Raw genomic sequence first — 57,671 nt, 5'->3', positions numbered from 1 at the left:
CCGGCTGTCGCGGGCCGAGTTCATGCAGCGCTGGCTGCCCGCACGGCAGCAGGAGGTGGCGCGGCAGACGACGCCGCAGTCGTGGCGACAGATCGTCGAGGTCCTGGCGAATCCGGAGCAGCAGGCGATCGTCGCCGACGACCGCGAGAGCGGTAATGTGCTCGTTCTTGCCGGACCGGGTTCGGGCAAGACGCGCGTCGTCGTCCATCGCATCGCCTATTTGCTGCGGGTGCGCCGCGAGAATCCGCGCGGCGTTCTGGCTCTGGCCTACAATCGCCACGCCGCGGTGCAGATTCGCCAGCGGCTGGCGGCACTGGTCGGTGACGACGGGCGGGCGGTCAGCGTCCTGACCTGCGATGCCCTGGCGATGCGGCTGGTCGGCGCCAGCTTCGCCGGGCGCGAACGGCAGCTGGCCGACGGCGGTCTGGAGGTCGCGTTGCAGACCATCCGGCGACGCGCCGTCGCCCTGCTGCGCGGCGACGAAGGGCCGCCCGAGGACGCCGACGAGCAGCGAGAGCGACTGCTGCGCGGTCTGCGCTGGATCCTGGTGGACGAGTACCAGGACATCGGTCCGCAGCAGTATGAGCTGATCGCCGCGCTGGCGGGGCGCAACCTGGCCGCCGCGGATGCACGGCTGAACCTCTTCGCCGTCGGCGACGACGATCAGAACATCTACGCCTTCAGTGGTGCATCGGTCGAGTTCATCCGCCGCTTCGCGGCCGACTACGGCGCCCGGACGCTGCATCTGGTGGACAACTACCGCTCGACGGCACACCTGATCGAAATCGCCAACCAGGTGATCGCGCCAGCGGCGCAGCGCATGAAGGCTGCCCAGCCGATCCGCATCGACGCTGCGCGCCGGCAGCAGCCGCCGGGCGGCGAGTGGGCGCGGATCGACGCCGTGGCGCAGGGTCGCGTGCAGATCCTGCCGGCGGGGCAGGACGCGCGAACGCAGGCACTGGCGGTGATCGGCGAACTGCAGCGCCTGGCTGGTCTGACGGCCGCATGGGACTGGACACGCTGCGCCGTGATCGCGCGCGAGTGGCAATGGCTGGAACCGGTGCGCAGCCACTGCGAGCGGCAGGGCCTGCCGGTCCAGGTCGCGCGTGAGGAGGGCCTGCACTTCTGGCGGCGACGGGAAACGCAACAATTGCTCGACTGGCTGCACGACGCCGGTTCGCTGGTCACTGGGCGAACGATCGCTGGTTGGGTTGCCGGGCAGGCGTCGACATCGACCTGGGAGATGCTCGCTGAAGCGGTTGCCGAATACCGCGACGAAACCGGTGATGCCGAACTGTCGCGGCAGCATTTCATCGAATGGCTGGTCGACTGGGGCCGTGAAGCCCGGCGTCGGCAGAGCGGGTTGTTGTTGCTCACGGCGCACCGGGCGAAGGGACTCGAGTTCGATCATGTCGCGGTCCTCGATGGCGGCTGGGGACCAGGCAGCCGGCACGAGGCTCCGGTGGACGCCGACGCCGAACGGCGCCTGTACTACGTGGCGATGACCCGCGCCCGGCAGACGCTGCTGCTGGCGCAGTTCGCCCGGTGTGTGCCACTGCTCGACGCGCTGCCCCTGTCTGCCGCCCTGCTGCGCCGACCGCCGGTGGCGCTGCCGGCGCCGCCGGCCGAGCTGTCGTGGCAGTACCGGCAGCTCCACCCCGGCGAGGTGGACATCGGCTTCGCCGGGCGCCGGGCAGCGGGCCATCCGGTGCAGCGAGCCATCGCCGCGCTGCAACCGGGAGACCCGCTGCACTTGCGCCACGAGGGTCGGCGCTGGCTGCTGCTGGACATGAAGGACCGGCTGGTGGGCCGTCTCGCCGCCAGCTACGCGCCGCCGGCCGCGATGAACTGCGTCGCCGCACGCGTTGCGGCGATCGTGGTTCGCTGGCGAAGAGATGACCACTCGACCGAGCACGCGCACCGAATCCGCTGCGAACGCTGGGAGATCGTCCTGCCGGAGCTGGTGTTCGCCCCGGCGCACGGCGGCGCATAGTCTGGTCCATTTCACCGACGAGAATCGCCTTTCGCATTGCGGAAGGCGCAGGCTAAGCGGCTGTTTCGCCTCGGCAAAAAATATATCTTATGTCTTATATAAGACTGTTGCCGGCGTGGCAAAAGATCACTATACTTCTCCCCATTGGTCGCCCCGGATTGGCGTGCAGCAGTTCCTCAGCCGAACCGTGGGCGTCGCCATAGCCCCCTCTGCATTTGCAAATTTTTCGTGAGGTCAATCATGAGCACTAGAGAGCAACAGATCGCCGAACTTGAGAAAGACTGGGCCGAGAATCCACGCTGGAAGGGAATCAAGCGTGGCTATTCGGCGGCCGACGTCGTCCGCCTGCGCGGCTCGTTCCCGATCGAGTACACGGTCGCCCGGCGCGGCGCCGAGAAGCTCTGGAACCTGGTCAACAACGAACCCTACGTCAACTGCCTCGGCGCGCTGACCGGTGGTCAGGCGATGCAGCAGGTCAAGGCTGGCGTCAAGGCGATCTACCTCTCCGGCTGGCAGGTCGCCGCCGACAACAACTCCTACGCGGCGATGTACCCCGACCAGTCGCTGTATCCGGTCGATTCGGTACCGAAGGTCGTCGAGCGCATCAACAACTCCTTCCGCCGCGCTGACGAGATCCAGTTCTCGAAGGACGTGAACCCGGGCGACAAGGGCTACATCGATTACTTCGCACCGATCGTCGCTGACGCCGAGGCCGGTTTCGGTGGCGTGCTGAACGCCTTCGAACTGATGAAGGCGATGATCCGTGCCGGCGCCGCGGGCGTCCACTGGGAAGACCAACTCGCGTCGGTCAAGAAATGCGGTCACATGGGTGGCAAGGTGCTGGTGCCGACGCAGGAAGCCGTTCAGAAGCTGATTGCCGCCCGTTTCGCCGCCGACGTCTGCGGTGTGCCGACGCTGGTGATCGCGCGCACCGACGCCGAAGCAGCCGACCTGCTGACTTCCGACTGCGACGACAACGACAGGCCCTTCGTCACCGGCGAGCGCACCTCGGAAGGCTTCTACAAGACCAGGAAGGGTCTGCAGCAGGCGATCTCGCGTGCCGTCGCCTATGCCGACTATGCCGACCTCGTGTGGTGCGAGACGGGCACGCCGGATCTCGACTTCGCCCGCCAGTTCGCCGAGGCGGTGCGCGACAAGCACCCGGGCAAGATGCTCGCCTACAATTGCTCGCCGTCGTTCAACTGGAAGAAGAACCTCGACGATGCGACGATCGCCAAGTTCCAGCGGGAACTCGGTGCCATGGGTTACAAGTACCAGTTCATCACGCTCGCCGGCATCCACAACATGTGGTACCACATGTTCGACTTGGCACAGGACTATGTCGCACGCGGCATGACGGCCTACGTCGAGAAGGTGCAGGAGCCCGAATTCGCTGCGCGTGACCGCGGCTACACCTTTGTCTCGCACCAGCAGGAAGTCGGCACCGGGTACTTCGACGAGGTGACGACGGTCATCCAGGGTGGCAGTTCGTCGGTCACTGCGCTCACCGGTTCGACCGAGGAGGAGCAGTTCCACTGAGTCGCTGCACTGCGGGCGAAAGCGATGATCGAAGCCGCGCCCCGGGCGCGGCTTTTTCTTGGTGTGCCCGGCAGCGCGCACTTGCCTGGAGGTGGAAAGTGCCCAAGGACGAAGGCGCGGCCGGCGTCGATGGCATCGGCATCGCCGAGTTCAAAGCGCACCGCGGGCAGCACTGGCCGACCAGCAAGGCCGAGCCACTGGCCGGGGAGTACATCCCCCGACCGGTACGTCGGGTGGACGTACCGAAGCCGCAAGGCCGGGTGCGCACACCCGGCATCCCGACGCCCAAGGTTCAGGCTGACCGAGACCATGCGGGCGCTGCAAGAGTTGGATGGCTCGATCAGGCACAAGCTGCGCTGCATTCTGTGGCGACAGTGGCAACGTCCTTGTACTCGAGCCAAAGACTTGATGAAGGCGGGACTGACGGAGGAGCGTGCCTGGCGCTCCGCGCGTAACCAACGCGGGCCGTGCTGGAACAGTGGCGCAAGATCGACCCCCGGCATGGTATGTTGCGCCGCAGCAGTCTTGCGTTGTGGTGCTGGAGAGACGGAATTGCGGCAATTGTCGGTCTTTTGCAGTCCATGGACTTGAGCAGGCGGCGCAGCCGGCGCTACGATCCGCCGGCTTCGCTGTCGGATCGCTGATCGCCGGCGGACAATCACCTTCACTGATCATTCGCGGGGAGACACGATTGGAAAACGCACCGGGCCTGCTGCCTCAGCTTTCTTCTCTCTTCGGTACCGGCAGTGCCGTCGAGTTCTCGGCGGCGGCGGCAACCAGTTTCGCGCTCATCGCTGCCGCCGAGATCGGCGACAAGAGCCAACTGGTCTGCATGACCCTGGCCTCGCGGCATCGACCGTTGCCGGTCATGCTCGGCGCCGTGGCAGCGTTCGCCCTGCTCAACACGCTCGCTGTCGTCTTCGGCGTCGCCATCGCCAGTTGGTTGCCGGAATGGGTGGTCAGTGCGGTTGTCGCCCTGCTGTTCTTCACCTTCGGGCTGCACGCCCTGCGCGCCAAGGCCGACGACGACGACGAGGAAGTCGAGGAGAAAAGTGGTCACGGTATCTTCTTCACCACCTTCCTGCTGCTCACTGTGGCGGAGTTCGGTGACAAGACACAGCTCGCAGTTGTCGCCATGAGCAGCACGCACGTCCCGGCTGGCGTCTGGCTGGGTGCGACGCTCGCGCTGGCAGCGACTTCGGCGCTCGGAATCCTTGCCGGCCGAACGATCCTGCAGAAAATCCCGCTGCAGGTGCTGCACCGCATCAGCGGTACCTTCTTCATCGCTCTGGCGGTATTCGCCGCCTATCAGGCGTATTCGGCCTTCACGGCCGGTTAGTCGTCGGGTTGCCGCTCGGCAGCGCGGCGCGCGGCGCCGCTGCGGGTTGCAGTCCGGTGCACCCCGCCGCGGCGCCGCGGATCGGCTGGCTGTCGCGGTTGCAGCGCGTCCTGCAGCGCCACTCGCGCGTGCCCGCCAGCCCTGGCCAGGAGACTGCGGAAAACCTCGGCCGTGGGGTGGATTACGTCACGGTCGCCGGGGTGATGGCGCGCTAAGCTGCAGACAGATCGGGAGGTCATGGTGTCGCGCAAGGGGCCGCGCAGCCTCCTGGATCAGCCGGCTGGATCATCGTTGCGGTGCTCCGGTGCGGGCACGGAGAGGCCTGCAACTGTGTGGAGATGCTTCCAATGGCTTGAATCGGGGACGGGGTCAGCAGTTTAGAATGAATTGCTCACTTCTCGAACGTACATTCGCTATAATTATGCTGCATTGCAACAGAGACCTGCTTCGGGACGGATGGTCCGTCCCAGCGGTCCGGCAGAACCCGAATCTCAGGAGTACCTTGATGAAAGCACCGAAAATCCTGCCGTGGATCGCGCACCGCACCGGCATCAGTGAAGAGCTGGCGCTCAAGCTGTGGCGGCGTGCAGCTGGCGAAGCCGAAGTGATCGCCGGGTGCTGCACGAGTTCCGACTATTGCCGCCTCGCGGTGGAACGTTTCATCGACTATGCGGAGGCCGAGGGCGACCATTCGGTAGCCCGTGACGCAGTCGCTTCAAGAACCTGCGTCTCGTGGCTGTTGCGCCACCAGAACCGGATCTCGAAACTCAACCTGATCACGGCGCATAGCCTCGTCCGCCTGTGGCAGTCGAACTGGCTGAACTTCTTCGGCCCACAGCGGCACGCCTGCTAGTCCTTCTTGTCGTCCATGCATCCACCACCACGTGTGACCCGCCACCGTCTGCCGCAGCCTCGGCAGCCAGCCGTGGCGAGACGGCGTCAGTTGCGGACGAGGCTCACCGGCGCGAGCGGCAGCGCGTTGCCGATCTCCGTGGCCAGCGCAGCCGCCTCGGATTCGGAGGGCAATGGCCCGAGGCGAAGCGCGTAGCGGTAGCCACCGCCGGCCGCGGGCACTGGTCGGATGCGTGCGCCGTAGCCCGCAGCGCGCGCGCGGTCGTAGACCGACAGCGCGGCCGCTTCGCCATCGACGGCAGCCACTTCGACCGACCAGCTGCCAGCACGGGCGGAGCGCGCGACGCGTGCCGGCCTCGGCGCTGCCGTCGTTGTCTCGCTTGCCGGCGCTGCCCCTGGCGGCATTCCCGTCTGCGCTGCCCACCACGCCAGCTGTCCCGGAGTGACAGCCTGCAACGCGGCCGGGCCGCCATCCTTGGCTGCCAGATAGCAACTGCCCGCCTCGCCGACCTGCCGTGCTTCGCTGTCCGGCTGCAGCAGCGTGACGACCCCCTCGAGCAGGCAGATGCGGTCGCCGGCGCCGTCGGCGGTGCCCCACAGGTCGGTGCCACGGACGCTGGCAGTGAGCGTGCCGACCCGCAGATTGATGGCTCTTTGTCGCAGGCTGCGCGCCAGTTCGCCGGTGGTCAATCGCACTGTGCCCTGCGCCACATCGATCGCCGCGGTGAAGACCTCCGGCTCACGCACGCCGAGCGCGTTCAGTTCGCACTGCGTGTCACCGGCAAGGCGCAGCACGCTGCCGTCGCGCAGGCGTACCTCGACGCGCGCGTTGCCGCCGGTGCGCAGGCGGTCGCGATTCTGCAGCGCCACTCCCGGTGTCAGCTCCAGCCGAGCACCATGGCGCTCGAGCCAGGCCGGCATGAGGACACCGGCGACGACCGCGTCGGCCACCGGAGCTGCCGACGCGGCGACCGGCGCCGCGATCAGGCAGAAAGCCACAAGAGCGTGTAGGCGATTCCGATTCATGACCTGTTCCTGGCGACGATGAAGCCCGGATTCTAGCACCGCCCGCAACGACCACGCTGGCGCCCGCCGTGCCTGCTTGCGTTTGTCGGCGCAGCGGCTAGACTGCCGCCATGCAGACGGACTGGAGTGACGAGCGACTGATGCTGGCCTACCGCGCAGGTGATGCCGATGCCTTCACACTGCTCTATCGTCGCCACCGCGGCCCGCTTTACCGCTATCTGGCGCGGCAATGCGGTGACCCGACGCTGGCCGATGAGTTGCACCAGGATGTCTGGTTGAAGGTGATCAATGCGCGCAGCCAGTACGAGCCGCTGGCGCGCTTTCCGACCTGGCTCTTCCGCATCGCCCGCCACCGCCTGATCGATCACTATCGCGAGCATGCCCGGCATCTGCTGGTGCACTACGAGTCCGGCGCCGATGATGCCGAGGAGGGCGACGAGTTGATCGAACGCTTGCCGGCAGCGAGTGAGGAAATGCCGCACGTCCTGCACGAGCGGCACGACACGGCACGCAGGATCAGTCTGGCTCTGGACGAGTTGCCGCCGCTGCAGCGTGAAGCCTTTCTGCTCGCCGAGGAGGGCGGCCTGACGCTGGACGAGATTGCCGTTGCCACCGGCTGCGGTCGTGAAACGACCAAGAGTCGCCTGCGCTACGCGCTGGGCAAACTCAGGACGAACTTGCGGGATCTGCTATGAGCGAACTGCAGCCGGATTTCCGGGGCGACCCGCCAGTATCGGCACTCTATCGGGAGCATGCCCGCGATGAGCCATCGGCCGCAGGCGATGAGCGGATCATCGCGGCGGCGCGCGCCGCAGTGCGCGCACCAGCGACTGTTGCGCGGCGCACCTGGTGGCAGCGCTGGCGCACGACGCTGGCGCTGGCGACGACGCTGGTACTGACCCTGACGCTGTCGCTCCTGCACGAGCGGCAGCCTGCCGACGCCCGCCGGGAGACCGAGGTGGAGTCGCCGCGGTCGGCTGCGCCGGGCGTGCCGCCGGCTGGGGTTGCACGAGATCTCGCTGCGCCGGCGTCGGCACCGGCGGCAGCGCCAGAAGTGGCGGCACCGGCTGCCGTCGCCGGCGACGCTACGGCTGGTGCCGGCGCCGCGGCTCAGCGAGCGGCGCCGCGGCAGAAGGCCAGCGAGGAACGCTCGGGTGGGCCGAACGCGACGCCAACGACGGGAGAGAGCGGCACGCGCCCGGCGGCCGCTGACTCGCCGCGTCACAGCGACGGTCCGTCCGTGGACCGGCCGGGAGTGGCGGCTGTGGGATCGGCGCGGCCAGTGGCGAAAGAGAGCGGCGCCGTACCCGCAGCCGCCACTCCCGCGCCTGTGGTGGCGGGGGCCGAGCAAGAGGCGGCTGCCCTCGGGCAGGCAGCGGCCGCGCGCAAGCAGGGGAGGGCAGTGGCCAAGTCGCGCACCGACGATGGACGCAGCGCCGAAGACTGGCTCGAAGAGATCCGCAGATTGCGCCGCGAGGGTCGCAGCGTCGAAGCCGCGCAGCAGCTTGCCGAGTTTCGTCGTGCCCACCCAGGGTACCCGCTGCCGGAAGAATTTCGCCAGTGACTTGACCCCGTTCGCCGGTCGGCGGCGTTTACACGGTCACCAAGTCCATTCAGGAGACCGTCATGAACCGATTCGCCACCCTGCTCGCCGCCCTGCCGCTGGCAGCCTGCATGAGTATCGCCGACGCCGGCGCACTGGTCGACATCAGCGTCGTCGATCGCCAGACGGGCGAGCGGCTCGAGGTGCATCGCCACCAGGGCCGCCTCTACGTCGCTGGCACACCCGGCAGTCGCTATGCTGTACACCTGCACAACAGGACGGCCGGGCGGGTGCTGACGGTGCTCTCGGTTGACGGCATCAACGCCATCAGTGGTCAGACGGCCGCCACATCGCAGTCGGGCTACGTTCTCTCGGCGGGGCAGTCGACCGAGGTTTCAGGCTGGCGCAAGAGCATGGACGAGGTCGCCGCATTCTATTTCACCAGCGTCGCCGACAGTTACGCCGGTCGAACCGAGCGACCACGCAATGTCGGCGTGATTGCCGTCGCCGTGTTCCGCGAGAGCGTCGCGCCAGCACCGACAGCAGCACGACCGTCGCGTGACAACGAGGCCGGCGCGGTTGGCGAGAGTGCGTCGGCGGCGGCGACAGCCAAGGCGGCATCCGCCGCCGAAGCGCTCGCCGACGAGGCGGCTCGCGCCAGGCAGCAGCCGGCCAGCCGCCTCGGCACGGGCCACGGCGAGCGCCTCAGCGAACCGACGCAGTACACCGAGTTCCACCGTGCCAGCGAGCAGCCGGCGGAGATCGTCAGCATCCACTACGACAGTCGCTCGCGCCTGCTCGCCCAGGGCATCATCCCGCGGCCGCGGCAGGCGTCGCAGCCCAATCCCTTCCCGGGCGGATTTGTGCCGGATCCGCGCAGCTGAGGGCTGCTGCCGCCGTCGCCGCGAGGCGACCAGGGGGAGCGGCGCCAGGCCGCGCCCGACGCGAGCTTGCAGCGCCTCGGGCGGCTCGGCCGAGGCAGCCGGCGACGGCGCAGATCGGTCGCGCGGCGACGGGAGGGCATGGCTATGCGCGTATAATTCGCCCCTCAGCCACTTTCGGGATATCAGCCGGCCATGCAGGAAAAGTATCAGCCCGCGGAAGTTGAAGTCGCCGCCCAGGAACTCTGGAAGCGCAGCGGTGCGGCGCGCGCCGTCGAGGATCCGGGGCGGCCGAAGTACTACTGCCTGTCGATGTTTCCCTATCCGTCGGGCAAGCTGCACATGGGGCACGTGCGCAACTACACGATCGGCGATGTGCTGGCGCGCTTTCACCGGATGCTCGGCTACAACGTCCTGCAGCCGATGGGCTGGGACGCTTTCGGCATGCCGGCGGAGAACGCGGCGATCCAGAACAACGTCCCGCCGGCCGAATGGACCTACGCCAACATCGGCTACATGAAGGCGCAACTGCAGCGTCTCGGTTTCGCCCTCGACTGGGAGCGCGAACTGGCCACTTGCCGGCCGGAGTACTACCGTTGGGAGCAGTGGCTGTTCACCCGCCTGTACGAAAAAGGGCTGATCTACAAGCGACTGGGGACCGTGAATTGGGATCCGGTCGACCACACGGTACTCGCCAACGAACAGGTGATCGATGGCCGCGGCTGGCGGTCGGGAGCACTGATCGAAAAGCGCGAGATCCCCATGTACTACATGAAGATCACCGCTTACGCCGAGGAACTGCTGGCCGATCTCGACCGGTTGCCGGGCTGGCCGGAGCAGGTCCGCCTGATGCAGAAGAACTGGATCGGCAAGAGTATTGGCGTCCGTTTCGCCTTCCCCTACGAACTCGACGGCCGGCCGGGTCAGCTCTGGGTGTTCACGACGCGCGCCGATACCATCATGGGAGTCACCTTCTGCGCCGTGGCGGCCGAGCACCCGCTGGCCACGCATGCTGCCAGGCGCGATCCCCGGGTGGCGGCTTTCGTCGACGAGTGCAAGCGCGGTGGCGTCGCCGAGGCCGATCTGGCGACGATGGAGAAGAAGGGTGTTGCCACCGGCATCTTCGTCACGCATCCGCTGAGCGGCGAGCAGGTCGAGGTGTGGGTTGGCAACTACGTGCTGATGGGTTATGGCGATGGCGCGGTGATGGCGGTGCCGGCGCACGACGAACGTGATTTCGCCTTTGCCTGCAAGTACGGGCTGCCGATCAGGCAGGTGATCGCCGTTGCCGGCGAGCGCTTCTCGACGGCTGCGTGGCAGGAGTGGTATGCCGACAAGCAGGGAGGGGTCTGCGTCAACTCGGGCCGCTACGATGGCCTGGGCCACGCTGCCGCCGTCGACGCGATCGCTGCCGATCTGGCTGCCAGAGGGCTTGGCGAGAAGAAGATCCAGTTCCGCCTGCGCGACTGGGGGATCTCGCGGCAGCGTTACTGGGGTTGCCCGATCCCGATCGTCCACTGTGCCACCTGCGGCGACGTGCCGGTCCCCGATGACGAGCTGCCGGTCGTTCTGCCCGAGGACGTGACGATCACCGGTGCCGGCTCGCCGCTGGCGCGGATGCCGGAGTTCCACGCCTGTGCCTGCCCGCAGTGCGGCCAGCCGGCACGGCGGGAAACCGACACGATGGACACTTTCGTCGAGTCGTCGTGGTATTTCCTGCGCTACTGCTGCCCGGACAACGAGACGGCGATGGTCGACGAGCGCGTGGCCTATTGGTGCCGCGGCGGCATCGACCAGTACATCGGCGGCATCGAGCACGCCATCCTGCACCTGCTGTACTCGCGCTTCTGGACGAAGCTGATGCGCGACCTCGGCCTGTTCGGCGATGCGCCGCTGGACGAGCCGTTTGCGAACCTGCTGACGCAGGGAATGGTCGTCGCGCCGACCTTCTACCGCGAGGACGCGCACGGCAAGAAGCAGTGGATCAACCCGGCCGAGGTCGACGCGGTGCATGACGAGCGCGGGCGGGCGATCGGTGCGAGCCTGCGTGCCGACGGTTTGCCGGTCGTCATCGGCTGCATCGAGAAGATGTCGAAGTCGAAGAACAACGGCGTCGATCCGCAGGCGCTGATCGACCAGTTTGGTGCCGACACCGCCCGCCTGTTCATCATGTTCGCGAGCCCGCCCGATCAGTCGCTCGAGTGGTCGGATGCCGGTGTCGAGGGTGCCTTCCGCTTTCTCAAGCGGCTCTGGCGAATGGTCTGGGAGCATATCGCCGCCGGTCCGCTGCCGCCTGTGGCGACGGCAGACCTGAGCGGCGAACTGAAGTCGCTGCGCCGGCAACTGCACCAGACGATCGGCAAGGTCGCCGACGATTATGGCCGGCGCAAGCAGTTCAATACCGCCATCGCCGCAGTCATGGAACTGCTCAACGCCTGCAGCCGGCTAAGCGACGATTCGCCGGCGGCGCACGCCGTCCGGCAGGAGACGCTCGAGGCAGCGACGCTGATGCTCAACCCGATCGTGCCGCACATCTGCGAAGCACTCTACGCGGCACTCAGGCCGGGCCAGTCGGCGGCCGAGCAGGCGTTTCCGCAAGCCGATGCCAGCGCCCTCGTACAGGACGAAATCGATCTCGTGCTGCAGATCAATGGCAAGCTGCGCGGCAGCCTGCGCGTTGCCGCTGCTGCCGACCGGGCGACGATCGAAGCCACTGCGCTGGCCTGCGAAGTCGCACGCAAGCATCTGGCCGGCGCGCTGCCGAGGAAGCTGGTGATCGTTCCCGGTCGCCTGGTCAACATCGTCGTCTGAGACCGCAATGAACCCTGCCATGCCCGCCGCCCTGCGCGCCATCGTCCTCCTCGCCGTTGGTGCGCTGCTCGCTGCCTGCGGCTTTCAGCTGCGCGGTTCCTACTCCTTTCCCTTCGACAGCCTGTACCTTGCGGTTGCCGACTACTCGGTGATCGGCGCCCAGCTCAGGCGATCGATCAAGGCATCGAACCCGACCCTCCTGGTGGAGACGGCGAGCGAGGCGCAGGTCCTGTTCGTTCCCGGCGCCGAGTATCGCGACCGGGTGATCCTGACCGTTTCGGGTACCGGCAGGGTCAGCGAGCTGCGGTTGCGCTATCTGTTTCCGTATCGGCTGACCGACAACAGGGGCCGCGACGTCGTGCCGCCGGCCAGTGTCGAACTGGTGCGCGACCTGACCTACGACGACTCGCAGGTGCTTGCCAAGCAGCAGGAGGAAACACTGCTCTGGCGGGACATGGAACTGGATCTCGTGCAACAGTTGATGCGTCGCCTGGCGGCTGCCAAACCGGTTTTCGTGGACGCCGGAAGCTAGTTCCTGCAGGCATGCAGCTCAAGGGCGAACAACTGGCAGCCCACCTTGCCCGCGAGTTGCGGCCGGTCTATCTCGTCTACGGTGACGAGCCGTTGCTGGTCATCGAGGCCGCCGACGCGATCCGGGCTGCCGCCCGTCGCCAGGGATTCGACGAGCGCCAGGTGCTTACCGCCATCGCCGGCTTCAACTGGCACGAGCTGCATCATGCCGCCGGCAGCATGTCGCTGTTCGGCGGCCGGATGTTGCTCGATCTGCGCATTCCCGGCGGCAAGCCGGGACGCGAGGGCGGCTTGGCGCTGCAGGAGTATTGTGCCCGTCCGTCGCCGGATTCGCTCCTGCTGGTGAGCATGATCGGTGTCGAATGGCGGGAGGAGAAATCGGCCTGGATGGCGGCCGTCGCTGCCGCCGGGGTCGTCGTCAAGCTGCTCTCACCCGGCCTCGCCGAGTTGCCCGGCTGGCTGGCCGGCCGCCTGGCCCGCCAGCAGCAGAGTGCAGGCGCCGACGGACTGCGCTTCATTGCCGAGCGTGTCGAGGGCAACCTGCTGGCAGCGCATCAGGAGATCCTCAAGCTCGCCGTACTCTACCCGGATGGTGCGCTGAGCCTGCAACAGATTCGCGACGCGGTGCTCGATGTCGCTCGCTACGACCTCGACGCCTTGCGCGAGGCGCTGTTGAGCGGCGATGTGGCGCGCCTGACGCGCACCCTCGACGGCTTGCAGCAGGAGGGCGAGGCGCCGCCGCTGGTCCTCTGGGCGCTGACCGAGGAGGTGCGCGCACTGGCGCAGGTGCGCTCCGGTCTCGACCGTCGTCACGCACTCGATTCCCTGCTTCGGGACGCGCGCGTCTGGGGGCCGCGTCAGGCGCTGTTCCGGCGGGCGGTGCAAAGGATGCGGGCGGAGCAGGTGAACGCCGCGCTCGCGCACGCCGCGCGCATCGACCGGATGATCAAGGGGGCTCTGCGCGGCGATGTGTGGGACGAATTCCGGCAACTGTCGCTGCGGCTCGTTGCCACCTGACGCAACGGCGGCGGGCGCCAGCCGCCGCTTGTCAGCGGGGTCGCGCGTCTCAGCCGTCTGCCGGCCGGTCACCGGCCGACGGGTTGGCGGCCAGTGCATCGGGAGCCAGGTGTTCCCAGGCACAATCCTCATTGCTCTGGTGCCGGACGTCGCTGAGGCCGTGGCTGTCCTGGCCCCGCACCAGGCACTCCCCGGCGCAATCATCGGCAACGACGACCAGACGAAGTTCGGTGTCTACTTGACGCTCACCATCCCAGTAGCTGCAGGTGGCACATACTTTTGCCTCGGCGGGCAGGATCAGCTTCTTCATGGGCGGTCCGTGCAATGGATGATGACGGTAGGTGACGGCCGGTGACGACCGGTGACGGCAGTGATGGACCTGAGAGTGCATTCTTCGGCAGAGGTTCCGTTGACGGTGGCGGATGCTCGCTGGCTATAATCGATCCTGACTGAGAAAAGAGGGACAGATGGATATCGAGAACTACGTGCAGCAGGTGGGGCGCGAGGCGCGTGCCGCCTCGCGCATCATCGCCCGGGCCGACAGCGATGCCAAGAACAGTGCGCTGCGCGCGATCGCTGCCGCCATTCGCCGCGAGAGCGAGGCGCTCGTCGCCGCCAATCGACGCGACGTGGACGCTGCGCGAGCCGCCGGCCTGGCAGCGGCGCTGCTCGATCGCCTGACGCTCTCGCCGCAGGGCGTCGCGGCGATGGCGGAGGGGGTCGAACAGGTGGCGGCGCTGCCCGATCCGGTCGGCGAGATCAGCGAGCTGCGCCGCCGGCCGAGCGGCATCCAGGTCGGTCGCATGCGCGTGCCGCTGGGCGTCATCGGCATCATCTACGAGGCGCGACCGAATGTCACCGCCGACGCGGCGGCGCTGTGCCTCAAGTCGGGCAACGCCTCGATCCTGCGCGGCGGCTCGGAGGCGATCCACTGCAATCAGGCGATCGCCGCGTTGGTCCACGAGGGCCTCGCCAGTGCCGGACTGCCGGTCAGTGCGGTGCAGGTCATCGCGACCACCGATCGCGCCGTCGTCGGCCATCTGATCCGCATGCGCGAGTTCGTCGACGTGATCGTTCCGCGCGGCGGCAAGGGACTGGTCGCGCGTCTGCTGGCCGAGGCCAGGGTGCCGATGATCCAGCATCTCGATGGCAACTGCCATGTCTATGTCGATGACGCTGCCGATCCGGAGCAGGCGCTGCGCATCGTCGAGAACGCCAAGACGCAACGCTACGGCACCTGCAACACCGCCGAGTCGCTGCTGCTCGCGCGCGCGGTCGCTGGCCGGCTCCTGCCGCCGATCGCCGCCATGCTGAGCCACAAGGGGGTCGAGATTCGCGGTTGTCCGGAGACCATGGCACTGGTCAGCGAGGCGACCGCGGCAAGCGACGAGGACTACGCCAGCGAGTTCCTGGCGCCCGTCATCTCGGTACGCGTGGTCGACGGCATCGAGCAGGCGATCGAGCACATCAATCACTACGGCTCGCACCATACCGACGCCATCGTCACCGAGAATTACAGCGCGGCGATGCGTTTCCTGCGCGAAGTCGATTCGGCTTCGGTGATGGTCAATGCATCGACGCGTTTCGCCGACGGTTTCGAGTACGGTCTCGGTGCCGAAATCGGTATTTCGACCGACAAGATCCACGCCCGCGGTCCGGTCGGTCTCGAGGGGCTGACGAGCCAGAAATGGATCGTCCTGGGCCAGGGCGAGGTGCGCGCCTGAACCTGGTCCGCCTCCTTTCCTGCCGCCGACAGTCCGTGCCGGCGGCGACTTGGTGGCGGCAGGCGGACGCCGCCACCGGTTCTTTCAGCAACCGCCGAATCAGCCTGATACAGGCCAAGGAGACGATATGAAGAAAATGCTGCTGGCGGCCGTTGCCGCCCTGTCGTTCAACCTCGCCGGCGCCGTCGAAGTTGCCGGCGTCAAGTTCGAGGACAAGTCGCACGTCGGCAGCGCCGACCTCGTGGTCAATGGTGCCGGCTTGCGGAAGAAGGCGGTTTTCAAGGTCTACGCGATGGCGCTCTACCTGCCCGAGAAACGCGGCGACGCCGAGGCGGTCCTCGCCGCCAGGGGCGGCAAGCGGGTGGCGATCACGCTGCTGCGCGACCTGTCGGCGCAGCAGTTCGTCGAGGCGTTGCAGGAAGGCATGACCAGCAATCATTCGGAAGCCGAGATGGCCGGTCTCAAGGACCGCCTGAAGCAGTTCTCAGACACCATGGTGGCAGCCGGCGAACCGAAGACCGGCACCACGGTCCTCATCGACTGGCTGCCGGAGAGCGGCACCAGGCTGACGGTCAACGGACAGGTCAAGGGCAAGGACATTGCCGGAGAGGACTTCTACAAGGCGCTGCTGAAGATCTGGCTCGGCAGCAAGCCGGTGCAGGAGGACCTCAAGCAGGCGCTGCTCGGCAAGGCATCCTGAGCCCGATGCCCGCCGCCGTGCCGGCCGCCGATCCGTCGCCTTGGCAGGCGGTGATCGCGGCGCAGGGTTTCAGGCTTGGCGTGCGTTGCGACGACGCGGCGCTGCAGGGCATCGTCTTCCTGCCGCCGGGTCCTGCACAGGCGCCGGCCAACGCGCTCGCCGCGGAGGCGGCGCGGCAGCTCGCGGCCTACCTGGCGGACGCGGAGTACGTCTTTGCCCTGCCGTTGCAGCCGACGGGGACGCCGTTCCAGCGCCGCGTCTGGCAGCAGATCGCAGCCATTCCGGTGCACCAGACACGCAGCTATGGCGACATCGCCCGCGAACTCCGCAGCGCGGCGCGCGCCGTAGGTCAGGCCTGCGGTCGCAATCCCTACCCGGTGGTCGTTCCCTGTCACCGCGTCCTCGCTGCCGCCGGTGGGCTCGGCGGCTTTGTGCGGCAGCGCGACGGCTACCTGCTCGACGTCAAGCGCTGGCTGCTGGCGCATGAAGCCCGCTGAGCCCGCTCCGGCCGACCTCGCCGCGATCGATTCTTTTTGCGACACCCTCTGGCTCGAGGACGGGCTGGCGCGGGCGTCGCTGGCGAGCTATCGCAGCGACCTGCTGCAACTCGCCTGTTGGCTCGCCGAGCAGCAGCGTGGCAGCCTCTGCGACCTCGACGAGGCAACGCTGCTGGCCTTCGTCGCCAGCCTCTCGCAGAGCCTGCGTGCCTCGTCGCAGGCGCGGTATCTGTCCACCCTGCGCCGTTTCTACCGCTACCAGCTGGCGCGCGGCTTGCGCCAGGACGATCCGACACTGCGGATCGCCATGCCGGCGAAGCCCTCACGGTTGCCGAAGGTGTTGTCCGAGGCGCAGGTGGAAGCCCTGCTCGCGGCGCCGCGCAGCGTGACGGCGCTCGGCCAGCGTGATCGCGCGATGCTCGAGACGCTGTACGCCACTGGCCTGCGCGTCAGCGAGCTCGTCGGCCTGCGGCTGCACGAAATCAGCCTCGACATGGGCGTGCTGCGGGTTTTCGGCAAGGGCAGCAAGGAGCGCCTGGTGCCGCTGGGAGAGGAAGCCGCTGACTGGCTGCGGCGTTACCTTGCCGAGGGGCGGCGCGCGCTGCTCGACGGCAGGCAGAGCGACGACGTCTTCGTCACCGCCCGCGCGGCGGCGATGAGCCGGCAGGCCTTCTGGCAACTGATCAAGCGCTACGCCGTGGTGGCCGGGATCGATCCCGCGCGGCTGTCGCCGCACGTCCTGCGCCACGCCTTTGCCACGCATCTCCTCAACCACGGCGCCGACCTGCGGGTCGTGCAGTTGCTGCTCGGCCACGCCGACATCTCGACGACGCAGATCTACACCCATGTCGCGCGTGAACGACTGAAGCTGCTGCACGCGCAGCATCACCCGCGCGGCTGATCAGAGTGCGTCCGCGGTGCCACGCCGGTTGAGGTAGTGCAGGATGGCGCTGGTGGGCAGCCGCCCGTCGCCGTTGCCGGCGGTGATTTCGAGCAGCGTGATGCTGCCGAAGTCGAGGGGCAGGCGGCTCCACACGTCGACGGGCAACTGCAGCCAGTGGCCGAGCAGGACGCGAATCACGCCGGCGTGGGTGACGAGGGCGCAGTCGCTGCCGCGCAGATCGCCGACGCAGTCGATCGCGCGCGCCTGCAGCATGGCGACCGACTCGCCTCCAGGCGGCACGAAGTGCAGCACATCGCTGGCCCACTCGTCGAGCAGGCCGCGCTCGATCCGCTCCCAGGGGCGGCCCTCCCATTCGCCGAAGTGGATCTCGAGCAGGCGCTCGTCGCAGGCCGGCTGCGGGTGCAGCGCCGCCGCCAGCCGGCGGCTCCGCTGCAACGGGCTGCTGATCACCTGCGTGCCGACCGGCAGCAGCGGGCGCAGGCGCGTGGCGACCGGCTGCGGGTCTTCCGCCTCGACGTCGAGCTGGCCGTAGCAGATGCCGTTGGCAAGCAGCGGCCGCGGATGGCGGATCAGGAAAAGTCGCACAGCAGTCCGCAGTAGAAGGCGACTTCCGCCAGCTGCTGCGTCGCACCCAGGCAGTCGCCGGTGTAGCCGCCGATCCGTCGCCGGTAGAGGCGGGCGAGCCAGAGGGTGGCCAGCGCGGCCAGCAGGCAGCCGAAGAGGGCGGGCAGCGGCGGCAACGGCAGCAGCGGCAGGACGGCCGTGGCAGCGGCGAAGGCGAGTTCGCCATGGCCGATGCGCGTCGCCAGCGGCTTCGCCTTGCCGTCGTCACGCACGTAGTCGAGGCCACGCAGCAGCGTCGTCGCGGCAAGACGCGACAGCGCGTGGCCGGCGACGAGCGCCAGCGGGATCGTCGGCGGATCGAGTTCGATCAGCGCGCAGAAGCGGGCGAGCAGCAGCATTACGAGCGCGATGGCACCGAAGCTGCCGATCCGGGAATCCTTCATGATGCCGAGGATCTGCTCCTTTTCCCAGCCGCCGCCGAAGCCGTCCACCATGTCGCTCCAGCCGTCCTCGTGGAATGCTCCGGTCAGGTAGAGCGCACTCGCCATGGCCGCGAGGACGGCGAGCGTCGTCGGCCAGAATGACGCAGCGAGCAGGTACACCAGCGCCGCCAGCGCGCCGACCACCACGCCGACTGCCGGGAAGTAGCGCGCCGAGTGGTCGAGTGCGACGCTGCTGTGACCCACCCATGCCGGTACCGGCAGCCGGGTGAAGAAGCGCAGCGCGCCGAAGAAGTATTCGAGTTCGCGCCTAAGCATGGCTGCGCGGCCGGCCGGGGCCGCTCGTTGCCCGTGCCCGGCGGAAGTCCGGCGGCAGTGCTGGCCGTTGCTGCCGGCAGCGCGGCGGCGGCAGGCGTCGGCGGCAGGCTGCCGCGCGTTCGCCGGCTGTTCGTGTGGACATGGTCGTGACGATCCCGAAGACGATCCGTGATGGTATCCTGATCGGGAGGCCGCCGGACAGAGGTATCGGCCGCCATGGGCTGCGGCGCTGCTGCAACGGCGGGCAGGGGGTCGCCCTGATGGGCTGGCGAAGGGACGTGTGGGCATGCAGATGCAGTCGGGCGAGGCAGGCGCCGATCTCCTGCAACGGGTGGGTGTGCGCCGGTTCCGCACGGTGCTTGCCGATCCGCCGTGGCAGTTCGAGAACCGCACCGGCAAGATGGCTCCCGAGCACAAGCGCCTCAATCGCTATGCGACGCTGACACTGGACGAGATCGTCGATCTGCCGGTGGCGCTCATCGTCGAAGACACCGCCCACCTCTACCTGTGGGTGCCCAACGCGCTGCTGCCGGAAGGCTTGCGCGTTCTCGCCGCCTGGGGATTCGCATACAAGAGCAACATCGTCTGGCACAAGGTGCGCAAGGACGGTGGCCCGGACGGTCGTGGCGTCGGCTTCTACTTCCGCAACACGACCGAGTTGCTGCTCTTTGGCGTGCGCGGCAGGAATGCCCGCACGCTGGCGCCGGGCCGCCGCCAGGTGAACATCATCCGCAGCCGCAAGCGGGAGCATTCGCGCAAGCCGGACGAAGCCTACGATCTGATCGAAGCGTGCTCGCCCGGACCCTTCCTCGAGATGTTCGCCCGCGGGTCGCGCGCCGGCTGGCAGAGCTGGGGCAGCCAGGCGGACGCCTACGCTCCCGACTGGCCGACCTACGCGCACCACTCGCAAGCGGCGACGAAGGACTGACTGCGGCGGCAGCCAAGCGCGTCGCCGTCGTCTCGCGGTGGCGGCCGGCGGCCGCTCGCGGCGCGCGCCGGCTTGAACTTTTTCCGCCGCCTGCGCATAGTTGCGGCTTTGCCATTTCCCCGTGCCGATCACCCCGGATGCATCGGCCGTGGGCGCGGGCAGGCGCGATCGCTGGCTGCGGCGCGGACCCTGACAGATCACTGCCGCCAGCGCACCAAAGCCAGGAGAAGCCATGGAAAAGACGAGCGACAAAGCGAACCGCAAGGGCCGAAAGACCAGCCAGCGCAGCACGTCGCCGCCGCGCCTCTCCCGGCAACGCCCACCTGCCGACCTGACGGTCGACGACTGGCAGCGCGAACTGCGCCGGCAGTTCGGCCGCGAGCAGCGCTTCGGTTTCGAGAATCTCGGCGAGGAGCCGGTCTTTTCCGAGTTCGCGGTCTACAACCCGGACAGCCGGCGCCGCTACCGCGTCGTCATTCGCGGCGACCAGCCCGGCGACAACCGCTGCTCGTGTCCCGATTTTTCGACCAACGACCTCGGAACGTGCAAGCACATCGAATTCACGCTGGCGCAGATCAGCAATCGCCCAGACGGCAGGCAGGCGCTCGCCGCGGGCTTCCAGGCGGCATTCAGCGAACTCTTTCTCGACTACGCGGGGCAGCGTCGCGTGCGCCTGCGCCCCGGCCGCGAGTTGCCGGCCGACTTGCTGCCGGCGGTAGAGGAGTTGTTCGACAGCGATGCGGGCTGGCAACTGCCGAACGAGCGCTTTGTCGACCTGCCAGCCGTCGTCGACCGCGTTCGTGCCACCGGTCACGACCTGCGCTGCGACGACGATGCACTGGCTTTCGTCGCCGAGCTGCGCGATCGCGACATCCGCGAGCAGGCGCTTGCCGACGCCTATCCGCTGGGCAGCGACAGCCCCGAGCTCGGTGCCCTGCTCAAGGTCGGCCTCTACCCCTATCAGCGCCAGGGAGCGCTGTTCGCGGCGCGTGCCGGGCGGGTGCTGATCGGCGACGAGATGGGGCTCGGCAAGACCGTGCAGGCGATCGCTGCGATGGAGATCTTCGCCCGCCATTTCGGCGCCGAGCGCGTCCTGGTCGTCTGCCCGACCTCCCTCAAGCACCAGTGGCAGCGCGAGATCGGCCGTTTCAGCGAGCGCCAGGCGACGGTGATCGGCGGCCTGCGTGCGGTCCGCCAGACGCGTTATGCGCAGGCCGATTTCTGCAAGATCACCAACTACGAAACGCTGAGCCGCGACCTCGACCTGATCCAGGCCTGGGCGCCGGACGTGGTGGTGGTCGATGAAGCACAGCGGATCAAGAACTGGAATACGATCGCTGCCCGCGCACTGAAGCAGATCGACAGCCCCTACGCCGTCGTCCTCACCGGCACGCCGCTCGAGAACCGGCTCGAGGAACTGATCTCGATCGTCCAGTTCGTCGACCAGCACCGGCTTGGCCCGACTTGGCGGCTGCTGCACGAACACCAGCAGCGCGACGAGCACGGTCGGGTCGTCGGCTACCGCGAGCTGCATCGCATCGGCGAGACGCTGGCGCCGATCATGCTGCGCCGGCGCAAGGCGGAAGTGCTCGAGCAGTTGCCCGAGCGCGTCGACAACACGCTGCTGATGCCGATGAGCGCCCTGCAGGCGAAACATCACGACGAGAACCGCGAGACCGTCGCGCGCATCGTGCAGCGCTGGCGGCGTACCGGGTTCCTCTCGGAGAAGGAGCAACTCCGCCTGCACTGCGCGCTGCAGAACATGCGCATGGTGTGCAACAGCAGCTTCCTGATCGACAAGGAAACAGACGACGGCTACAAGGCCGACGAACTGATCGCGCTGCTCGATGTCCTCTTCGCCGATCCGCAGGCCAAGGTCGTCGTCTTCAGCCAGTGGCTGCGCACGCACGAACTGATCATCCGCCGCTTGCGGCCGCGTGGCTGGGAGCACGTGCTGTTCCATGGCGGCGTCGCGGCCGACAGGCGCGGCGCCCTCGTCGATCGCTTCCACAGCGATGCCGACTGCCGCGTCTTCCTCAGCACCGACGCCGGCGGCGTCGGCCTCAACCTGCAGCATGCGGCGGCGGTCGTCGTCAATATGGATCTGCCCTGGAATCCGGCGGTTCTCGAGCAGCGGATCGGCCGCGTCCATCGCCTGGGCCAGACGCGCGGCGTGCAGGTCGTCAATTTCGTCGCCCGCGGAACGATCGAGGAGGGCATGCTCGCGGTGCTGGCGTTCAAGCAGTCGTTGTTCTCCGGTGTCCTCGACGGCGGTGACGACGAGGTCGTGCTGCAGGGTTCCCGGCTTGCCCGATTCATGGAGACGGTCGACCGGGTGACCGGCGAAATGGCGGGCGAGAGCACCGCCAGCGAAGATGAACGTCGCGATACCCCGCCGCTCGAAGCGACCGCCGAAGCCGGGGTCGCCGCTGCCGCCGACGGCGAAGAGGAGTACCAGGAGACGCGGTTGCAGGTACAGGGGGTGGTGGAGGCTGGCGAGCTGCCGCCAGCAGCGGCAGTTGCCGCGCCCGCAGTGGAGCTTGCGGCCGTGCCGCCGGTGGGTGAACCGGAGGTGGCGCCGGCAGCAACGGCCGCACCGACCGCACCGGCTACGTCTGCCGACCCTTGGTCGCCACTGTTGTCCGCCGGCGTTCAACTACTTGGCGAGCTCGCCGCCGCAGCGAGTGGCGAGCGTCAGTCGCCGTGGGTGCAGACCGATCCGGCGACCGGCGAGCGCTTCCTCAAGGTGCCGGTTCCCGATCCGCAAACTGTGCAGCGCCTGGCCGAGGGCTTGCTGGGTCTGCTCGGCGGCCGCAAATGAAGACGGGGGAGTCCGACCAGGGCCAAGCTCCCCCGCTCACAGCCAGGCGGTGCGGCTCAGCCGATGCGGAACATCAGCGAATCGGCACCCGAGTTCAGCGCGACGGTGATCGGCAGCTGGTGCGTCGTCGGACCCCAGAACTGCCGCGGACCCGGTGAGGAGAAAAGGTCAGCCGCCGCCCACTCGTCACGCCGCGAAGCGAAGAACTTCATCGCTGGCGAGTCCATCTTCACCAGCGCCTTCTCGATCACGAACTCGTCCTTGCCATGCCGCCGCTCGATATTCAGCAGGCCGGCGAGCGGGATCGCCTGCGGCGTGCCGCCGCTGCTCAGTCCGGTGATCGTCGCCATGTAGCCGGTGCGGCCGTCGAGGATCAGCGAGCCGGCGGTGAGGCCGAGGTTGTAGGTGTAGGCGGCGTCGAAAAGCGTCGGCGCACCGCAGCGGCCCTCGTAGCCGAGGAAGTGGTTGTGCGCGGCAAAGGGAACGGCCGGGTCGAGTTCCCGCACCCGCTTCTTCGCCATGTCGATCAGCAACTGCTCGGTGGGGATCAGCGAGACCTGCAGGTTGCCGTGCGAATCGCGTTCGGCAAGCAGCATGTTCACGATGTAGTGCGGCAGCGAGGCGAGGAGGGCGGCGTTGTCGGCGCTCAGCTTGCTGCCGACGAATTCCGCCTTGGCGTCGTCGGCGAGCGCCGCGAACTCGGCGGCGTGGTGCGCCAGGACGTCGTTGAGTTCGGCGATCATCGCGTTCATCTCGGGGATGAACTCGATCAGGCCCTCGGGTGCGAGCAGGACGCCGTAGTTCATTCCCTTGTGCGAACGGTCGACGATTACCCGGGCGACGCGGTCGATGATGCTGGCGAGCGACTCCTGCTTGGCAGCGATCTCCTCGGAGATCAGCGCGATTGCCGGTTTCGTCTGCAGCGCCACCTCGAGCGCGACGTGCGAGGCCGAGCGGCCCATCAGCTTGACGAAGTGCCAGTACTTCAGCGACGAACTGGTGTCCTGCAGGATGTTGCCGACCATCTCGCTGTAGATTCGCGTCGCGGTGTCGAAGCCGAAGGAGATCGACAGCAGGCCGGCGATCTGCAGGTCGCCGTCGATCGTCTTCGGCACGCCGATGACCTGGACGCCGGAACCGTCGGCCTTGACGCCGGTGAACAGCGATTCGGCGAGCACCGCCGCGTTGGTGTTCGAGTCGTCACCGCCGACGACGACGATCGCGTCGAGGTTGTGCCTGATGCAGGTCTCGCGCACCTGTGCGAACTGCTCCGCCGACTTGATCTTCGTCCGGTCCGAGCCGAGGAAATCGAAGCCGCCGGTGTTGAGGATGAAGTCGACGTTGGCGTCGGTGATCTCGAACAGCGATCCTTTGAGCAGGCCCTTGGGTCCGGCCTTGACGCCGAACAGCGTGTTGCCCGCACCGAGGACGCGCTTCAGGCCGCAGACGACGTTGTGGCCGCCGGCCGCCGGCCCGCCGGAAAAGAGGACGGCGACGCGCTTGCCGGTGACGCCCGCGGTGCTGACGCCAGCCGAGCTGAGGACGACGTTGCCGGAAGCGGCGACGGTTTGCGGGAACTGCGCGCGAACGCCTTCGGCATCCTTGGTGCCAAGGACCTGACTGGTGTTGCTGAAGCGCACCGGCTGCGGGTGGTCGGAGGAACCGAAGGCGGCACAGACCGGCAGCGGGTTCTGGCGCACGGCCGTCTCGAAGATCGAGCGGTGCGCTTCGGTGTTGAGGAGCTGTTCTACGAGGGTACTCATGCTTTGACCTCTATGTCACGTGGTGTGGTTACGTGGTTGCCTCGTTCGGGCCGGCGCAGCCGGCCCGTTGGCGGTGGTTGCAGACTGCCGTTCGGGGACGGGGCAGACACAAAAACGGGCCAGTCCACCTCTGGACCAGCCCGCTGTCCTGCCATGCAGCCGATTATCCGAGGGTACCGACGTTGTTCAGGTCGGCAAACGCCTGCTTCAGGCGCGCACGGAACGCGTCCTCGCCCTTGCGCAGCCAGGCGCGCGGGTCGTAGAACTTCTTGTTCGGCTTGTCGTCGCCTTCGGGGTTGCCGATCTGGCCCTGCAGGTAACCTTCGTTCTTCTTGTAGAAGCCCATGACGCCATCCCAGAAGGCCCACTGCAGGTCGGTGTCGATGTTCATCTTGACGACGCCGTAGGAGATGGCCTCGCGGATTTCCTCGAGTGTCGACCCGGAGCCGCCGTGGAAAACGAAGTTGATCGGCTGCGCGCCGGTGCCGAATTTCTTCTGCACGAACTCCTGCGAGTTCTTCAGGATGACCGGCTGCAACTTGACGTTGCCCGGCTTGTACACGCCGTGCACGTTGCCGAACGAGGCGGCGATGGTGAAGCGGTCGCTGACCTTCGACAGTTCCTCGTAAGCGTAGGCGACGTCCTCGGGCTGCGTGTACAGGCGCGAGCTGTCGACGCCGGTATTGTCGACGCCGTCCTCTTCGCCGCCGGTGACGCCGAGTTCGATTTCCAGCGTCATCCCCATCCTGCTCATCCGCTGGAGATAACGCTTGCAGATCTCGATGTTCTCCTCGATCGGCTCTTCCGAGAGGTCGAGCATGTGCGAGCTGTAGAGCGGCTTGCCATGCGCCTTGAAGTACTGCTCACCGGCATCGAGCAGGCCGTCGATCCACGGCAGCAGTTTCTTCGCCGCGTGGTCGGTGTGCAGGATGATCGTCGCGCCGTAGAGCGCGGCGAGCTGGTGGATGTGGTTGGCGCCCGAGACGGCACCGGCGACGCATGAACGCTGGTTGCTGTTGTCCAGTCCCTTGCCGGCGAAGAACTGCGCGCCGCCGTTCGAGAACTGGATGATCGCCGGTGACTTGAGTTCGGCGGCGGTCTCCATGACCGCGTTGACCGTGCTGGTGTTGATGACATTCACCGCCGGCAGGGCGAACTGCCTGGCCTTCGCCAGATTGAAGATGGCCTGCAGCTCGTCGCCGGTGGCGACGCCGGGTTTGACTTCTGATGCACTCATGATTTGCGTGTCCTGATTCGGTTGATCGAGAAGGTCGGGGGGAGGGTGAAGCCAGATGCGAGGGCAAAACGGACGCCGGAACGCCCGATTCGGTGGAAGTATCTCCGCCGTGCGGCGGCGCGTCAAGCGCTGTCTGCTTTCTCCCAGCGGTGCGACTCGAGGCCGCTGGACTGGCCTCGGAAAGGGGGCTGGATGGGGTTCCTCGGCAGTTATGCGTGCGTTCTGCCGTCGCGTTCGCGGAAGCGTCCGCGGACCACAGAATGAGGAGGCCCGTTACGTCGCTCGGCGGTCTGGCCTTGGGCAGAGGGCACGTGCCACGTTCGACTCGTCCGGCGGTGTCGCCCTGCCAGACGATGCGCTGGAGATAAGCGTTATTGATCCAGGTCAACCGCTTCCCGCCTCGCCTGTGTTATCAAGCCAAAAAACAACAACGCCAATAAGGGGGCACGCATGCCCAAGTCGAGAGAGGAATCCGGAGGAGGGCGCACACGCGTGCTGTCGTCTGTCCGCCGGCGTCGTCGCGCTCGTCGGGCTCCGCTGATCGGCACAGCCGGGTCGCGACGACGGGTCCCGAACGGCGGGTCGCCGATTGCGCTGCCCCGGTTTGCATGCATGTGGTCACGCCGTCGCTTCCGGGAGATGCAGAGTTCCGTCAGGGTGGCGATGAGCCGCTTGCAGCACGGCCGGTGCCACTCGGAATCGGTTCGCGAAACTGGGCACGTCACTCACGGTCGCGGCTCTGAGGCCGCGAGCAGACCGTTCCTACCCCGCCAGAACTCCTCTCTTGTCCGCCCACCCGATCGACACGTCCTGGTAAACAAGACGAGCCGACCGTGTCGTGCCATCGGCCGCTCTGACCGGTGGCATTGCCCCCACTTCATTACTTGACCCGAACCCCAACCGAGGTGCCCTCATGACTGCCGCCGCCCGTCAAATGTTCTTCGTCGATTCCCGCGTCGCCGATTACCAGACCCTGATCGCCGGCCTGGCGGAGGGAAGCGAGTGGCATCTGCTGCATGCCGGCGCGGATGGCATCAGGCAGATGGAGCGGATCCTGTCGGCGCACACCGGGCTCGATGCGATCCAGGTCATTTCGCACGGCGCTCCGGGGACCTTGTACTTGGGCAGCACGATGCTGACCGCGGGCAACTTGGCGAGCTACGAGGCGACACTGCAAGCGATCGGACGGAGCTTGAGCGAGACCGGGGACATTTTGCTCTATGGTTGCAGTGTGGCGCAGGGCGATGGTGGGCAGGCGTTCATCGCGCAACTGGCGGCGGCCACGGGGGCTGATGTGGCTGCGTCGACGGATCTGACGGGGAAAGCGGCGTTGGGTGGGGATTGGGTGATGGAGCGCTCGACGGGTGCGATCGATAACGAACCGCTCTCCGAGACCAAGCTACAATCCACATACGCAGGGCTGCTGGCGGCAATTCTAGGCAACTACAGCTCGGAAGCCCTCAGCGGGACGAGCGGCAACGACACCATCGATGGACAAGGTGGCAACGACACCATCGACGGCGGTGCCGGCACCGACACGGCGATCTTTTTCGAGGACCGCGCCAATTTCACGGTGACCACGCTCAGCGGTGTGACGCGGGTCTATCACTCCGGCGGTTCAGGCCGTTACGCCTACGACGAGCTCTTCCTGACCAACGTCGAAAAGCTCCAGTTCGCCGATGCGACCGTCGCGATTGCGCCGAGCAGCAATACCCTCGTCATCGGCACCTATTTCGCGGAAGGCATGAGTGGCACGGGCGCCAACGAGACCTTTGACGGCCGGGGTGGAGACGACATCATCGACGGCGGTGCCGGCACCGACACGGTGATTTTTTTCGAGGACCGCGCCAACTTCACGGTGACCACGCTCAGCGGTGTGACGCGGGTCCATCACTCCGGCGGTTCCGGTCGTTACGCCTACGACGAGCTCTTCCTGACCAACGTCGAAAAGCTCCAGTTCGCCGATGCGACCGTCGCGATTGCGCCGAGCAGCAATACCCTCGTCATCGGCACCTATTTCGCGGAAGGCATGAGTGGCACGGGCGCCAACGAGACCTTTGACGGCCGGGGTGGCAACGACACCATCGATGGCGGTGCCGGCACCGACACGGTGATTTTCTTCGAGGACCGCGCCAACTTCACGGTGACCACGCTCAGCGGTGTGACGCGGGTCTATCACTCCGGCGGTTCCGGTCGTTACGCCTACGACGAGCTCTTCCTGACCAACGTCGAAAAGCTCCAGTTCGCCGATGCGACCGTCGCGATTGCGCCGAGCAGCAATACCCTCGTCATCGGCACCTATTTCGCGGAAGGCATGAGTGGCACGGGCGCCAACGAGACCTTTGACGGCCGGGGTGGAGACGACATCATCGACGGCGGTGCCGGCACCGACACGGTGATTTTTTTCGAGGACCGCGCCAACTTCACGGTGACCACGCTCAGCGGTGTGACGCGGGTCCATCACTCCGGCGGTTCCGGTCGTTACGCCTACGACGAGCTCTTCCTGACCAACGTCGAAAAGCTCCAGTTCGCCGATGCGACCGTCGCGGTTGCGCCGAGCAGCAATACCCTCGTCATCGGCACCTATTTCGCGGAAGGCATGAGTGGCACGGGCGCCAACGAGACCTTTGACGGCCGGGGTGGCAACGACACCATCGATGGCGGTGCCGGCACCGACACGGTGATTTTCTTCGAGGACCGCGCCAACTTCACGGTGACCACGCTCAGCGGTGTGACGCGGGTCTATCACTCCGGCGGTTCCGGTCGTTACGCCTACGACGAGCTCTTCCTGACCAACGTCGAAAAGCTCCAGTTCGCCGATGCGACCGTCGCGATTGCGCCGAGCAGCAATACCCTCGTCATCGGCACCTATTTCGCGGAAGGCATGAGTGGCACGGGCGCCAACGAGACCTTTGACGGCCGGGGTGGCAACGACACCATCGATGGCGGTGCCGGCACCGACACGGTGATTTTCTTCGAGGACCGCGCCAACTTCACGGTGACCACGCTCAGCGGTGTGACGCGGGTCTATCACTCCGGCGGTTCCGGTCGTTACGCCTACGACGAGCTCTTCCTGACCAACGTCGAAAAGCTCCAGTTCGCCGATGCGACCGTCGCGATTGCGCCGAGCAGCAATACCCTCGTCATCGGCACCTATTTCGCGGAAGGCATGAGTGGCACGGGCGCCAACGAGACCTTTGACGGCCGGGGTGGAGACGACATCATCGACGGCGGTGCCGGCACCGACACGGTGATTTTTTTCGAGGACCGCGCCAACTTCACGGTGACCACGCTCAGCGGTGTGACGCGGGTCCATCACTCCGGCGGTTCCGGTCGTTACGCCTACGACGAGCTCTTCCTGACCAACGTCGAAAAGCTCCAGTTCGCCGATGCGACCGTCGCGATTGCGCCGAGCAGCAATACCCTCGTCATCGGCACCTATTTCGCGGAAGGCATGAGTGGCACGGGCGCCAACGAGACCTTTGACGGCCGGGGTGGCAACGACACCATCGATGGCGGTGCCGGCACCGACACGGTGATTTTCTTCGAGGACCGCGCCAACTTCACGGTGACCACGCTCAGCGGTGTGACGCGGGTCTATCACTCCGGCGGTTCCGGTCGTTACGCCTACGACGAACTCTTCCTGACCAACGTCGAAAAGCTCCAGTTCGCCGATACGACCACCCCCCTGATGTACTCGATTTCTCCGGGGTCAGCGACGGTGGGCGAAGGGGCCGGTACGGTGAGCTTCACCGTCGCACGTTCCGGTTTGCTGCCGGCGGAGACGGTGTATGTATCCACCACGCAGAGCGAGGGCACCCCCAACATCGGAGATTACACCGGCAAGCTCAACGAAGTGCTGTCGTTCGCGGCAGGCGAAACATCGAAGACGGTGATGCTATCGATCACCAACGACACGGTACTGGAGAATGACGAGACCTTCGGGCTCGTTGTTCAGCGCGATGCCAGCGATTTGCTGAACACCTACCTGGCCAAGTCGACCTTCACGATACACAGTGACGATGCGGCAACCCTGGACGACTATTCCTCGACCACTGCAACGACTGGAACCATCTCCTCTGGCCAAACAAAACGAGGCGCGATCAACTTTATCGGTGACACGGATTGGTTCAAAACCAGTCTCGTCGCGGGAACCGCCTACCAATTCGAGTTGAAGGGCGCCTCATCCGGCTCGGGAACGCTGAAGGATCCGTTCCTGCGTCTTCGCGACAGCGACGGCAACCCGGTTGCATTGGCTTTTGCCGATGATGGAGGTACTGGTTTCGACTCGAGGTTCACGTTCACTCCCCAAACCAACGGTACCTATTTTCTGGCGGCTGGTACCGGCTATCAGGAAAACGGGATGGGGACATACGCGCTCACGCAGTCAGTTCGCACCAATGCCGCGGGAACCAGCTACAAGCTCACACCCCAGTCGCCAGCGGTCGGCGAAGCGAGCGGAACCTTGACCTTTACGCTGACCCGTTCGGGTGTGATGCCTTCGGAGACTGTATATGCCAGTACTGTTCACGGCCTGAAGAATGGCTATGCTGACAATACTGGAAACAGCGACTACAACGGGCTGAACAACCTCGGAATCAGCTTCGCTGCAGGACAACCCTCGAAGACATTAAGCATCAATATCCGCGACGATGCCTTGGCCGAGGGAAATGAGACGTTTGGCGTAATCATCCAAGCTGCGCCGGATCCGTCGATCAACAATTGGTTGGCCCGGTCCAGCTTTACGATTGTCGACAATGAGCCCGGACTATCCAGCTTCCGGCTTTCACCGCAGGAACTGGTTGGTGACGAAGCCACCGGCCACATCACCGTGACCCTGACACGCCCGGCGGGCCTTGCTCCGGAAACCGTCTACGTCAGCACGGCAGCGCAGCCCGGCGGCCCGGCGAACGATGCCGACTATGTCGAAAGGAATCAATATCCGGTGGTCTTTGGGCAGAACGAGCAAACACAGTCTTTCGATATTCAACTGCTCAAAGACAGTGTGTCGGAGCCCCGGGAGAAATTCAATCTTTCCGTGTGGCGCAGCGCGAACCAGAATCCGCAAGACCTGATCTTCAGGAGCCCGTTCACTATTGTGGATGCGGACGACCCGTCTGCGCCGCCTCTCGATAGGAAATCAATCTTTCAGAAAAACGATGGAATGGTCGGAGTCCTGTCCGATCTGATGTTAGCCGCGTATCGATTCAATGATTCTTTCGAAATCGCACAAACGTTCAGCAAGTTGAAGATAAATGCCCTGGATCTGGGAAGTCTGGCGGGTTATCAGAAGAATGGCGTATTTGTCAATGGAAACGCATCGGCAATTGTCGGCCGCTCCAGTGATGCAATATTCCTGTCTTTTACTGGCACAGACGAGTTTTGGGACAAACTGGGACCTTCTGGCTGGCTGCAGCGCGAGAATCATTTTCGTTTGTTTGATGAGTTTGTTGTCGCCGTTGATCAATACGCGAGTGCTTCCGGTATCAAGCATATTTATGTGACAGGGCACAGCCTTGGCGCCGCAATGGCGCAAGCGTACATGCAGAAACATCCGAAAGATCCGAAAGATGGGTCTGTCGAGTACGAAGCGATAGTCTTTGCGAATCCGGGATATGGCGAAAGCCTGGGCGGGATTGGGATCGGGCTGAATCAGCCTGACACCAGAATGGCGAACATATTGATTGAAGGCGACATAATCGCGGTACCCGATACATTTAGTCCTCGTAGAGGAGACCTTTACATCGTACCGACCGAGCGAAGCACCGTTGCTGAGTTGTGGGGGGCAAACACATTTGACCTGCATTCGCAAGAGTTGTACCATGAGATCGGGCGTAAGCTGGAGAAACTGCCCTCCGAGTTTCCGGACCCCGCCAGTGCGCAAGACTTGGCTATCCAGACGCTGTTCGTCCCTGGAATGTACGTGGATGCGACTAAGGCAAAGCCGTCATTGGTCTACCCGCAATCCCAGGGAGCTGCCACCACCTATGCGCTGATGAAAGACGCGTCTGGACAGTCGACTGGATTTTTCTCGTTCGCAAATTCGACGCCGGTCACGGTGGATATGGGTGCGGGGCAGGTTTCTTCTACGGCTCTACACAGCGTGGTTGGCATAGGGGCTACCGGGGTGGCTGCGGTGGGTGCGGGTGTGGTGCTCGTTGGTACGCCCATAAAAAACCTCGTGGTCGGAAGCGCTGTTAAAGTTGCTAAAGGCCTGTCGATCATTGGAACTGCCTTGGGGAATTTCATAAGAGGAGGCCACGATGACTACATCTATGCCGGCGGCGGTGACGACATCATCGACATCGGAATAGGTGACGGTCCTGATGTCTATGACGGCGGGGATGGCGTCGACACGGTGATCTACGCTTCAACGACATTGGGGGTTGTCATCAACCTGCCCGTGCTCAGCAACAACGCTACCGGCATAGAGATCGATGTCGACCAGATTGCCAACATTGAGAACGTCGTCGGCGGGAGCGGGCCGGACCGCATTATCGGCTCCAACGTGGACAACGATCTGAAAGGGATGGCCGGCAACGACACCCTCGACGGTGGCGCCGGCGCCGATTCGATGACCGGCGGCGACGGCAACGACTTCTACTACGTCGACCACGCCGGCGACGTCGTCAGCGAGACCAACGCCACCACCGCTGGCGGCATCGACCTCGTCTTCACCACCGTCGCCAGCTACACCCTCGGCGCCCAAGTCGAGAACGCCCGCATCCTCGCCACCGGCGCCGCCAACCTCACCGGCAATGCCCTCGACAACCTCATCTACGCGGGTATCGGCAACAACGTCCTCAACGGCGGCGCCGGCAGCGACACCGTCACTTGGGTCTCCGGCGTCAGCGGCGCCAGCGGCGTCACCGCCAGCCTCGCCAACGGCACCGCCAGCGGGTCCGGCAACGACACCCTGATCGGCATCGAGCACCTGATCGGCTCGTCGAACGCCGACCGCCTCACCGGTAACGGCAACGCCAACAAACTCAGTGGCGGCCTCGGCAACGACACCCTCGACGGCGGCGCCGGCGCCGATTCGATGACCGGCGGCGACGGCAACGACTTCTACTATGTGGACCACGCCGGCGACGTCGTCAGCGAGACCAACGCCACCGCCTCTGGCGGCACCGACCTCGTATTCACCACCGTCGCCAGTTACATCCTGGGCGCCCACGTCGAGAACGCCCGCATCCTTGCCGCCGGCGCCGCCAACCTCACCGGCAATGCCCTCGACAACCTCCTCTACGCCGGCCTCGGCAACAACGTCCTCAATGGCGGCGCCGGCAGCGACACCGTCACCTGGGTCTCCGGCGTCAGCGGCGCTACCGGCATCACTGCCAGCCTCGCCAGCGGCAGCGCCAGCGGTTCCGGCAACGACACCCTGATCGGCATCGAGCACCTGATCGGCTCGTCGAACGGCGACCGCCTCACCGGTAACGGCAACGCCAACAGACTCAGCGGCGGCCTCGGCAACGACACCCTCGACGGCGGCGCCGGCGCCGATTCGATGACCGGCGGCGACGGCAACGACTTCTACTATGTCGACCACGCCGGCGACGTCGTCAGCGAGACCAGCGCCGCCGCTGGCGGCATCGACCTCGTGTTCACCACCGTCGCCAGCTACATCCTGGGCGCGCACGTAGAGAACGCCCGCATCCTTGCCACCGGCGCCGCCAACCTGACGGGCAATGCCCTCGACAACCTCCTCTACGCCGGCATCGGGAACAACGTCCTCGACGGCGGCACCGGCAGCGACACCGTCACCTGGGTCTCCGGCGCCAGCGGCGCCAGCGGCGTCACCGCCAGCCTCGCCAGCGGCAGCGCCAGCGGCTCCGGCAACGACACCCTGATCGGCATCGAGCACCTGATCGGCTCGTCGAACGCCGACCGCCTCACCGGTAACGGCAACGCCAACAAACTCAGCGGCGGCCTCGGCAACGACACCCTCGACGGCGGCGCCGGCGCCGATTCGATGACCGGCGGCGACGGCAACGACTTCTACTATGTCGACCACGCCGGCGACGTCGTCAGCGAGACCAGCGCCGCCGCTGGCGGCATCGACCTCGTCTTCACCACCGTCGCCAGCTACACCCTGGGCGCGCACGTCGAGAACGCCCGCATCCTTGCCACAGGCGCTGCCAACCTCACCGGCAATGCCCTCGACAACCTCATCTACGCGGGCATCGGCAACAACGTCCTCAATGGCGGCGCCGGCAGCGACACCGTCACCTGGGTCTCTGGCGTCAGCGGCGCCAGCGGCGTCACCGCGAGCCTCGCCAGCGGCAGCGCTTCCGGTTCCGGCAACGACAACCTGATCGGCATCGAGCATCTCATCGGCTCGTCGAACGCCGACCGCCTCACCGGTAACGGCAACGCCAACAGGCTCGGCGGCGGCCTCGGCAACGACACCCTCGACGGCGGCGCCGGCGCCGATTCGATGACCGGCGGCGACGGCAACGACTTCTACTACGTCGACCACGCCGGCGACGTCGTCAGCGAGACCAACGCCGCCGCCGCTGGCGGCACCGACCTCGTCTTCACCACCGTCGCCAGCTACACCCTGGGCGCCCACGTCGAGAACGCCCGCATCCTTGCCAGCGGCGCCGCCAACCTGACGGGGAACACGCTCGACAACCTCCTCTACGCCGGCCTCGGCAACAACGTCCTCAATGGCGGCGCCGGCAGCGACACCGTCACCTGGGTCTCCGGCGTCAGCGGCGCCAGCGGCGTCACCGCCAGCCTCGCCAGCGGCAGCGCCAGCGGTTCCGGCACCGACACCCTGATCGGCATCGAGCACCTGGTCGGCTCGTCGAACGCCGACCGTCTCACCGGCGACGGCAACGCCAACAAACTCAGCGGCGGCCTCGGCAACGACACCCTCGACGGCGGTGGTGGCGCCGATCGCTTGCTCGGCGGGCTTGGCAACGACAGCCTCATCGGAGGCAATGGGGCCGATATCTTCCGCTTCGACACCCTGCCGGATGCCGCCAGCAACCGCGACACGATCGGCGACTACAGCGTCGTCGATGACACCATCGAACTCGAGAACGCAATCTTCAGTTCGCTGACGACTACCGGTGCCCTCGCCGTCGGCCGGTTCCGCGCCGGCGCCGGCTTCAACAGCGCCGCCGACGCAGACGACTACCTGATCTACGACAGCAGCAGCGGTGCGCTGTACTACGACGCGAACGGCAACACCGGCGCGGCCCCGGTGCAGATCGCGAGTCTCACGGCTGGTCTCGCGCTCACGAGTCTCGATTTTCTCGTCACCTGAGGTGGTCGGGCTTGCTCTGGCGGACCGAAGAGCGGTCCGCCGCGAGCGGGCGGCAAGTCTGGCGCCGCGAACCGTCGGCTCTTCGGTGGATCGGGTGGGATGAGACATGGCTGTGAGCGCCAGCACCTTAGAGCTTACGGCCATGCCGGCAGGAGTCCTTCTCCGCGCAGCTTCGGCGACAGAGGTGGCCGCGACGACCTTCGGCCTTCTGCAGGAAGTGTGAACCCGTCGCACTGGCTCGTGGGAGGGGTCATGAGGGCCAGTGTCGGGCCCCGCGTGCGCACAGAGCGCGCCCAACAAGAAGAAGAGTCGTCGCCGGTGCCGCGCTGGGCAGACGCCTCGCGTGGTTGCTCCACAGTGCCCGAAATGTTCGGGTTGACCTCTGCTGGCGTCGACTATACTGGGGTTGTTCAAATCAGTTCGCTTTATGGACCCAATGTAACACAGGAGAGATAGCAATGAGCACCATCGGGACGCCTACCAACGGCAACGACAACATTACGGTTCAACCACCGGGGGCGGACTATGTCAACGGCTTGCTGGGTAGCGACGTACTCACGATCGACTGGTCGACGCTGACCGAGGATATCCGCTTCGTCGGTGGCTGGAACAACCGCGAGTTCACGGATGACTTTTTCAGCACAGTCGGCTTCGTCAACTTCGAAAGCGTCACATTCAAAGGCGGATCGGGGAGTGACGATCTGAGAACGACGGACGGCAACGACCAACTCTTTGGCAACGCCGGAGACGACGTCCTCCATAGCGGGCTCGGTGCGGACCTGGTCGACGGTGGCGCAGGCGTAGACCGCTGGGTCGTCGATTACGGAGCTTCCGCGCTCGCCTATACAGTGATCCTGCCGACCGGTGCGCTGACCAACGTGGTCAGCGGTAGTGGCGCGCAAATCACGGGCATTGAGGCGCTCTCGATCACCACCGGTGGCAACAGCGACACGGTCGACACATCCGCCTACAACCAGAACGACAGTATCGTCACCGGCTCCGGCGACGATGTGGTCAAGACTGGGGGTGGCAAGGACTACGTCGATGGGGCTGCGGGTACCGACAAGCTGGTGGTCAACTGGAGCAGCACGACCAAAGGCATCGTCGTGACCGAGGAGCTCTGGTGGCGCGTGCTGTTCCAGAGCAGTCGCCTGAATCCCGAGTGGTCCATGGAGGCGCGCTATTTCGAGACCTTCGACATTACGGGCGGTTCGGGCGGGGATGATCTGCGCGGCGGCAACTCCAATGACCGACTGATTGGCAATGCCGGCAACGACATTCTGTATGGCAGGCAAGGCATCGACATCATCGACGGCGGCAGCGGAGCCGACAAGTGGGTGGCAGACTTCACCAACGTCTTCACGGATGTGACAGTCAACATCAATGTTGCTGCCGATGTGGCGGCGACTGTGGACTTCGCGGGTGTGGCCAGTGGCGCCTCGATCAGGAACGTCGACAGCCTGGACATCGATACCGGCAACGGTGCCGACACCATCACGGCGCGGAACGGCGTGTTCAACGACGTGTTCGAAACCCGCGGCGGTAATGACACGGTGGTTACCTATCGTGGCAAGGACTATGCCGACGCTGGTGACGGCACCGATACCCTCTTGATGAACTGGTCGACAGGCGGCGCGGTCGCGGTCGAAGTCCACGACTCGTGGCGAATCATCTACGCCTCGGCGACCGCCGATCGTCTCGAAGCGCGCTACTTCGAACGTTTTCTCCTCACCGGCAGCGGCTTTGCCGACGATCTTCGGGGCGGCGCACTCAATGATTTCCTGAATGGTGGTGACGGCAACGATCGCCTGAGTTCGGGCTCGGGCAGCGACACGGTCATCGGCGGTGCCGGTAACGACATCTGGGTCGCTGATCAGAGTGGCAACTCCAGTGCGCTCCTGATTTCTGCGGCAAGCAGCCAGAGTGCTTCGCAGGGCGCGGCGGCCGGCATCAGCATCAGCAGCATAGAGGCCATGGAACTCAGTTCCGGGAGCGGAGCGGACAACCTGTCGACGGCGGGATACGCGCTCAACGACCGCATCCTCGGCAATGGCGGTAACGACACGATCAATCCCGGGCGCGGATTCGACTATGTATCCGGTGATGGAGATGGGGGCGTTACCGCGGGTAGCGACAAGTTGGTGCTCGATTGGAGCGACGCGACCACCCCGATCATCGTCACCGCCGAGGATTGGTGGCGCCGCGCCATGGAAGACGAGAACGGCAGTGGTCCCGCCACGCGCAGCGTGGAAGCCCGCAACTTCGAGCAGTGGGACTTGACGGGTGGTTCCGGCAACGACGATCTGCGTGGGGGCGACAGCAACGACCGTCTCATCGGCAATGCCGGTGACGACCGGTTGTCGGGGCGAGGCGGCACCGACGTCATCGATGGCGGACTGGGCAATGACCTTTGGCAGGCGAACCTGTCCGCCCTCAGCGCGGCCGTGATCGTTAACGCGACCTCCAGCCAGACCACTGCCCAGGGGACGGGCGCCGGGCTTTCGATCAGCAAGATCGAGGCGCTCGACATCTATGGAGGTAGCGGCAATGACCAGTTCTCGACCGCTGGCTACGCGTTGAACGATGCCATCCGCGGCGGCACCGGCAATGACGTCATCAATCCGGGACGCGGCTTCGACTACGCCTCCGGAGACGGCGACGGTGGGGTCACCGCAGGCGACGACCTGCTGGTTCTCGACTGGAGCGACGCCGCTGCCTCGATCAAGGTCACCGAAGAGGACTGGTGGCGGCGCGCGATGCAGGACGACACCGGGACGAGCCCGGTCACCCGGACACTCGAGGCACGCAACTTCGAACGGTGGGACATCACGGGTGGATCGGGCAACGATGACCTGCGCGGCAGCAGTGGCAACGACCGCCTGATCGGTAATGGAGGTGATGACGTTCTCGACGGTCGTGGTGGGCTCGACACCATCGACGGTGGCGCCGGCAACGATCTGTGGCGGGCGAATCTCGGTGGCAACCTGAGCGCACTGGTCTGCAGCGCGGGGAGCAGCCAGACCACTGCCCAGACTGTGGGCGGCTTCTCGATCTCCAAGGTGGAGATCCTGGACATTTTCGGTGGCGCCAACAACGACGTTTTCTCGACGGCCGGTTATGCGTTCAACGATTCCATCCGGGGTGGAACGGGCGATGATCTGATCAATCCGGGGCGCGGTTTCGACTACGTCTCAGGCGATGGTGACGGCGCGGTCACCGCGGGTAATGACAAACTCCGGCTCGACTGGAGCAACGCCACTGGCGACATCATCGTCACCAGCGAAGATTGGTGGCGCCGCAGTTTCCAGGCGGGGCCCGACGATCCCGATGGCAGCAGCCCGACGCACAGCATCGAGGCGCGCAACTTCGAGCTCTGGGAACTGACCGGCGGTTCCGGCGACGATGATCTGCGCGGTGCCAACGGCAATGACCGGCTCACCGGCAATGCTGGAAACGACGTGCTCGACGGCCGTGGCGGGACGGACACGGTCAGCGGCGGCAGCGGTATCGATCTGTTCCGTGGAAACTACAGCGGGGTCGTGGCGAACATCTCGCTGACGATGAACTCAGGCGGCAACGGCACTGTGGTCGGTGTCGGCACCACGCTAGCCGAAGTCGAGCGACTTGATCTGACCACGGGGGCAGGAGCCGATACCATCAGCACCGCCAGCCTTGCGCAGGACGACAGCATCTTCACGAGTGGCGGCAATGACACGGTCGATGTCGGTGGTGGCAAGCACGACGTGGCCGACGGAGGAGACGGCTTTGACACCTTGGTCGCCAACATGGCAGCGGCGACCTCAGGGGTGCAGTTCGCCGGGGAAGGCCCGTATGCCAATCGTTTCACCGATGCGCGCCGGGAGTACACCCTCGATTATCGGAACTTCGAGGTGTACAAACTGACTGGGTCGAACTTCAGCGACAAGCTGTCTGGATGGTCCAACGCGGATCTGCTCGCTGGCGGCGGGGGAACCGACATGCTTACCGGCTGGCAGGGAGACGACCAGCTTTTTGGTGGGCTCGGTCCCGATCAGTTTCGCTTTGCGCAATGGTGGACCGATGGACGCGATACCATCAACGATGCCGAAGCCGGAGACTTCATGCGCATTTCGGGCGTCACCCTGGGCGGTGCCGTCAGCACCGGAACGGGTGCGTCGCTGGCGCTCGGACAGGTCCAGGTCGAAACCAACGTGGTGGGCGGACACTCCATAACGACCGTTCACGTCGGCTGCGACGGCACGCTTGGCGCCGATCTGCACATCGACCTCAAGGACGTCACCCTGGCACCGGCGGCGTTCAGCCTCAGTGGGTCGGACATCAGGATCATCAGCGGCTCGACGACCACACCGGCTGTCGGGAACGACCTCATGATCGGTACGGCTGGGAACGACAGCCTGAGCGGAGGTGCCGGCAATGATGATCTGCGGGGCGTGGGTGGCGACGACGTACTGATCGGAGGAGCCGACCTTGACATCCTTACCGGCGGGCTGGGGCTCGACAACCTGACCGGCGGAACCGGTGCCGATACCTTCGTCTACCTCAACCTGAGCGACAGCCCGCGCGGTGTCGGTCGAGACATCATCGCCGATTTCTCGCACGTCGAGGGCGACAGGATCGACGTCAGCGCGATCGATGCCAACCCGGTACTCGCCGGAGACCAGGCGTTCACGTTGGTGGCAAGCTTCACTGGTGCGGCGGGGCAACTGGTTTTCGACCCGGCAGCCCATGTCGCGCAATTCGATCAGAACGGGGATGGTTTCGCTGACCTGGAGATCGTGCTCACGGGTGTGGCATCGGTAACCGTCAGCGATTTCGTCCTCTGACCGCATCGCCCGATGGTTGAAGCGGGCGCCCACGAGGCGCTCGCTTCAGCTCATCGCGTACTCATCGGCATCGAACACCTCGTCGGATCGGCCAACGCCGACCGTCTCACCTGCGACGGCAACGCCAACAGCCTCAGCGGCGGCCTCGGCAACGACACCGTCGACGGCGGTGCCGGCGCCGATACCCTCGCTGGCGGTCTCGGTAATGACAGCCTGACGGGCGGCAGCGGCGCCGACATCTTCCGCTTCGACACCCTGCCCGATGCCGCGACCAACCGCGACGCGATCAGCGACTTCAACGTCGTCGATGACACGCTCCAGCTCGAGAACGCCGTCTTCAGCTCGCTGTTGAGCACCGGCGCCCTTGCCGCCGCGTCGTTCCGTTCGGGAGGCGGCTTCAGCAGCGCCGCCGACGCCGACCACTTTCAGGTTGGCCGCGACACCGACGACTACCTGATCTACGACAGCTCCGGCGCCCTGTACTACGACGCCAGTGGCCACACGGGCGCGGGCCCGGTGCAAATCGGCAGTCTCGGCGCAGGCCCTGCTCTCACGAGTCTCGATTTTTTCGTTACCTGAGGCATGGCATGCCCCGACAGATCGCAGAGCGGTCTGCCGCCAGCCGCGAGCACCGCGAGCCTCAACGCCGTCGGGGCGGCGATACTGGCCCGGTTCTCGAGAGCGGGTGGCGCGGGGCACCGAAGCATTGTCGCGCACGAGGGGCCGCTACGCCCGGGCATGGCCTGAGCGCGGCGCCTTCGCGCTGACCGCCATGCAGACAGGTGCGATTCTCCCACCGATCTCCGCGCCCGCCAGCCACATGCTTCAGGACTGCTTGACTCGTTTCGAGATTGACGCACCTTGATCGAAACTCCTATAATCGCAAGCTTTTTTCCCATTTTTTGGCATCGTATCCTAGATGAAGATCCTCGTTTTCGCGGATTCACGCGGACAGCACCTTCCGGCGGGTAGCACGCACCCCATCTTCAGCGAACGCTTGCGTTTGCTCCCGGGTTTGCAGGTGGACAACTACCTGTGCCCGTTCAAGTGGACCACGACGCTCGACTTCGTCGACTCGTTTTCGGCTGAGCAGCTCCGAGCGTACGACCATGTGGTGCTTTACACTGGCATTGTCGACTGGTCGCCACGCAAGCTCTCGAATGCACGAGACGACGTCTACGATGGCCACACCGAGGCCAATCTGGGCGCCATGCAGCTGAACACGAATGACTACTCGAAGAAGATCGTCAACCGCAAGAAGAGGATCTTCGACAGCGTCTTCGGGGAAAGCGCGATGCAGGCCTACCTGAGTTCTCCCTTCGACGTCGAGTACGAGGGTGAGCCCACAATCAACATGTACAGCCTGGCGATGGCAGAGACGGGGCTGATACCCCGGCTGCGCGTGCTGCCGAACCTGCTGTTCATCAATGCCAACCGTTTCATCGCCGGTTGGCGCGGCGACTATCGACGCGAACGACCGGCCAACATCGACATCACCCATGCCTACAGTGACTTGTTCACACGAAGCCTTGGCGAAAGGGTGGTCGATCTCCGCGTTTGGGACGAGAGGGACGTCAAGCGGTTTACCTGCGACAACCTGCACCTGACGCCTGCGGGTCACGATTACATCTTCGACGCGCTCTGCAGGATGCTGGAGATCCGGCAACCAGTGACTTCGCCGACCATGAGCAAACCCCGGCCAATTGAACACGACAGCGCCAAGGCAGCGTCCTTTATTGGTCTGCTCGCGGCGAATCGCGCTCTGGCGGAAGGTGACAGCGAGAGCGCCTACGCGAAGGCGAAGAAACTGTTCGATGAGAGCGGGCGTTCCAGTCACTTCCACACCGCGTTGCTGGCGGCGACACGGACAGGGAAGCGCAGCCACCTCGAAGATCTCTTTGCCGCGAGTGAGCGGATTGGCGCCAGCAGCGTATCGACGGAGTCGGCCGAATGCGCCTATCTCAAGCGCTTCTCGTTCCTGCTGTTGCACACGGCGAAACGACGCATCGCTGAACTGGCGGCGAGGCCGCTTCTGTCATCCGGGGAACTGCTGCAGCTGGAGAAGAAGCTTTGCGATCCGGTTGCACTGCAGAACTTCGTCAAGGTGCGGACGGACATCGTCGAAGCCCGGATGCGCGACGAGTTTCGTCACGTCAGCCGCTATCCGACGGTCTTCCCGTACAACTACCTGTCCGACTACAGAGCCAGTCCGCCGCAGCCAAGACTCCCGAACTCGCCGCGAGTCAAGTCGGTCACTCTTGTCTACCCGGTCAAGAACCGGAGCCAGCGCACCCGGATTTCGCTGCTGAGTCTCGCCGCCGCTCACCGCTTCTGGTTGGAGTCTGTCTCCAGGCCGTCCCTGTCTCTGGACGCCATCGTGGTGGAGGATGAGGGGCCGGATGCCTTCGACACCAGCGTCCTTTCGTCGTTGCCTTTTGATTCGCGCCACTTGTTGCTCGATACGGGTGTCACCTGGACACGTTCAGGGCTGATCAACCAGGGATTGAGCGTTGCCAAAGGCGACTTCATCGCTTTTGTCGATGCGGACGTCCTCTTTCCCCAAGACTTCCTCGTTCGGCTCGCTTCGACGCTTGCGGGCATCGAGGTGTCAGACCGGGTGTTGGCTTTCAACATGTTCGAGACGCACTCTCACCAGAAGGAAGGGAAGCTGCATTCGGCGGGGATGCCTTACAGCTACCTCTGGGGCCTGTTGCGGAAGCATGCCTTGGCAGTTGGCGGCTTCAGCGAGGCGTTCATCGGCTGGGGCAGCGAGGATCGTGACTTCGAGTACCGCGTTTGCAAGAAGCTCGGACTCAAGACCTCTTCTTCACTTTATCTTCCCGGGCAACCCTACGTGCTGCACCTGTCGCACGACGTGCGCACGGGCAGCGAACACCGCGGCGAGAACGTCGCGCAGCTCGCCCGTGTGAAATCTGTTGCGTCACCGGACGAACTCGTCGCCAAACCGAAGCTTCAGATTCGCCAGATCCGGCAGACCAGAGTGCTGGCCACCTACGACCTCCGCGCGCAGCCAAGCTTGGTCGAGAGGGGCAAGGAGCGCCACGGCAGGACGCTCGTGATCATGGGCAACGGTCCCTCGTTGAGCGAGATCATGAACAACCCGGAGTTGCTGCAACTCCTGCGTGGCTACGATACCTTCGGGCTGAACGCGGCGTATCGTGCCTATGATCGCTATGATTTCTACCCGACGTATTTCGGCAGCTTCGACTTCCGGGTTTGCGACAGCCAGGCAGAGGCTTTCTCTCTGCTCGTGCGTGGCAACAACCCCATTCGAAAGTTCTTCTTCGCCAAGCAGTCGGTATTCGATGAGGACACGAAAGCTCAACCACGCTTCCAGTCGATTCACTTCAAGGCGGCGCCGCAGGGTGTTTCGCGGCAATCCAGTCTCAGCCCGTCTTTTGATGAATTCGACGACTGTGGCTCGTCAGGAACGAACGCCGTGCAGGCAGGATACATCATGGGCTACCGTCACTTCATTCTTCTCGGGGTGGACTGCAACTACGTCGAGATCCTGGACGGAGTCAAGGACATTGACGGCATTCGCTACGAGGTGGTCGAGGACATCAAGTCGAATCCCAACTACTGGTTCGAGGGCTATCAAATCAAGGGCGACAAGTTCCACAAGCCCAACGAGAAGGACATCCAACTTGTCTCGTGGGCCAAGCTCGATACGCTGCTGAACAACGCTGACGGCCACATCTCGAACTGCAGTCTGGTATCGAAGCTGCCCATGTTCGACATTCTGCCCTTCCGCGCGCGCAGCGCTTCGGTGCAGAATGTCTTCATCGTGATCTCGTGCGCGGCATATCGTGAGCGTATCGCCGCGCTCCGCCCCCGCTATGCGGCAAAGCTGCGTCCAGGAGACCAAGTCATTTTTGTCATTGGTGGTGGCGAACGTACCTGCCTCGGTGAGGACTCCTTGTTGCAGGTGACTGCGGGCGATCTGTACGAGGATCTGCCGCAGAAGGTGCAGGCAGCGATCGAATTCTGCGTCAAGAACATCGGCTTCGAGCGCCTCATCAAGGTCGACGACGACATTCACGTCAACTTTGATAACCTCTATGCGGTCTTGCCCGATCTCGCAGACTACCCGTACGTCGGACGGCGAACGCCGACTCGTCCAGGCATTACGCCGAGTTCGAACTGGCACTTTGGCAAGGTGGCCCCGGGCAGCCTGCACGAGGGCCTGCCACACAAGGTCGAAGGGCCTCCCGAGTTCTGGGCTGGGGGGGGAATGTATGTTGTCCGGCGTGACGCGGCAGCACACCTGGCGACGACCCTCGCACATCAAGTGGCACACTATCATCTTTACGAGGACTTCATGGTCGGCGACCTGCTGGCACGGCATGGTGTACAGGCTCAACCATGGGATGAGTTGCCGGTTGCCAACGGCCAAGACTGGTGCATCACCAATCTGCGCGACATCATGAGCGAAGACCTGAGCTCCTTGCGTGACGAAGCCAGGATGAAGCGCGCGATCTCGGTCCATTGTGGCCCATATCCGCCCTACTACAGGATCGACGATGGACAGATGCGAGAATTGTCCCGATCATTCGATGCAAGATAGCGGGTGCAGGGTCACGGCCTCCTCGCTTGCCCGAAGGAAAGCCGTCGCCGCATACAGGAGATAGCATGCACATGCTCAAGATCGTTCTAATTCTTGGGCTTGCAAGCGTGCAAGCCTGGGCTTGGTGTAGGGAGGCGTCGCCGGTCCCTGTGGGCCAACGGGGTGAGTGGCGGTTGGTCTTCTCGGACGAGTTCGACACCGACCGGCTTGATTTGAGGAAGTGGCGGCCAAACTGGCTCGGGCCGGATGACCAGAGCTTCACGAAACCAGTCAACGTGGAGGAGGTCTCTTGTTACGACCCGAGCCAGGTTCGGCTCACCGAAGGTGAATTACGCTTGGTGGCTGAATCGCGGGCCTGCGGCAAGTGGAACTACGCATCCGGTCTCATCCAGAGCAACGGCCGCTTCAATTTCACCTATGGCTACGCTGAAGCCCGAATGTGGATGCCCAAAGGTGCCGGCGTTTGGCCTGCCTTCTGGTTGAACGGACAACGCAACCCCCAGGACGGCGAAATCGACGTGGTCGAGGCCTCGGGTGACGACGCTGGCCGGTTCCACTTCCACTATCAGTGTGGGGAAAAGCGGTGTGCACCCGGCGGCAATGTTCGAGTCGACGGCGCGACCAGCGGCTGGCACACCTATGCCGTTCGGTGGACACCCGATTCAATTGTCTGGTTTTACGATGGCAAGCCGGTGTACTCCAGACATGAGGCGCTGCCGGTATCCCCACACTATCTGATCATCAATCTTGGTTTGCGACAGGGAACGACCGACTATCCGCTCCCAGCGACGCTGCGCGTAGACTACATTCGCGTGTGGCAAGAGGACTGACGAGGCGGCGGCACACGTTTCTGGCGGCGCGAGCAATTTGGGTCGACATGGATCGCGCCGAAGATCCCGTCCGTCCAGCGCATCGAACTGAATCAGTCTGGGTCGTGCAGGCAACTGCCGATTCCGCCATCCAGTGCGACGCATGCACCATGTAGAAAGTCCATTCCACCGTTCACCATTGCCAGCGCCAAGCGTGCGACTTCTCCCGGATGTCCGATTCGCTGCTGCGGATGAAAGCTCTTGAGTTGATCGTATAGTCCGGGCTTCATGCTGAAGCCGGCCTTCAACATTTCAGTTTCCACTGCCGCCGGCTCGATTGCGTTGACGCGAATTCGGGGACCAAGGTCGACCGCGAGGGCGCGAGTCATGCCGGCGAGCGCTGCTTTGCTCGTCGCGTAGGCGACGAAGCCTTTCTTTGTGAGCCGCGAGTGGATGCTCCCGATATTGACGACGGAGCCTTTGGCTGCCGCTAGTTCCGGGAGTAGCGCTTGGGTCAGGAAGAATGGGGCCAGCAGATTCACGTCGAGCGTGATGCGCCAATCGTTGCGACTGAGGCGATCGGTCCCTCCCAGCACTTGGACGGCCGCGTTGTTGAGCAGGGCGTGCAAACCGTTCCCCTGAAGCGCCTGACGTATTGCGGCAACCATTTCATCAGCGTAGACCTCATCACCGACCAGGCGGGCCAAGTCTGCGCACAGGTAGTGGGTGCAAGCCAAGTCGTCCGGTCTGGGTGTGTTGTCGATGGCTATTGTTTGGAATCCGGCAGCGTCGAAGACCTCCACCAAAACGCGACCGATACCTCCGGCGGCACCCGTGATCAGAGCCGTCTTGGGATCGGTCGCGCTCATCTGACTTTGGCACGGGCACGCGCTAAAGAGCGCTGCTCTCGCAGGTGCCCAGATGGTGGAGAGCAAGGCTGCGCTTGCTCAATTGCCACCTCATCGTGGCGCCAAGCCGAGGAACTCCATCAGCTTGCGGATTGCGGTTTCGCTGCCGCGGGTCACTGCTTCGATCGTATTCGAAGCATTGTGCGAGCCGAATACCACTCTTGGGTGCTCTCTCAATGGTGAGTCCATTTCCAGCGGTTCGACTTCAAAGACGTCGAGAGCCGCCGAATAGACCTTGCCGGAAGCGAGCGATGCTGCCAAGGCTGTCTGGTCGATCACCTGTCCGCGGCTGACATTGACGATGCGCACGCCTTGTTTGGCTCGGGAAAGAGAATCTCCGTTGATGATCTTCCGACTGCTGGGCGTCAGCGAGCACGTCAAGACGATATAGTCGGCTTCCTCCAAGCGCAGGGGCCATTCAGCACGCTCCACGCTTGGCAGTTGCGGTACTTGGCCGACGAATGGATCGTAGGCAATGACTTTCAGACCGGACGCGAGAAGACGTGCGGCAGTGTTCTTGCCGATGTCGCCAAAGCCGACCAGGGCGGCGGTCTTGCCCGCGAGCGAGATCCCCGTCGGCTTCGGCCAGTCGCCCTGGTGGACGCCTCGATCGATTTGAAAGCTCTCGCGTGCCAAGGCAATCACGTAGCCCATCGCCGTGTCACCGACCTCCGCGCCAAAGAGCCCGGGCGTATTGGTGATCGGAATGCCGAGGTCTTTGCAGGCAGCAAAATCGATGTTGTCGACACCCACTCCCCACTTGACGGCTGCCTTGAGTCTGCCTGCCTTTCCCGCTTCAAGGACACGACGGGTACACGGGTCGTCGCCAATGATCCAGCCATCGTGCTGCGGCACCAACTCAATGAGTTCTTCCTCGGAGAGCGACTGCACGACGGCCGGCGCGGTTGCCTGCGCGGCATATTTCTCAAAGGTCGGGTAGAACCGATCCATGACGCCAAGCATCAGGGGGCAGGTGACGAGGACTTTCATTGAGTGATTCCTTTCATTTCGGAATGGTAACGGGCGGCGATGACAGCAAAATCCCAATCCTGCTGATCGTCTATGTCGATCGACTCGAAGCGCGAACCTTCGTACATCATGGGCTTCCTGCCAATGCGCGCGCTGGTCCGGGCGAAACTTTCGCCGGTGAAGAGATAAAGGTTGGAATTTTCCTCGAACCACGGCTCGAGATCCTGAGTGCGGATGAGGTTGTCGGGGTCGTGGTTGACGGGAGTGCAGTCCGCACGATAGAAGCGAGTTTGAATCCGGTCTACGGTGAATAGCGAGTCAGCCGTACCGGCGGCCCGAGCCTCTTCGAACGCCTTGATCGCGCCGCGAATGGTATCGGCACTCAGCAGCGGGTTGGTCGTGTGCGTCATCAGGTAGATATCGGCAGGGATATTCGCGACATCATCCGCCAGGACCAGGTTCATGCTGACGAAATCGCCGCAGATCTCCGGCCTGCGGTCCCGAATCGTGATACGGCTGCCATCGCTCAAGCCGTTGTTCGCGAGGATCTGGCGGGCATCGGTGTTGATGATGATCCGGTCGATCTCATCGACCGCGAGGAGCGTATCTAGTATCCAGCGAAAGAGCGGTTTGCCACAGAAATTCCTGAAATTCTTGCCTTGGACGCGCTCGCTGTTCGCCTTCATGGGCAACAGGGCAACGATGTGTGGTTTCGTGGTCATGGGGAATTCGTGATCCATCGTCAATGGGGGAAGAAATACTTTTCCTTCTCGACATGCGAGAGTTTTCGGTGTTGATGGTTGCCCTTCCATGAACCCAGGTACTGATTCCAGCGATAGCTGATGATGTCGATCAGATCACGCTTGCGGGTACCCTCACGCCGGGCTGCCTGCACGTCCTTGCAAACGCTGGTGACGATATATCGCAGGACGTCGAATGGATTGATATGCACTTGCGGCATGATCTTCTGCAGGGCTATGGCTTCTCGTTCGAAGCGGCGCCGAACCTGTGGCCAGCTTTCGCTGTGATGATGTACGACGCCTGCTTCGGCAACGTAGGCGATCTTGCCGCCCGCGCGAACCAGACGTTGGGCGAGTTCCATGTCCTCGAGACCGGTCAGCTCTTCGTCAAATCGGTGCTTCTCCCAGGCTGTACGCGACAGGGCCGAATTCGCGTTGTTGCAGAAGAAGCCATCCTGCGGGATCCGCGACTCCGCGGGGTAGTACTTGGCGAAGATTCGGCACTCGCTGAAATGACTATTTGCGTCGCCGACCTGCTGACCATAGGTGTAGTCGGCTGCGCCATCGAGAATGGGCTGGCAGAGCTGCTGCAGCCAGCGTGCGTCCGTGGGAACGCAATGGCCACTGATCAGGACGAGAATCTCGCCAGTGGCCACTTCACAGCCCATGTTGAGTGAACGACCAAAAGAAAACTGGTCACGCGAGATGTGGTGGATTCGGCAGCCGTGTCGCTCGGCGATTGCCACCGTGTCGTCGGTGGATCCGGAATCGACGAGAATCACTTCATGCGCGATGCAGTCCGTTTCCTGTCTGGCGATGGCTTGCAGCAAAGATTCGAGATGGGTGGCCTCGTTGAGCGTTCGAATGATGATGCTGACCTGAACGTTGCCCAGGTTGATGATGCTCGGATTGAGGAGCAGGCTGAAGCCCGGACGGGTGCGTTGATGGACGAGGCGGATTTCGTCGGGGTCCACGGCGTTGATGGCGAACATGTCCCAGTGGACGGCAATGACCTGTTTCGCGCTGATTTCCCGGGCCATCTGGAATGCTTCCCGGACGGACATGTTGCCTATGATGCCGCGCCGACCGCGAAAGAAATTGTGCTCGTTCACAGGGAGGAAAGCGGTGTCGATAGGGCCGCGGGCGATCAGTGCGTCGATGATCTCCTGGCGGGCTGAAGTGTCCCCGGCCACATAGATCCGTTGGCCGGCGTAATCGAGGAGATATCCGACACAGGTGAGGTTGCCTTGCGGGTCTCGCGTAATTTCTGGATGGGCAGCGGGGACCGCTAGAACGCGGAGATCCGGTGCCAAGTCGAGCCAGTTTTCGCTGGCGACGGCGATGCGTTCGGCGCCCACACCCCAACTGGTGAGGTTGGCAGCGACTCGAGAGGGTCCGACGAATCTGGCCTGTGGGGAGGCCTTGGCCAGCTTGGGCAGGGTGTGTGGGTCGCAATGGTCGATATGGTCGTGGGTGACCAATATCCAGTCTGCGTCGGTGACGTCCTCCGGTTGGCATGGAATGGGTACTTGGCGAGCCAGATCCGGTGCGTCCAGTTCCTGAACGGAATTCGAGAGATAGGGATCGACGTACACCGTGGCCTGAGAGAACGTCAAGCGGCAACCAGACTGCCCCAGCATGCCGACCGGGATGCGCATGCTCCTGTTCATTGCGGCAGCCCGAAGACTTGCCGGTAGTCGGCCTTCTGGAAGACTGTGCAGGCGCCGTTGACGGTGGCATCGACGATGGACCGCCCGTCCCGCTCGTACTCGGCGCGGGCAATTCGGTAGGACTCCTCGGACTTGGCGAGGTCCGGGTTGTCCCAAGTTAGTCCCCGGAAGTATTCCGGGCTGAAGTGATTGGGGTCGGGACCTTCCAGACGGCAAGCCTGGTTTGGTGCGCCCGTATATAGATAACGGTGATCCATGCCGATGATGATGACTTCCTTGAATCCGAGGTAGTGGGCGACCTGGAGCGCTGCATAGGTGACCGTCCAGCCCTCGTGGACGCCCCGGGAAATGTCCCTGCAAAAACGCGCAGGGGGATTCTGCGTTTCGATGTGGTAGGTCAGCGCATCTTCCGGCAGGAGCTCGGCGTCGCGTCGGCTGATCATCTTGACGCAGGTCATCGCCTTTATTTCCAGGACCGACTGAGCGATCACTCTCTGGTTTACGGCGATGTAGTAGCGCGGGTAGAAACAGAATTTCTTCAGGCCAAGGAAGATCTTGTTGACACCGATGACCGTTTCGCTGCGCAGGAAGCCGAGATCCATGAGATTGAGCGATGGCCCATTGGCGACGAGGACCGCGCGCTGGTCGTAGTGGCGATCCTTGAGGCGGCTGAGGACGGTTTCAACAGTCATCGGACGCTTGCCATCCGCTTGCGACCAACGGCAGTTCGCGAAAAGGATCCGAGATACTCCAAATCCGAGGTTTCTTTCAGATCGTGATCGATGAACTGCTGGACCCCTGGCCATTCTCTGGCATTGTAGTCATCAAAAATGACATAGCCACCCGGCTGGAGGATCGGGAAGTAGTTATCGAAGTCAAACTTGACACCCTCGTAGCTGTGATCGCCGTCGATGATGATGAGATTGATCGGAATCTCTTGGACCGAGACGATTGCTTCGGGATCAGTGCTGTAATGCTTGATCAACCGGAAATCCTTATCCGGGACGTTCGCGAGTCTCATGTTCCGCAGGAAAGTAAGGTCATTCACCGGCTGATTCAGCAGGGCATCAAGCGCCTGTCCGTAGTAGCCATCGAATGGGTCAAGGCAAACAATCTGAACATCCCGGTAACGCGTGATTGCATGGTTGTACAGGATGGCGAGGCTGATCCCGTATAGCGCACCAATCTCAAGGATGCCGATTTTCTCTCCGAGGACACATTCGGCGACCAGCTGACGGGCAATGCCATCCTGAACCGTTGTTGCCAGACGACCGATACAGTTACGCTCGGTCTGGATCAACTTCGTTGCCAGATAGTCCACATAGGCCGACTTGATTCCCTTGAGGCCCAGGTTCCTTTCCGCGAAGTCGCGCAGGGATTGGTTGAGTGCTGGCGTCAGAGTCCGATTGTGCGCGTACGGGTTGGGGTTGCTTGCCCTGAGGTCCGCGTTGACGGCTGCCGTGACCTCTTTCGTGATCTCTTGCTTTGCCCTGTCAATCGCGGTGCGGAAAGCCGGAGCGGGCAGAACGGCGTTCTGGCGCAAGTCCACGTCTGACGGAGTGGTGTCGGAGGTGCCGATCATGGGTAGTCCGAGCTGCGCGAGTTGCTCGCCGGTTCGGGCATGTGCAATCAGACGGGCCTCACTTCCGGGACTACCTGTCGTGATGGCGCTGTTGAAGTGTCCTAGCGCACGGGCTCGTTGCCCGGCCAAGGCGGCTGCTCGGCCGAGACTGTTATGGACTCCAGCCGCCAGTACCTGTGTCACCAGCTTCCTGCTGCAGCCCCAATCGAGAGCGAGTTGGGCAAGCTGCCTCGCAGTGCCCGTTTTCCCTGTTTGCAGGTGGCCGGCGGTGACCAGCAAGGCCAGCTTGGCGCGGTCGGGGTGGTGCTGCAGCATGTCGCGGTCGATCTGCGCAAGGCTCTCCCAGTCACCAAACTGCCATTGCGTCCGGGAACGTTCAAGGAGATTCTCGTCGTAGGGGACGTGAACCGCGCTGGTCGACACCTCGTCTGCAATGAGCTTCGTCGTCTCTGCTTGTGTTTCACGTCGAGTCGGTGCAGTGCTGACCTGACGTGGCTTGCGGGTGGGGGATCCTGCATTGCGGCGTACTGCTGCCTTGCCATGGGCTTCCGCGCCCGCCTCGGGGGCTTCGTCTTCGATGTTCCCGTTCACGATACGGTGTCTCTCAAGGAGGCCTCGCACCGACCGCTCGGCACGTCGGCAAGACGACTGGTTGCTCCGCTCAAACCCCTGAGCGACATCCTGAGTGATGAACCTCCTTGCGCTGTCCGAGGCGTGACGTGGTCGAGCAACATGGACCGGCGATAGCGAGGCCGAAGCCGGGTGGTCGAACGAGATCTCGTGCTCACAGTCCGGGCTCCCGCAAGAGGAGGTCCTTGATCAGGTCAATCTGCGCTTCGGCTCGCAGCAACTCTTCATGCATGAGTTGCTGACGTGCCGACAGTTCCGATTGGGATGATTCCTTGGCCTGCATCTGCTGTTGCAGTTCGGTCAGTAGCCTTTGCCGCTCGGTCGCCACTCTGGCCTGGTCGTCGCGTGCCTGTGTCTGCGCCTTGACTTCTCCCTCAAGTCTTGCTCGGTGTTCGGTGAGCGCTGCCTTCTCCTGTTCGAGCGACTGTTTCGCCTTGGTCAGTGCTTCGATTTGTGCCAGTCGCTCTGCCGCCAGCTTGGCCTGCTCGTCGCGAACCTGGCCCACTGCCAGAACTCTCTTTTCGAATTCGTCGCGGCGAGCCGTCACCGCCGATTGCTGCTGCTCAAGTGACTGCTTCGCCTTTGTCAGCGCGTCGATCTGTGCCAGTCGCTCTGCCGCCAGGGTAGCCTGCTCGTCGCGGGCCTGGGCGATTGCTTGGACTTCTTTCTCCAATTCGTCTCGGCGAGCCGTCACTGCCGACTGCTGCTCCTCAAGTGACTGCTTCGCCTTGGTCAGCGCGTCGATCTGTGCCAGTCGCTCTGCCGCCAGGGTAGCCTGCTCGTCGCGGGCCTGGGCGATTGCTTGGACTTCTTTCTCCAATTCGTCGCGGCGAGCCGCCAGGGCCGACCGCTCCTGCTGGCGTTGGTCGCTGGCTTGGTTCAGCGCTTCGATCTGTGCCTGCCGCTCGGTTGCCAGCTTGGTCTGCTCGTCGCGGGCCTGGGCGATTGCTTGGACTTCTTTCTCCAATTCGTCTCGGCGAGCCGTCAAGGCTGACCGCTCCTGCTGGAGTCTTTCGCGGGTCTGGCTCAGTGCTTCGATCTGTGCCTGCCGCTCGGTTGCCAGCTTGGTCTGTTCGTCGCGGGCCTGGGCGAGTGCGTGAACCTCCTTCTCCAATTCGTCACGGCGAGCCGTCACGGCTGACTGCTCCTGCTGGAGCTTGTCGCAGGTCTGGGTCAGCGCTGCGATTTGTGCCTGCCGCTCGGTTGCCAGCTTGGTCTGCTCGTCGCGGGCCTGGGCGAGTGCGTGAACCTCCTTCTCCAATTCGTCACGGCGAGCCGTCACGGCTGACTGCTCCTGCTGGAGCTTGTCGCAGGTCTGGGTCAGCGCTGCGATTTGTGCCTGCCGCTCGGTTGCCAGCTTGGTCTGCTCGTCGCGGGCCTGGGCGAGTGCGTGAACCTCCTTCTCCAATTCGTCACGGCGAGCCGTCACGGCTGACTGCTCCTGCTGGAGCTTGTCGCAGGTCTGGGTCAGCGCTGCGATTTGTGCCTGCCGCTCGGTTGCCAGCTTGGTCTGCTCGTCGCGGGCCTGGGCGAGTGCGTGAACCTCCCCCTCCAATTGGTCGTGGCGAGCGGTCAGGGCTGACTGCTCCTGCTGGCGCTGTTCGCTGGTCTGGGTCAGCGCTTCGATCTGCGCCTGCAACTCGGTCGCCAGCTTGGCCTGCTCGGCACGGGCCTGACCCAGTGCCTGCACTTCGCTCTCCAATTCTTCTCGGCGTGCTGCGTGGGCCGAGTGTTCTCGCCGCAACTCCTCATTCGTTTGGCTCAGGGTCTCGATCCGGGCCTTCTGCCCGGACAACAACGTTGCGTGCTCCTCTCGAGAGCGAATGAGTTGTGCCAACTGGCTTCGTTGCTGAACAAGCTGCGACTCCAGAACAACCTTCCAGTCACGAACATAGAGCGCCAGGGCAACCGCAGGGTGCCGTTCCTGTTCCAAGGTCAGCAGGCGATAACCCGTTGGCGCAAGCAGAGCATCGACTTCATCCTTGCTCGCGCCGCTGGCGGATGAGAGAGATGCGTCGGCGATGACTCGGGCGACCACGACATCCCAGTTGGGCAGACTATTCGCGGCACCTGAGAGGATCCGCGCGGCGGGGAAACAGTCGATGACTGCCCAAGTGAAGATGCCGGCAGCCTGGGCGCTGGTCTCCAAAAAGCGGTCGACCGTGCTCGCCCGAATGCGTCTCGATTCACGTTCTTGCAGGTTGCGCCACAAGCATGACAACCTTTCTGGCTCGATCAGGCCGCTTTCGTTCTGGCTGGACGCTACGTGAAACACCTCTTCTTCGTCCGTATCCGCCAGCAGCACGGTATGAGCGCTCCAATTGGGTCTACCTTGGACGGCCGCTGACAGGCGAGCAGCGAGATGCTCGTCCGCCTCCACGAACACAGCTGCGGCAGTCTCCACTTGGTTGCACAAGGCAATGGCCCGCGTTCCGCTGCCTGCACCCACATAGAGGACGCCACGCGGAGGCATGCTCCTGCTGATCACGGTCAGCCATTGCTGCATCGATAGTTTAAGTTGCATATGTGCCTGACCTCTACGATACTCGCTTCCAGATCGCCCACCAAGGGACGGGTTTACGTCTCTCGAGCCATGGGGCTAATTGATCTTGGAGTTTGACGCACAAGGAAGCGACGCGTATGGCCAGGCGGCGCTGGTCATCGGAACCACGTTCGGCGGGCGACACGAGCTTCGGGAACCGGAAAGCGAACTCCCACACAAGCTCCACATCAGTCTCGTCGACCGTGATGTCGGCCCTGACCAGTTTGGAGTAGCGATTTCCCGGCTCAACGTCCGTGGCGAGCGGTCGGCCGTTGAGGGTCAGTACCATGCCGGACACGATCTCCGGTTCCATCGCGTCCACCACGCAGATTTCCAGAAGGTAACTCCCTGGCGCCATCGCTGGCACCCTCAGGGTGCTGCAGGCTTCCGGACCGGCCCAGCGACCGTCGTGCTCGGCATAGTACCAGTTGTCACCGTCTATTTCCCTGCGCAGGTCGTAGAGTATCTCGGCCGGCAGCGACTCGGCGATCGCCACCCGAGGTAATGGCTGAGGATCGCCGCGGGCCAGCAGTTTCTGGTTCTCGACGTAGTAGCTCTCGAGTTCTTCCTGCACCTGATGGAGCTGTAGCAGAAGGAGTTCGTTTTCCTTTGCGAGAGCATCATGCTGCGCTTGGATTTTCTCTAGGTTGGCTGCGGCGGGGGACACACCTACAGACTGCGCGGCAGCAAGCTGGACCGCACGTTCCGTTGCCAGCCGCTCTTGTTCGTCTCTCGACTGAGTCAATGACTGCACTAACCGTTCGAGGTCTCCTTTCGTTTTCGTCAGCGAGTCGACCTGCGCGATCTGTTCCTGTCTTGCCTGAGTAAGGGTCTGAGCGCTTTGCTCCAGTTCGGCGCACCGCGACGAGAGAGTGGATTTGACGCGCTCGAGCGATTCCAACTCCTGTCGCTGCTTCTGTCGTTCAAGCCAGTGTTGCTCCAGTTCTTCCTGTAGCTGATGCAGTTGCAGCAGAGTGAGTTCACTCTCCTGCTTTACTCTTGCCAGTTCGGTCGTGTTGGCGGTGGATGCGAAGTTTGCCTCCGCAAGCCGTGCTTCACGCTCCGTCGCCAGCTTCGCTTGTTCGTCTTTCGACTGAGTCAATGACTGGACTAGCCGCTCAAGGTCTCCCTTCGTTTTCGTCAGCGAATCAACCAGAGCTGCCTGTTCGTGCTGCGCCTGAGCCAAGGACTGAACATGTTGCTCCAGTTCGGCGCTGCGTAACGAAAGAACAGACTTGTCTTGCTCGAGCGTAGCCAACTCCTGTTGCTGTCTCTGCCTGTCAAGCCAGTGCTGCTCCAGTTCTTCCTGGACCTGATGTAGTTGCAGCAGGGTCGTCTCACCCTCCTGCGTCACCCTCGCCAACTCGCTGGCGGTGGCAGTGGATGCGGCGTTTGCCGCGGCAAGTTGTGCCTCCCGTTCCGCTGCCTGAGTTGCCTGTTCGTCTCTGGCCTGGGTCAAAGCCCGAACCACCTGTTCCAGTTCTGCCAGCCGGCTCGCCAGGGACGATCTTTCCAATCCCAACGCTTCAAGCCTTTCACTTTGCGACTTGAGGATCGTCGCGTGCGTCGAGACGACTTTGGCGTAATCGTTCCAGGCATGCGAAGCTGATGTCAGCGGCAAGACAAGGGGGAAGTCGGCGGCACTTTCCAGTTCTTCGTACAGGGTACGGGATTCGTCCCGTTCCCTCACCAAATCCTGAGCCAGGTACTCGCGCAAGAGAGCGTCCGTTGGCGTCGACGGAGGCGCGGTAAGGCCGGCCCGTTCGGGCAACAGGGGCAGTCCGAATGCTTTGGCGACATGCTTGGAGAAGGACTGAGGCGACTGACGCACGGCCCCGGAATTAACCAGCAGGCAACGCTCCTGATTCGCGTAGTAGAAGCGCAGCAACTCTGTGTTGAAGTCCTGCCAAATGCCCAGGATGCCTGCAATCTCATCCTCTCCGACAGTGTGGCCTTCCAATGCCCCTCCCAGTGTCACCGCTGGAGAATCGTAAGCCAGAACGAAACTGATCGTCGGGTCAAAGCTCTTCCAGAAGTCCAGCAGGTAAATAATTCGGAAGTCCACCCATCCCCAAGCCTCTACGTCGAGATTGCAGAGAAAGATGTCTGTGGCAAGATTTCGCCAGGGCTTGTCCGGCATACGTTGCTCGATGTGGGAGCAAGCCAGGTTTTCCAAGCCAGTCAGTCGATCGGCAGCGATGATTCGGTCATGCAGTACCGTTGGAGTGATGCCTTCAGCTGGCGAGCGCGCGGCGACGACAAGCCCTGCGGCCTCAAGCACCCGATGGGGCAGTTCGTACCCCGGTTGCGGAAATGCGCAGGTCAGAATTGCTTTCAAGTGTCTCTCCGTCATTCAGCCTAGGACTGTCCTTGGCACTCAGAGATGGCGAACAACTTCCGTGCTCGCCATGCGTCAAGGCGAGATCTGAAAGAAAAGGAAAACGCCCAGTTCGCCGCCATGGTCCGTGAACTCCACATGAAACCTGCGCACGCCGGCACCCTGAAGGATAAACAGTATTTCATTGAGATGGTAGGGGTTCATCTGCATCTCAGGATCTGCCCCAGGTTTCCGGATTGATCCAGTTGCCCTCCACGCGCTGGCCGCGCTTGGTACCGATTGCGGAGCAACACCATACGTCGCCGCATGACAGGTCTTGGCATACGAAAAGTGAAGCGCGCCGACGCCTCCGGCACTGATACGGGGCAACATCTGGCGAAAAATCATCCGGCCACGCTCGGGAGGGATATGCTGAAAGACGATGAAGGAATGGATCAGGTCATACCTGCCGCTCAATGTGGAAAGCTGGTCGTCGGAGAGCAGCAGTTGGGCATTGCTGACGCCGAACTCGTCGCAGTTCCTCTTCGCTTCTTCGAGCATCGACGGGGAGACGTCGAGCCCAACGACTTCTCGGGCAACTGGGGAAAAATGAACCAACAGACGCCCCACGCCACAGCCGAAATCGACAACTGACGCCGGGTCAAAAGCGGGGTTGATGTATTTCTGGATCATCTCGAACACGAATTTGACGTGGGCTCGTCCGGATTCGAAAAACTCGTTCCTCGCCTCAGTTGTCAACTCGGCTCGCCTGAACTTCTGGTTTGTGATGACGCCAAAGTACGGTTCTTTGCGCCCCCATTCTTCCCATGCGATATCGGTACTCAAGCCTGCCATCCCTTTGCTCTTGCTTGGCCCAAACGATCGACTCCTTGCAGGAAATCGCACCACTGCGGCAGGATCAGATCAGGCAGGTAGCGACGGGCGGTCGAGGCACCCTTGTGCACCAGTTCCAGCCGCCTTTCACGCTGGCCGGGATCGACTACAGCGGCGATCGCCCCAGCCGCTTCTTCAATGGAATACGGGCTGAAATACTCCGCAGCATTGCCGTAGACCTCCCGGTGTACCATGATTTCTGAGGCTACCACCGCACCTCCGCTGCGCATCGCTTCGACTCCCGAGAAATCGAATCCTTCGCCAAAGCTTGGGCATATCGTTGCTCGTGCATGCTTGTAAAGCAACCGCAGTTCAGGAGCCGGTACATCCGCGAGAACGAACATCTCGCCGCGCTCCATCCAAGGGAGAAACTTCTTGACGATGGCCTTGTGTCCCCAGCCGAGCATGCCGACTACCACGAGTTTCAGGTTTGGAAAACGCTCGGTGCGCAACTTCTCCCACGCCGCGAGCAACGTCGTGTGATTCTTTCTGGG

At 64.0% G+C, this 57,671-nt stretch carries 38 protein-coding genes (2 of these 38 only partly in view); 22 read left to right on the top strand and 16 right to left on the bottom strand.

Annotation, left to right across the window (positions count from 1 at the left end; translation table 11 throughout):
* The 5 genes from HT579_14570 to HT579_14550 form a co-directional block, all read left to right on the top strand.
* Positions 1-1,993 carry the 3' end of a RecQ family ATP-dependent DNA helicase gene (locus HT579_14570; protein ID QKS30036.1) on the top strand. 3,173 nt of this gene lie to the left of the window's left edge, so only the last 1,993 of its 5,166 coding nucleotides appear in the window; the start codon falls outside the window, past its left edge; it ends in the stop codon at positions 1,991-1,993.
* Positions 1,994-2,233: 240 nt separating this feature from the next.
* On the top strand, positions 2,234-3,532 hold the full coding sequence (gene aceA / locus HT579_14565) for an isocitrate lyase (GenBank protein ID QKS30035.1): 1,299 nt from the start codon (positions 2,234-2,236) through the stop codon (positions 3,530-3,532).
* A gap of 691 nt (positions 3,533-4,223) precedes the next feature.
* The gene (locus HT579_14560; protein QKS30034.1) at positions 4,224-4,871 is read left to right on the top strand and encodes a TMEM165/GDT1 family protein; all 648 of its coding nucleotides are present in this window, start codon (positions 4,224-4,226) and stop codon (positions 4,869-4,871) included.
* 56 nt (positions 4,872-4,927) lie between these two features.
* Complete coding sequence (locus tag HT579_14555) at positions 4,928-5,086, top strand: hypothetical protein (GenBank protein ID QKS30033.1); 159 nt, start codon at positions 4,928-4,930, stop codon at positions 5,084-5,086.
* Between the two features lie 290 nt (positions 5,087-5,376).
* Positions 5,377-5,724, top strand: coding sequence for a hypothetical protein (locus HT579_14550; GenBank protein QKS30032.1), 348 nt, complete (start codon positions 5,377-5,379; stop codon positions 5,722-5,724).
* Positions 5,725-5,810: 86 nt separating this feature from the next.
* Here the strand turns inward: HT579_14550 and HT579_14545 are convergent, their stop codons facing one another.
* Positions 5,811-6,749 (bottom strand): FecR domain-containing protein, encoded by a 939-nt coding sequence (locus HT579_14545; protein ID QKS30031.1) that lies wholly within the window; start codon positions 6,747-6,749, stop codon positions 5,811-5,813.
* 110 nt (positions 6,750-6,859) lie between these two features.
* Here HT579_14545 and HT579_14540 point away from each other — a divergent pair, with 110 nt between their 5' ends.
* The 6 genes from HT579_14540 (at position 6,860) to HT579_14515 (ending at position 13,532) form a co-directional block, all read left to right on the top strand.
* On the top strand, positions 6,860-7,444 hold the full coding sequence (locus tag HT579_14540) for a sigma-70 family RNA polymerase sigma factor (GenBank protein QKS30030.1): 585 nt from the start codon (positions 6,860-6,862) through the stop codon (positions 7,442-7,444).
* Positions 7,441-8,313, top strand: coding sequence for a hypothetical protein (locus HT579_14535; protein QKS30029.1), 873 nt, complete (start codon positions 7,441-7,443; stop codon positions 8,311-8,313). The genes HT579_14540 and HT579_14535 overlap by 4 nt, the downstream gene beginning before the upstream one ends.
* A 62-nt stretch (positions 8,314-8,375) precedes the next feature.
* Positions 8,376-9,176 carry a hypothetical protein gene (locus tag HT579_14530; GenBank protein QKS30028.1) on the top strand — a complete coding sequence of 267 codons (801 nt, stop codon included), beginning with the start codon at positions 8,376-8,378 and terminating at the stop codon, positions 9,174-9,176.
* 192 nt (positions 9,177-9,368) lie between these two features.
* A complete protein-coding gene (locus HT579_14525) occupies positions 9,369-11,984 on the top strand; it encodes a leucine--tRNA ligase (GenBank protein QKS30027.1) in 2,616 nt (871 codons plus the stop codon).
* A gap of 7 nt (positions 11,985-11,991) precedes the next feature.
* Entirely contained in the window at positions 11,992-12,516 is a 525-nt protein-coding gene (locus HT579_14520; GenBank protein ID QKS30026.1) for a hypothetical protein, read from the top strand.
* An 11-nt stretch (positions 12,517-12,527) separates the two neighbouring features.
* On the top strand, positions 12,528-13,532 hold the full coding sequence (locus HT579_14515) for a DNA polymerase III subunit delta (GenBank protein ID QKS30025.1): 1,005 nt from the start codon (positions 12,528-12,530) through the stop codon (positions 13,530-13,532).
* Positions 13,533-13,581: 49 nt separating this feature from the next.
* Here HT579_14515 and HT579_14510 read toward each other — a convergent pair whose 3' ends face one another.
* Entirely contained in the window at positions 13,582-13,842 is a 261-nt protein-coding gene (locus HT579_14510; GenBank protein ID QKS30024.1) for a hypothetical protein, read from the bottom strand.
* A gap of 157 nt (positions 13,843-13,999) precedes the next feature.
* Here HT579_14510 and HT579_14505 point away from each other — a divergent pair, with 157 nt between their 5' ends.
* From HT579_14505 to xerD, 4 genes are all read left to right on the top strand, one after another.
* On the top strand, positions 14,000-15,256 hold the full coding sequence (locus HT579_14505) for a glutamate-5-semialdehyde dehydrogenase (GenBank protein QKS30023.1): 1,257 nt from the start codon (positions 14,000-14,002) through the stop codon (positions 15,254-15,256).
* Between the two features lie 127 nt (positions 15,257-15,383).
* Positions 15,384-15,956, top strand: coding sequence for a chalcone isomerase family protein (locus HT579_14500; GenBank protein ID QKS30022.1), 573 nt, complete (start codon positions 15,384-15,386; stop codon positions 15,954-15,956).
* Positions 15,957-15,961: 5 nt separating this feature from the next.
* The gene (locus HT579_14495; protein QKS30021.1) at positions 15,962-16,453 is read left to right on the top strand and encodes a methylated-DNA--[protein]-cysteine S-methyltransferase; all 492 of its coding nucleotides are present in this window, start codon (positions 15,962-15,964) and stop codon (positions 16,451-16,453) included.
* Positions 16,440-17,354, top strand: a complete 915-nt coding sequence (gene xerD / locus HT579_14490; protein ID QKS30020.1) for a site-specific tyrosine recombinase XerD — start codon at positions 16,440-16,442, stop codon at positions 17,352-17,354. Before HT579_14495 ends, xerD begins: the two co-directional genes overlap by 14 nt.
* Here the strand turns inward: xerD and HT579_14485 are convergent, their stop codons facing one another.
* Both HT579_14485 and HT579_14480 read right to left on the bottom strand, forming a co-directional pair.
* Positions 17,355-17,942, bottom strand: coding sequence for an alpha-ribazole phosphatase family protein (locus HT579_14485; protein ID QKS30019.1), 588 nt, complete (start codon positions 17,940-17,942; stop codon positions 17,355-17,357).
* Positions 17,927-18,679 carry an adenosylcobinamide-GDP ribazoletransferase gene (locus HT579_14480; protein ID QKS30018.1) on the bottom strand — a complete coding sequence of 251 codons (753 nt, stop codon included), beginning with the start codon at positions 18,677-18,679 and terminating at the stop codon, positions 17,927-17,929. The genes HT579_14485 and HT579_14480 overlap by 16 nt, the downstream gene beginning before the upstream one ends.
* 292 nt (positions 18,680-18,971) lie before the next feature.
* Between HT579_14480 and HT579_14475 the strand changes: the two genes are divergently transcribed.
* Positions 18,972-19,607 (top strand): S-adenosylmethionine-binding protein, encoded by a 636-nt coding sequence (locus tag HT579_14475; GenBank protein ID QKS31652.1) that lies wholly within the window; start codon positions 18,972-18,974, stop codon positions 19,605-19,607.
* Between the two features lie 232 nt (positions 19,608-19,839).
* Complete coding sequence (locus HT579_14470; GenBank protein ID QKS30017.1) at positions 19,840-22,428, top strand: DEAD/DEAH box helicase; 2,589 nt, start codon at positions 19,840-19,842, stop codon at positions 22,426-22,428.
* A gap of 56 nt (positions 22,429-22,484) precedes the next feature.
* On the opposite strand, the gene HT579_14465 is transcribed toward HT579_14470, so the two are convergent.
* Positions 22,485-24,191 (bottom strand): diphosphate--fructose-6-phosphate 1-phosphotransferase, encoded by a 1,707-nt coding sequence (locus HT579_14465; protein QKS30016.1) that lies wholly within the window; start codon positions 24,189-24,191, stop codon positions 22,485-22,487.
* Between the two features lie 163 nt (positions 24,192-24,354).
* Positions 24,355-25,428 (bottom strand): class II fructose-bisphosphate aldolase, encoded by a 1,074-nt coding sequence (gene fbaA / locus HT579_14460; GenBank protein QKS30015.1) that lies wholly within the window; start codon positions 25,426-25,428, stop codon positions 24,355-24,357.
* A gap of 913 nt (positions 25,429-26,341) precedes the next feature.
* On the opposite strand from fbaA, the gene HT579_14455 reads away from it, so the two are divergent.
* The 5 genes from HT579_14455 to HT579_14435 all read left to right on the top strand — a co-directional run bounded on the left by HT579_14455 (position 26,342) and on the right by HT579_14435 (position 44,946).
* Positions 26,342-34,705 (top strand): DUF4347 domain-containing protein, encoded by an 8,364-nt coding sequence (locus tag HT579_14455; GenBank protein QKS30014.1) that lies wholly within the window; start codon positions 26,342-26,344, stop codon positions 34,703-34,705.
* A gap of 347 nt (positions 34,706-35,052) precedes the next feature.
* A complete protein-coding gene (locus HT579_14450) occupies positions 35,053-39,528 on the top strand; it encodes a hypothetical protein (protein ID QKS30013.1) in 4,476 nt (1,491 codons plus the stop codon).
* Between the two features lie 12 nt (positions 39,529-39,540).
* Complete coding sequence (locus tag HT579_14445) at positions 39,541-40,107, top strand: hypothetical protein (GenBank protein ID QKS30012.1); 567 nt, start codon at positions 39,541-39,543, stop codon at positions 40,105-40,107.
* 340 nt (positions 40,108-40,447) lie between these two features.
* Entirely contained in the window at positions 40,448-44,116 is a 3,669-nt protein-coding gene (locus tag HT579_14440) for a glycosyltransferase (protein ID QKS30011.1), read from the top strand.
* 71 nt (positions 44,117-44,187) lie between these two features.
* Positions 44,188-44,946, top strand: a complete 759-nt coding sequence (locus HT579_14435) for a glycoside hydrolase family 16 protein (GenBank protein QKS30010.1) — start codon at positions 44,188-44,190, stop codon at positions 44,944-44,946.
* A 92-nt stretch (positions 44,947-45,038) separates the two neighbouring features.
* Here HT579_14435 and HT579_14430 read toward each other — a convergent pair whose 3' ends face one another.
* The 10 genes from HT579_14430 to HT579_14385 all read right to left on the bottom strand — a co-directional run.
* Positions 45,039-45,794, bottom strand: coding sequence for an SDR family oxidoreductase (locus HT579_14430; GenBank protein ID QKS30009.1), 756 nt, complete (start codon positions 45,792-45,794; stop codon positions 45,039-45,041).
* 90 nt (positions 45,795-45,884) lie between these two features.
* Positions 45,885-46,823, bottom strand: a complete 939-nt coding sequence (locus HT579_14425; protein QKS30008.1) for a phosphoglycerate dehydrogenase — start codon at positions 46,821-46,823, stop codon at positions 45,885-45,887.
* Positions 46,820-47,488, bottom strand: a complete 669-nt coding sequence (locus HT579_14420) for an acylneuraminate cytidylyltransferase family protein (protein ID QKS31651.1) — start codon at positions 47,486-47,488, stop codon at positions 46,820-46,822. The genes HT579_14425 and HT579_14420 overlap by 4 nt, the downstream gene beginning before the upstream one ends.
* 56 nt (positions 47,489-47,544) lie before the next feature.
* Positions 47,545-49,200 carry a glycosyltransferase gene (locus HT579_14415; GenBank protein QKS30007.1) on the bottom strand — a complete coding sequence of 552 codons (1,656 nt, stop codon included), beginning with the start codon at positions 49,198-49,200 and terminating at the stop codon, positions 47,545-47,547.
* 8 nt (positions 49,201-49,208) lie between these two features.
* Positions 49,209-49,904 (bottom strand): DUF115 domain-containing protein, encoded by a 696-nt coding sequence (locus HT579_14410; protein ID QKS30006.1) that lies wholly within the window; start codon positions 49,902-49,904, stop codon positions 49,209-49,211.
* Positions 49,901-51,385: a class I SAM-dependent methyltransferase gene (locus HT579_14405; protein ID QKS30005.1), complete on the bottom strand. Its 1,485-nt coding sequence runs from the start codon at positions 51,383-51,385 to the stop codon at positions 49,901-49,903. Before HT579_14405 ends, HT579_14410 begins: the two co-directional genes overlap by 4 nt.
* A 193-nt stretch (positions 51,386-51,578) precedes the next feature.
* A complete protein-coding gene (locus HT579_14400) occupies positions 51,579-53,948 on the bottom strand; it encodes a hypothetical protein (GenBank protein QKS30004.1) in 2,370 nt (789 codons plus the stop codon).
* 13 nt (positions 53,949-53,961) lie between these two features.
* Positions 53,962-56,304, bottom strand: coding sequence for a hypothetical protein (locus HT579_14395; GenBank protein QKS30003.1), 2,343 nt, complete (start codon positions 56,302-56,304; stop codon positions 53,962-53,964).
* Positions 56,305-56,379: 75 nt separating this feature from the next.
* Positions 56,380-57,129 carry a methyltransferase domain-containing protein gene (locus HT579_14390; GenBank protein QKS30002.1) on the bottom strand — a complete coding sequence of 250 codons (750 nt, stop codon included), beginning with the start codon at positions 57,127-57,129 and terminating at the stop codon, positions 56,380-56,382.
* A protein-coding gene (locus HT579_14385) for a glycosyltransferase family 4 protein (GenBank protein ID QKS30001.1) crosses the window boundary here: on the bottom strand, positions 57,126-57,671 show its end. 936 nt of this gene lie beyond the right edge of the window; only the last 546 of its 1,482 coding nucleotides appear in the window; the start codon falls outside the window, past its right edge; its stop codon occupies positions 57,126-57,128. The genes HT579_14390 and HT579_14385 overlap by 4 nt, the downstream gene beginning before the upstream one ends.

Source organism: Candidatus Accumulibacter similis, from assembly GCA_013347225.1.
Classification (GTDB): Bacteria; Pseudomonadota; Gammaproteobacteria; order Burkholderiales; family Rhodocyclaceae; genus Accumulibacter; species Accumulibacter similis.
The sequence above is the reverse complement of the archived record's forward strand: the minus strand, read 5'-3'. Positions and strand labels throughout refer to the sequence as shown.

Bases quoted from the DNA above. Each gene is read 5' to 3' on its own strand.
- aceA (QKS30035.1), top strand. From the start codon at position 2,234: ATGAGCACTAGAGAGCAACAGATCGCCGAACTTGAGAAAGACTGGGCC.
- HT579_14550 (QKS30032.1), top strand. From the start codon at position 5,377: ATGAAAGCACCGAAAATCCTGCCGTGGATCGCGCACCGCACCGGCATC.
- HT579_14545 (QKS30031.1), bottom strand. From the start codon at position 6,749: ATGAATCGGAATCGCCTACACGCTCTTGTGGCTTTCTGCCTGATCGCG.
- HT579_14540 (QKS30030.1), top strand. From the start codon at position 6,860: ATGCAGACGGACTGGAGTGACGAGCGACTGATGCTGGCCTACCGCGCA.
- HT579_14535 (QKS30029.1), top strand. From the start codon at position 7,441: ATGAGCGAACTGCAGCCGGATTTCCGGGGCGACCCGCCAGTATCGGCA.
- HT579_14530 (QKS30028.1), top strand. From the start codon at position 8,376: ATGAACCGATTCGCCACCCTGCTCGCCGCCCTGCCGCTGGCAGCCTGC.
- HT579_14525 (QKS30027.1), top strand. From the start codon at position 9,369: ATGCAGGAAAAGTATCAGCCCGCGGAAGTTGAAGTCGCCGCCCAGGAA.
- HT579_14520 (QKS30026.1), top strand. From the start codon at position 11,992: ATGAACCCTGCCATGCCCGCCGCCCTGCGCGCCATCGTCCTCCTCGCC.
- HT579_14515 (QKS30025.1), top strand. From the start codon at position 12,528: ATGCAGCTCAAGGGCGAACAACTGGCAGCCCACCTTGCCCGCGAGTTG.
- HT579_14510 (QKS30024.1), bottom strand. From the start codon at position 13,842: ATGAAGAAGCTGATCCTGCCCGCCGAGGCAAAAGTATGTGCCACCTGC.
- HT579_14505 (QKS30023.1), top strand. From the start codon at position 14,000: ATGGATATCGAGAACTACGTGCAGCAGGTGGGGCGCGAGGCGCGTGCC.
- HT579_14500 (QKS30022.1), top strand. From the start codon at position 15,384: ATGAAGAAAATGCTGCTGGCGGCCGTTGCCGCCCTGTCGTTCAACCTC.
- HT579_14495 (QKS30021.1), top strand. From the start codon at position 15,962: ATGCCCGCCGCCGTGCCGGCCGCCGATCCGTCGCCTTGGCAGGCGGTG.
- xerD (QKS30020.1), top strand. From the start codon at position 16,440: ATGAAGCCCGCTGAGCCCGCTCCGGCCGACCTCGCCGCGATCGATTCT.
- HT579_14480 (QKS30018.1), bottom strand. From the start codon at position 18,679: ATGCTTAGGCGCGAACTCGAATACTTCTTCGGCGCGCTGCGCTTCTTC.
- HT579_14475 (QKS31652.1), top strand. From the start codon at position 18,972: ATGCAGTCGGGCGAGGCAGGCGCCGATCTCCTGCAACGGGTGGGTGTG.
- HT579_14470 (QKS30017.1), top strand. From the start codon at position 19,840: ATGGAAAAGACGAGCGACAAAGCGAACCGCAAGGGCCGAAAGACCAGC.
- HT579_14465 (QKS30016.1), bottom strand. From the start codon at position 24,191: ATGAGTACCCTCGTAGAACAGCTCCTCAACACCGAAGCGCACCGCTCG.
- fbaA (QKS30015.1), bottom strand. From the start codon at position 25,428: ATGAGTGCATCAGAAGTCAAACCCGGCGTCGCCACCGGCGACGAGCTG.
- HT579_14455 (QKS30014.1), top strand. From the start codon at position 26,342: ATGACTGCCGCCGCCCGTCAAATGTTCTTCGTCGATTCCCGCGTCGCC.
- HT579_14445 (QKS30012.1), top strand. From the start codon at position 39,541: ATGGTTGAAGCGGGCGCCCACGAGGCGCTCGCTTCAGCTCATCGCGTA.
- HT579_14440 (QKS30011.1), top strand. From the start codon at position 40,448: ATGAAGATCCTCGTTTTCGCGGATTCACGCGGACAGCACCTTCCGGCG.
- HT579_14435 (QKS30010.1), top strand. From the start codon at position 44,188: ATGCTCAAGATCGTTCTAATTCTTGGGCTTGCAAGCGTGCAAGCCTGG.
- HT579_14430 (QKS30009.1), bottom strand. From the start codon at position 45,794: ATGAGCGCGACCGATCCCAAGACGGCTCTGATCACGGGTGCCGCCGGA.
- HT579_14425 (QKS30008.1), bottom strand. From the start codon at position 46,823: ATGAAAGTCCTCGTCACCTGCCCCCTGATGCTTGGCGTCATGGATCGG.
- HT579_14420 (QKS31651.1), bottom strand. From the start codon at position 47,488: ATGAAGGCGAACAGCGAGCGCGTCCAAGGCAAGAATTTCAGGAATTTC.
- HT579_14415 (QKS30007.1), bottom strand. From the start codon at position 49,200: ATGCGCATCCCGGTCGGCATGCTGGGGCAGTCTGGTTGCCGCTTGACG.
- HT579_14410 (QKS30006.1), bottom strand. From the start codon at position 49,904: ATGACTGTTGAAACCGTCCTCAGCCGCCTCAAGGATCGCCACTACGAC.
- HT579_14400 (QKS30004.1), bottom strand. From the start codon at position 53,948: ATGCAACTTAAACTATCGATGCAGCAATGGCTGACCGTGATCAGCAGG.